The sequence below is a fragment of the Mycobacterium sp. 852002-51613_SCH5001154 genome (assembly GCF_001667425.1).
GTDB lineage: Bacteria > Actinomycetota > Actinomycetes > Mycobacteriales > Mycobacteriaceae > Mycobacterium.
The window spans coordinates 1-49,330 of the sequence record NZ_LZII01000060.1 but is presented as its reverse complement, the minus strand read 5'-3'; the positions used below and the strand labels follow the sequence as shown (position 1 = coordinate 49,330).

The window sequence follows — 49,330 nt, the reverse complement described above, 5'->3', positions numbered from 1 at the left end:
GCCCCGCAACCCGCACCCCCTGCGCCTAAACCACCAGCGCCAAAGCTCGGTGAGGGACCGATGATTGGCGGCGGACCCTCCTTCGGACCTCAAGTAGTCCCGCCTCCCCACGCCCATCCGCACTGGCTTGGTGAAACCAACATCGAAGAATGGGAGGAAGGCCCGGCCGGCAGCCACTAACACAATCTGGCCATTACGATCTTGTTTGACGGTGAGAAAGCATGGTGCTTATGAGCCTGATCTATGCCGAACTGGCCGAGAAGTTGCACTTCGGCGATGACGCGGTGTTGTTGGCCATGGACGACGCCGGGGTAAGTGAAGTGCGGGCCGCTGTGACCCAGGCGGCGCAGCATGGTTCGGCTCAACTGGACCACGGTGCGACGATTCACCAGTTTTTCATCGAACCCGGCGCAGCTGAGGTTGAGTTCCATGAAGGTCTCGTGGTCTGGCGGCTCGATGCCACCAAGGCGGAAGAAATCACGGTATTGCTGGACTCGATGATCGGTTCTGGAATTCCCGAAGGCCACCACTATGTAGATATCTCCAAGCCTGCAGACATGCTCGTCCTCTCGCGAAACGAGTACCCCCTGGAACTTCTACCTCCCGAAGCCGTATACCCCCCGCCCGCCAATTCTGCTTTTTGAGGACCGTCGGGTCAGCAGCTGCTACGTCTACCTCGCCGAGATCGCGAACACGCTGGGGCACACGGCCGACGGCTCGGTCCTGGATCCGGTTGGCGTGCAGGCGTTCTGCATGACCCGTGGCGGGCTACAAGGTGCCCCATACCCTCGAGTCCGTCCACGCAGACCTGCAGGCCGGCGAGCCGGCCTGACGCACACCAAGAATCCTCCAAGCACGCGGCCCCATCATCGGGCGATGCAGATCGAACCGCTGAGCACGGAGCTGATCGACCGTTACCTGCGATCGCGTGAGTTGCGCTTCTTCCGCAGCGGTGACGGCGAGGAGTTCATGATGCTGCCCAGCTACGAGCGCGGCAGGTTGCACGTGAACCTGCGGATCAACGGTCTGCGGCGGGACATCTTCGAGATCTCGATCAGCCCCGCCGGGCACTATGCCGCGACCGAGCGACCGCGGCTGATGGAACTGGTCAACGACTGGAATCGCGAAACCCATTGGCCCAAGGCGTTTGTGCGCGAGACCGCCCAGCCGAGCCAGGTGAGCGTGGTCGGGGAGAACGCGTACCTGCTGACCGACGGCATCCACGTCGAGGGGTTGGGCAATCTCATCCGATCGACCGTCGAGTACGGGGCCGATCTGTTCCAAAAGATCGAGCGGGCCATCTGCCTGCCGTCGGCGGACACGCTCGAGGAGTGGATGGACCGCACCGGCTAGGGCGCGATAGCGTCCGCCTCGGCGTCGGCGACTTCGTCGGTTTCGGCCGGCCTCTCACGTTTCTCCCAGCGCCGCAACGCTTCCCGGCAGGGCGACTCGACCAGCCCGTAGCTGACCGCCGCGATCGCCCACCCGAAGATCAGCGTCAGCACCAGCACCGAGGGCATCCGGCCGGTGAACGCGAACGTCCCCAGCACCGGGAACACCATGGCCAGCGCGGCCAGGTGCCACACGAACAGGCCGTAGGACCACCGTCCCAGCGTCACCATGACTGTGCTGCCGAGCAGTCGGTGACCGGTGTCGACCCGGTCCAGCACCAGCGGGGCGACGAGCGCGAACGCCACGACTGCGCCCGCCGCCGTCTTGACCGCGAACTGGGTGGCGGTGCCCGGAATAAGGCCCTCCGGGCCGGCCAGCGGGGAGGCCGCAAGCAGGTAGGCCAGCACGGCGACGACGGCCATCGGCACCCGCCGGCGTGCCCACCGGTGCGGCAGGCCGACCGGGCTGTGGACCCATTCGGCCAGCAGCATGCCCGCGGCGAACCAGGAGAAGAACGCCGGCGGCCAGTTGAGCGGGTTGGTGCCGGCCCCGGAATGGAAAGGCACCCAACCCCAGGCCCAGCTCAGCGCCGCCAGCGCAGCGATCGCCGGCACCCGCGCGCCGACCGGCAGCCGCCGGGCCAGCAACGCCAGAATCGGCAACGCCAGATAGAAGCTGACCTCGACCGAAAGGCTCCACATCTGGGTCAGCCCGCCGGTCAGGGTGAGCGGCACATAGATCTGGAAGAGGGTCAGGTTGGCCAGCCACACGGTCGGGCTGGCGTGGTCCGCGTCGGGCAGCAGCGACAAAATCACGACGACCGCCGCCAAATAGGCGGGCATGATGCGAACCACGCGAGAGCGCAGATAGTGGCCGGTGCGGGGGCTCGGTCTCAGGCCGCGTGCCGCCGCGGCGTGGCCGCGCCACAACAGGAAGCCCGACAATGCGAAGAACACCGCGACGGCCAGATCGAAGCGGCCGAACAGCCGCCCGGTGACACCGCTGGAGTGCCCGGTCTGGAACGCGACGTGCGTGACGACCACGCCCATGGCCGCGCAGGCGCGCATCCCCTCCACGGCGGGCAGGAAGCTGCGCGTCCCGCCCACCTGCCGGCCATCGGTCACCCCCACAGTCTGCATCTGATGGGTTGGGAGAACGAATGGGTACACCCGAAGCACCCGCGCGATAGCGACAGGTTCGTAAGCCGGGGCCTTACGTTCTGCTGTTAGGGTCAAACGGGTTTGCCTCGGTGCTTGCTCAGGTCGGGGTGGGTCGCGGCTGACGGCGCAAGAGAGCACTAGGAGGGCACAGCAACGTGAACCGAGCAGTCATGTTGCGGTTCGCCGCATGCGGGATCATCGGTCTCGGGGCCGCCCTGCTGATCGCCGCGCTGCTGTTATCGACGTACACCACCAGCAGGATCACTAAGGTCCCGCTCAACATCGACACCACGCTGATCAGCGACGGCACCGGAACCGCGCTGGACTCCGCATCCCTGTCGACCGATCACGTCGTCGTCAACCAGAACGTCCCCCTGGTTTCCCAGCAGCAGGTCAGCGTCGAGTCGCCCGCCAACGCCGACGTGGTCACGCTGCAGGTCGGAACCTCGGTGCGGCGCACCGACAAGCAGAAGGACAGCGGGCTGCTGCTGGCGATCGTCGACACCGTCACCCTCAACCGCAAGACCGCGATGGCCGTCTCCGACGACGCCCACACAGGCGGCTCGGTCCAGAAGCCGCGCGCCGTCAACGACGAGAACCCACCCACCGCGATGCCCCTGCGGCACGACGGGTTGTCCTACCGGTTCCCCTTCCACACCGAGAAGAAGACGTACCCCTACTTCGATCCGATCGCGCAGAAGCCGTTCGACGTCAACTACGACACCCAAGAAGACGTCAACGGCCTGACCACCTACAAGTTCACTCAGAACATCGGCTACAACGGCGACGGCAAGCTGGTGGCGCCCGTGGCGTACCCATCGCTGTTGGCCGGCAACGAGGACGCCAAGCAGACCACCTCCGCGTCGATGTGGGGCGTGCAGGGCGGTGATCCGAACGAGCAGATCACCATGACGCGCTACTACGCGGCGCAGCGGACCTTCTGGGTGGACCCCGTGTCGGGCACCATCGTCAAGGAGACCGAGCACGCCAACCACTACTTCGCCCGCGACCCGCTCAAGCCGGAGCTGACGCTGGCCGACTACAAGGTCACCTCCAACCAGGACACCGTCGAATCGCAGGTCAACGCCGCCCGCGACGAGCGCGACCGGCTGTCGCTGTGGTCGCGGGTGCTGCCGATCACCTTCACCGCGGTCGGTTTGATCGCGCTGGTCGGTGGCGGCCTGCTCGCCTCGTTCAGCCTGCGGACCGAGAGCGCGTTGACCGATCCCGGCCTGGACCGGGGTGACCAGGACTTCTTCGGCCGCACCGGGCTCGAGGAGCCGGTGCCCGGCGCCGAGGCCGAGACCGAGAAGCTGCCCACGCAGCGCCCCGGCTCGCGCGACGATCCCGGCGCGGACGCGCCCACCCTCGGCTCCGATGAGCCGCCCGACTCGGGGCCGCCCGAGCCCGCCAGTCCGCCCGAACGGGAGTAGCCCGCCAGGTGCGCTGGACCCGACCCGGATACGCGTTGGTCTTGGCGCTGCTGGTGGTCGGGCCGCTGCTCAAGCCCGGTTACCTGCTGCTGCGCGACGCGGTGTCCACGCCGCGCTCGTATGTGTCCGACACCGCGCTGGGCTTGACGTCGGCGCCGCGGGCGACACCGCAAGACTTCGCGGTGGCGCTGGCCTCGCACGTGCTGGACGGCGGCGTCGTGGTGAAGGCGCTCCTCGTTCTGGGGCTCTGGCTCGCGGGATGGGGCGCGGCCCAACTGGTCGCGACGGCGCTGCCCGACGCGGGCGTGGCCGGCCAGCTCGTCGCCACCACGCTGGCGATCTGGAACCCGTATGTCGCCGAGCGGCTACTTCAGGGCCACTGGAGCCTCCTGGTCGGCTACGGCTGTTTGCCCTGGGTTGCGGCGGCGATGCTAAAGCTGCGGACGGCCTCCGGTTCGTTGTTCGGGTTGGCCTTTTGGATCGCGCTGGCCGGGCTGACGCCGACCGGTCTGCTGCTCGCCGCGACGGTCGGGCTGGTGTGCGTAGCCGTACCCGGCGCGGGCCGGTCCCGCCGGGTGTGCGCCGCGGCGACGCTGGGCGCCGCGCTGGTGGCGGCGCTGCCCTGGCTGACCGCGTCGGTACTGGGCTCGTCGCTGACCTCCCACACGGCGGCGAACACGTTGGGGGTGGCCGCGTTCGCGCCGCGCGCCGAGCCGGGTCTGGGCACACTCGCCAGCCTGGCCAGCCTGGGCGGGATCTGGAACGGCGAGGCGGTGCCGATCTCGCGGACCACCCTGTTCGCCGTGGCGTCGGCCATGGTGTTGCTGGGCGTGGTGGCGGTCGGAATGCCGACGGTGGTTCGCCGCCCCGCGGTGCGACCGCTGCTCGTGTTGGCGGCGGTGGCCGTGCTGGTTCCGGCCGGGCTGGCGACCGGCCCGGGACTGCATTTGCTGGGCGCAGTGGTTGACGCCGCGCCCGGATTCGGCGTCCTGCGCGACGGGCAGAAGTGGGTGGCGCTGGCCGTGCCGGGCTACGCGCTGTCGGGTGCGGGCGCGGTGTTGGCGCTGAGCCGGTGGATGTGGCCGGCCCTGACGGCCCCGGTCTGCTGTCTCGCGCTGATCTTCGCGCTGCCCGACCTCGCCTGGGGGGTATGGGGCCAGGTGTCGCCGGTGCAGTACCCGCGCGGGTGGACTGCGGTGGCCGCCGCGATCAACGGCCAGCCCGCGACGGTGGCGGTGATGCCGGCCGGCACCATGCGGCTGTACTCCTGGTCGGGTCGGGCGCCGGTGCTGGATCCGTTGCCCCGCTGGGTGCGCGCCGACGTCCTGAGCACGGGCGACCTGGTCATCTCGGGGACCGTCATCCCGGGCGAGGGCGCCCGGGCCCGCGCGGTGCAGCAGTTGCTGCTGGACGGGCCCGATCCGTCCGCCCTGGCCCCGGCCGGGGTGGGTTGGCTGGTCGTGGAATCGGACACCGCCGGCGACATGGGGGCATCCGCCCGCACCCTGGATGCGCTGACGCCGGTCTACCGCGACGACAACCTTGCGCTCTATCGCATGGGCGGCCACACCGCCGGGGTGTCCGCCACCGCTCGCACGGCGACGCTGATCGCCCATCTGGCGTGGCTGGCGGCGCTGATGGTGGGCGGCGCCGGCGCGGCTGTCGGCGCCTGGCGCCGCCGCGCGGCGGCCGCTCCGCTGAACAACGGCGGCGCCACGCCGACAAACCCCGCCATGGATTGAGCCTCGCGGCGCCGGGGCTTACACCACGCCGCTGACCGGGTGGCCGGCCCGCATGGCCTCCAGGACCGCGCGCATGGCGTCGGCGCTTTGCCGCCAAGAGAATTCACCGCTTCGGGTGTGCGCCTTGGCGCCGAGTTGGTCGCGCAGAACGGGGTCGGAGAGCACCTGTTCGAGACGATCCACCAGTTCGGCGTGGGAGTCCACCAAGATCCCGGTCACCTCGTCGACGATCGAATCCGACAGGCCGCCCGAGGACCGGTAGCCGATGGTCGGGACCCGATGCTGAGCCGCCTCGACGACCGCCAGGCCCCAGCCCTCCTTGCGCGACGGCAGCAGCTGCACCCAAGAGCTTTGCAGCACATGGTGTTTGGTCACATCGTCGACGTGGCCGTGAAACGTCACCGCATCGGAGATGCCGAGCCGATGGACGTGGTCGACGAGCCGCTGTCGCCACCAGCCGTCGCCGACGATGTCGAGGTGCAGACCCGGTATCCGCGGCCGGAGCTGCGCGACGGCCTCGAGAGCGTCTTCGATCTGCTTGTGCGGAACCAGCCGCGACAGCACCACCACCCGGGGCGTGGCGGCGCGCGGGCCGGACAGCGTGCGCGCGGGGGCTTCGTCGAGGCCGTTGCGCACCACCGCGATCTGCGCGTGGTCGACGCCGAGCGCCACCAGGTCGCGCGCCGACGGCAGCGACACCGTCACGTACTGGTTGCGCCGGTTCAGCCATGGCGACAGCGTCGACTCGACGAACCAGCCGAGCCGGCCGAGCGCTGGGCCGGCCACCGGCCACTGCTCGCGGTGGCAGTGGTGCACCAGCACGACGACCCGCCGGCCGTACACCAGGCGGGCGAGGAACGGCAGGCCGTTCTGGGTGTCGACGACCACGTCGGGGCGTACCCGCCGCAGGGGTCCGAGGCCCAGCCGCGCGGCAGCCATCGCGAGTAGTGCCCAGACGTAGACGGAATACCGGCCGCCGGCGCGGTCGATGCGCACGCCGTCGACCACTTCGCGGCGAGGGGCCCCGGGGTAGCGGGCGGTGCGCAGGGTGACATCGATGCCGGACGCGGCCAGCTGCGCGCCGATGCGCTGCAAGTAGGCCTCGCTGCCGCCGCCCTGCGGGTGTCCGGTATCGCGCCAGCACAGCAGGAGCACGGAGCGCAGACCAGACATCACCGGTCAGCCTATCCCGGTGACCCAGCCCGGCAACGATGCGCGTCGCGGGCGGCGGCTATTCGGTCACTCGCCGCACTGACCTGGACCGCTCGATGCACCCATGCTGCGTAGGGTTGGCCGGTGGCCGTGACCGACGTCTTCGCGCGGCGGGCGACCCTGGCCCGCGCGCTGCGGCTGCTGTCCGAATTCCGCTTCGAACAGTCGGAGCCGGCCCGGTTCTATGGCGCGCTGGCGGCCGATACCGCGGCGATGGTGGGCGACCTGTGGCTGGCCGCGACCGGCGAGACCCCCGCCGGCCGCACCCTGCTCGACGTCGGTGGCGGTCCCGGCTATTTCTCGGCCGCGTTCGCCGACGCCGGGATCCGCTACGTCGGCGTCGAACCCGACCCAAGCGAGATGCACGCGGCGGGACCCCTGCCCGCAGGCGGGGACGGGAACTTCGTCCGCGCCTCGGGCATGGCGCTCCCGTTCGCCGACGACTCGGTGGACATCTGCCTGTCGTCCAACGTCGCCGAACACGTGCCGCGGCCGTGGCAGCTGGGCGCCGAGATGCTGCGGGTGACCAAGCCGGGAGGGCTGGCCGTGCTCTCCTACACCGTCTGGCTGGGCCCGTTCGGGGGGCACGAGATGGGCCTGACCCATTACCTCGGGGGCGCCCGGGCCGCCGCCCGCTACGCCCGCAAACACGGGCATCCGGCGAAAAACAACTACGGGTCGTCGTTGTTCGCGGTGTCGGCGGCCGACGGCCTGCAGTGGGCGGCCAGCACCGGGGCCGCGGTGGCCGCATTCCCCCGCTACCACCCCCGATGGGCGTGGTGGATGACCTCGGTGCCGCTGCTCCGGGAGTTCGCGGTCAGCAATCTGGTGCTGGTGCTGCGGCCCCGATAATGAAACATGTTCTCGTTTTGCGTCCGCTTGGGTAGGGTGGCGCCATGCGCGCCGGCGACGATGCGGCGCGAAGCAATGAGGAGGAGCGGCGCAGATGCCCGAGAGCCAAACGACGGAATACGACAAGCTTTTCATCGGCGGTAAGTGGACTGAGCCGTCGACCGACGAGGTGATCGAGGTGCGCTGCCCGGCCACCGGCGAGTATGTCGGCAAGGTGCCGATGGCGGCGCCCGCCGACGTCGACGCCGCGGTGGCCGCTGCCCGCGCCGCCTTCGACAACGGACCCTGGCCCACGACGCCGCCCAAGGAGCGCGCGGCCGTGATCGCCAACGCGCTCAAGTTGATGGAGGAGCGCAAGGACCTGTTCACCCAGCTGCTGGCGGCCGAGACCGGCCAGCCGCCGATGGGTGTCGAAACGATGCACTGGATGAGCTCCATCGGGGCGCTGAACTTCTTCGCCGGCCCCGCCGCCGACCAGGTCAAGTGGAAAGAGGTCCGCACCGGCGGCTACGGGCAGAGCATCGTCTACCGCGAGCCCATCGGCGTGGTGGGCGCGATCGTCGCGTGGAACGTGCCGCTGTTCCTGGCGGTCAACAAGCTGGGCCCGGCGCTGCTGGCCGGCTGCACCGTGGTGCTCAAGCCGGCCGCCGAAACGCCGCTGAGCGCAAACGCTTTGGCGGAGGCCTTCGCCGAGGCGGGGCTGCCCGAGGGGGTGCTGTCGGTGGTGCCCGGCGGGATCGAGACCGGCCAGGCGCTGACCTCCAACCCGGGAGTCGACCTCTTCTCATTCACCGGCAGCTCGGCCGTCGGCAAGGAGATCGGCCGGCGCGCCGCGGACATGCTCAAGCCGTGCACGCTGGAGCTCGGCGGCAAGTCTGCGGCCATCGTCCTCGAGGACGTCGACCTGGCGGCCGCGGTCCCCATGCTGGTGTTCTCCGGGATCATGAACACCGGGCAGGCCTGCGTGGCCCAGACCCGGATCCTGGCCCCGCGCTCGCGCTACGACGAAATCGTGGATGCGGTAAGCGCTTTCGTGCAGGCGCTGCCGGTGGGCCTGCCGTCGGACCCGGCCGCCCAGATCGGTTCGCTGATCTCGGAGAAGCAGCGCGCGCGGGTCGAGGGCTACATCGCCAAGGGCATCGAGGAGGGCGCGCGGCTGGTGTGCGGCGGCGGCCGCCCCGAGGGCCTGGACAGCGGCTTCTTCGTGCAGCCCACGGTGTTCGCCGACGTCGACAACAAGATGACGATCGCCCAGGAGGAGATCTTCGGGCCCGTGCTGAGCATCATTCCCTACGACACCGAGGAGGACGCGATCAAGATCGCCAACGACTCGGTGTACGGCCTGGCCGGCAGCGTGTGGACCACCGACGTGGAGCGTGGCATCGCGGTTTCGGAGAAGATCCGTACCGGCACCTACGCGATCAACTGGTATGCGTTCGACCCCTGCTGTCCGTTCGGGGGTTACAAGAACTCCGGCATCGGCCGCGAGAACGGCCCCGAAGGTGTGGAGCACTTCACCCAGCAGAAGAGCGTGCTCATGCCGATGGGCCACACGATCGAGGGCTGACCGCCCGGTACGCAGCGAGCGTGCACGCACCGCGACGAATGAGAAACGACCTCGCGGTGGGTGCACGTTCGGCGTTTCAGGCCCTGGGTGAAGGTGGCGGTGAAGGTGCCGGCGCCGGGGCCACAGCCCCAGAATTATGCAAAATAGCATAGAAACCTGATTGTTACGCCCACGTCAAACACGATTTACGATGGCGCGTGGCGACATTTCCCGTGGTTCGGCGCTTACATAGGGAATAGATTTGCTTACTAAACCGCTGTCTTATATGCTTCTAAGCATAATCATGGGCTGCACTCAGGCCGGGAGAGAATCATGTGGATCATCGAGCTGAACATCGGCGGCTATCAATTCACCCGCGAGATGCCCGACCTCAAGCGCCGGAATTTCCGCTTCAGCCCACGCAGCATGCATTGGCCGGTACTGCGGCATTCACACGCTGCATGACGTTAGCCACGGGAGGCACGAGAGTGGCGACCACGAGCGAAACAGTGCAGGAGCTCACCCCGACGAAGCGCGGCGGCACGCGCAGAAAAATGCTGGCCAGCGCCGCCGAGGTGATGCGTGAACGAGGCGCCGCGGGAGTGACCATCGATGCGGTGCTCGCCCGCAGCGGCGCGCCGCGCGGATCGGTCTACTACCACTTCCCCGACGGCCGCAATCAGATTCTGATCGAGGCGCTGCGGTATTCCGGTGATTCCATCACCGCGATGATCGACGACGCCGCCGAGCAGGGCGCCCGGGTGCTGCTGGGCAGGTTCGTCGAATTCTGGGAGCGTCTGTTGACCGAGGGCGGCTTCACCGCCGGCTGCCCGGTGGTGGCCGCGGCGATCGGCTCGGACGACGACGATGCCCGGCTTTCCGCCGAGGCCGGCGCCATCCTGGGCCGCTGGTGCGCGTCGCTGACCCGGGCCTTCACCCACGACGGCTTCGACGAGCCGTGCGCCGCCTCGCTGGCGGTGATGTCGATCGCCGCGCTCGAGGGCGCCATCGTGCTGTCCCGGTCGACCGGCAGCATCGACCCGTTGCGTCAGGTTGGCGACCAGCTCGAATTCCTGATCAAGGCAAGGGAATTCGTGCTTCGCAATAATATCGGGGAGTAACTCCTCAGTCGCTGGCCGGAAGCGGCTTGACCTCTTTCAGCTGCAGCGCGGTCGCTCCGACGCTTAGGCTCCCGGCGCCCGGCTTGGTCACCAGCACCTCGGCACCGGTCTCGTCGACGTAGCGCTTGCCCATCACGGTGCCGTCGGCAAAGGCCGGGTCCAATTCGCCCGAACGCTCGCCGCCAATCGGCACCATAGGCGCACCGCCACAACGCAAGTCGTCGAGGCTGTCGGCACTCCTGACGACGATCACCTGTGTGTCACACACCTGGCTGGCCAAGCGGGTTCCGTTCTTGATCATGCCTTCAGCCCTTCTAGCATCTCGATGATCTCCCGGCGAAGTACCTTGCCGGTGGGGGTCGTGGGCAGCTCGTCGCGAAACACTACCCGGTCCGGGGTTCGCGACCCGCGCAAGCTTTTCCGGACATGCTCGCGCAATTCCTCGGGATCCGGTTCCGCACCGGGGCGGGGCACCACCACCGCGACGATCGCCTGGCCCCACTGCGGATCCTCGACACCGACCACGACGACGTCCCGCACGTGCGGGTGCTCCACCAACACCTCTTCGAGCTCGGCGGGCGCGATGTTCTCACCACCGCGGATGATGGTGTCGTCGCTGCGGCCGCCGATGAACAGGTAGCCGTCCTCGTCGAGCATGGCGATGTCTTTGGTTGGGAACCAGCCGTTTTCGTCGAGCACCGAACCGATCCCGGTGTAGCGTCCGGAGACCTGCTCGCCGCGGACGAACAGCTCGCCGGTCTCGCCCGGCCCCAGCACGTTGCCGTCCTCGTCGCGAATCTCGATCTCGATGCCGGGCACCGGCTGACCGACCGACGCCAGCCGCCTGGCGACCTCCGGTGCCTCCGCGGCCTGCGCGGCCCGGTGGTCGTCCGGGGTGAGTACGGCGATGGTCGAGCTCGTCTCGGTCAGGCCGTAGGCGTTGACGAAGCCGACGCCCGGCAGAAGTTCGAGGGCCCGGCGGACGAGCGGCAGCCCCACCTTGGACCCGCCGTAGGCCAGGTTGCGCAGCGACGGCAGCTCGTGGCCCTCGGCCTCCAGCGCGGCAACGATGCGATCCAGCATGGTGGGCACCACGGTCGCGGTGGTCACGTTCTCGGCGTTGATCAGCCGAACCCATTCCTGCGCATCGAAATTCGGCAGATAGACCATCTTGCGCCCGGCATACAGGTTCGACAGCGCGGCGCCCACCCCCGCGATGTGATACGGCGGCACGCAGATCAGTGCGGCGTCGCTCTCGGCGGCCGACTCGAATTCAACCGTGCCGGTCACGTAGCTGGTCAGGTTGTTGTGCGACAGTTCGACGGCCTTGGGCTGCGACGTGGTGCCCGAGGTGAACAGCACGATCGCGACCGAGTCCGGGTCGGGGAACTCCGCGGCCGGCTCGTTGTCGCGGGCGGCCGCCAGGAATTCGTCGGTGGTCATCAGCCGCGCCGCGGCGTCGCCGACCATGTCCCGGTAGCGGCTGTCGACGATCACCACGGGCTCGGGCAGGCGCTCGATGAGCGCCTGGATGCCGTCGGCGGAGAGCCGGTAATTGATCGGCGTGAACGGCAACCCGGCGCGCGCGGCGGCGAAGATCAGCACCGGCAGCATCGCGCCGCCGGTGCCCACGTAGGCGACGTGCCGGGCATTCGACCCAGCGATCACCCCGGCGCCGCCGTCGGCGAGATCGCTGAGCTGCTGCGTCGTCAGCCGAGTGTCGCCGGAGACCACCGCGGTCCGATCGGGATTGCTCGACGCGGCCATCTCCAGAAGCAAAGAAATGCTCATCCTCGGTCTTCCTGGATCCCCACGCCTTTACAAAACTTAGTCACAGTGTAACCCGTCCGGCCGACGTCAGCTGCCCGTCCAGCGCGGTGGGCGCTTCTCGGCGAACGCGATGGCGCCCTCTTTGGCGTCGTTGGACGCGAACACCGGACCCAGGATCGTGTTCTGCTCGGCGAACATGTTCTCGGGGCTCCAGCCGCGCGACTCGACGATGATCCGCTTGGTGGCGGCCACCGCGAGCGGCCCGTTGGCGGCGATCTTCTCGGCCAGCGCGATGGCCTCGTCGAGCGCCTTGCCCGGCTCGGCCAGCACGTTGACCAGCCCCAGCTTGTGGGCGCGCTCGGCCGGCAGGTTGTCGCCGGTGAGCGCAAGCTCCATGGCGATGGCGGACGGGATGCGCTGCGGCAGGCGCAGCAGACCGCCGCCACCTGCGACCAGCCCGCGCTTGACCTCGGGGATGCCGAAGGCCGAATCCCTGGACGCGACGATCAGGTCGGTGGCCAGCGCCAACTCGGTGCCGCCGGCCAGGGCGTAGCCCTCGACCGCCGCGATCAGCGGTTTGATGGGTGGGCGTTCGGTGAAGCCCATGCCGCGCCCCTGAACGATGGGGAGTTCGCCGCGCGCGAAGGCCTTGAGGTCCATGCCCGCGCAGAACGATCCGCCGGCGCCGGTAAGGATGCCCACCGAAAGACCCGGGTCGCCGTCGAGCCGGTCGACGGCCTCGGCCAGGCCGTTGGCCACCGCGGCGTTGACAGCGTTCTTGGCCTTCGGCCGGTTGATCGTGATGATCAGGATCCGATCCCGCTGTTCGACCAGGACCTCGGGTTCGCTGGGTTCTTCGCTCACGGTGCTCACGTGCCGCACAGCTCCTTAAGGGTAGGGATGGCTGCTTATCCGACCGATGGTAACGGTCGGCGGAAACGGCATTGGCACCAGCCGAGAGTCCCGTTTCCGGGACAGTCCTCAGGCGGGCGCCATCGCGGCTTCGACGACGGTGAGTTCCTCGGAAAGCCCTGCGGCCCTTCGTATTTCGATGAAGTCCGCGACCATGGCCTCGGTCACCTCGTGCGGGTCCTTGAGCGTCGCACCGTCGGACAGCACCGAGATGTTGAGCTGGTCGACGTAGCTCCACACGGTGATGTTGAGGCCGCTACCGGCGGTCAGCGGGCCCACCGAATAGATCTCGGTGACCAGCGCCCCGCCGACCCGCCCGCGTTCGCGTGGGCCGGGCACGTTGGAGATGTTCAGGTTGAGGATCTTGTTGTGCCCGTCGCGGCCGGACGCCCACCGGAAGAAAGCCTGGGTCGGCGCGGGCGGCATGTAGGCCGCCCAGCGGCTGACCAGCTCGGGACCCATCAGCTGGTTGCTTTCCTTGGCGGCGATGGCGTTCTCGTGGGTGCACCGCACCCGCTCCAGCGGATCGTCGGAGTCGGTCGGCAGGCCCACCAGCACGCCGGTGAAGCGATTGCCGGAGATCCGCTCGGGCGAGAAGTCGAAACTCATCGGCACCGACGCCAGCAGGGGCACGGCCGTGCCGTCGTAGCGCAGCAACAAGGTGCGCAGGGCACCGGTGGCCATGGCCAGGACCATGTCATTGATCGTCGCCCCGAGCCGCTTGCCGGTCTCCTTGACGTCGGCCAGCGCCAGGGTGGCGGTGGCGAACCGGCGCTCCGCGGTGATCTTGTGGTTCATGAAAGTCGGTGGCGGTTCGAACGGCCGGCTCAACTCCGGTGACAACTTGCGTGAGCTGCGCCGGACCCGGCCCAGCCCCTGCGCGGTGTAGCGGACCGTCGCGGGGATTCGCCCGACGTGCCGCAGGTGATCCGCGAACGCCGAACCCATCAGCTGCCGGGCGGTGGGCGCCGGGTCGGACATGTACGGGCCGCCCTCCGGCCCGGGCTGCAGGTCCATGCCGCGGGCCATCAGGTTGGCCGAGGCGACGCCGTCGGCGAGCGCGTGGTGGATCTTGCCGACCACGGCGATCCGGTTGTTCGCCAGCCCTTCGATGAAGTACATCTCCCAGAGGGGGCGGCTGCGGTCCAACGCAGTGCTGGCGATGCGCCCGATGGCGTCGTCCAGCTCGCGCCGGCCGCCGGGCGCGGGCAACCGCATCGGGCGAATGTGGTAGTCGAGGTCGACCTCGCAGTGCTCCCGCCACATCGGGTGGTGAAGCTGGAAGGGAATCTCGACCAACTGGTAGCAGAATGGCTCGAGCTTGCCCAGCCGGCCGCGGATGACTTCGCGAAACGCCTCGACGCCGAAGTCAAGCCGATCTGAATCGAGTTCGATCACAGCGGCTTTGATGGTGTGCATGTGCACGTTCGGCGTTTCGCTGTAAAGCAGAACCGCGTCCCACCCGCTCAGCCGTTTCACCGCTGCCCCTTACCCATAAAGGGACCATACTCAGCAGCGGCAGTTCAGATAACCTCTTTGGCCGCGTTTGTCTTGGTGCGATAAACCTGGTTGAGGAACAGCGAAGTCGCGTGCGCCGCCGCTCCCGCCCGCTCCCCGTCGATGAGGTCGTACCCGTGGCCCGCCCCGGGCAACTCCAGGTAGCCGACCATCGAATGCGAGACCGCCCGCATCCGTTCGACGAAGCTGCGCGCCTGTTCGACGGGGATGACGCTGTCCTTGCTGCCGTGAATCACCAAGAACGGCGGGGCATTTCGGTGCACCCTCGCCATCGGCGACGCGTCGCGGAACACCTCGGGGTGACGGTCGATCCTGCGTTTGACCACGACCCGCTCCAGGAAGTCGACGAACCGGTCCCGCTCGGGAGTCGAGCGGTCCTCCCAGTCATAGCGACCGTAGATGCCGACCACGGCGTCCACCGAGGTGTTGGCGCCTTCGGGCAGCTTTGCGTGGTAACCCGGGTCATCGGGGGTGAGGCCGGCCAGTGCGGACAGGTGCCCGCCGGCCGAACAACCCGCCACCGCGACGAAATCGCGGTCGCCGCCGAACTTGTCGACGTTGGCGCGCGCCCACGCGATGGCCGTCTTGACGTCGATGATGTGCCGCGGCCACCGGTGATGCGGGGCGACGCGGTAGTCGATCGCCAGGCAGACCCAACCCTGCTCGGCCAGCCGGGACATCAGCGCGGAGCCCTGTCCCATGCACCTGCCGTGCACCCAGGCGCCGCCCGGGACGAAGATCAGCACCGGCGCGGGCTGGGCGGGCAGGTCCTTGCGGCGCCAGACGTCGAGCACTTGCGCGGGGTGGTCCCCGTAGTGGACCGCGCGACGGTGGAGGTAGCGGCGCTGACGCATCGCGTCCCAAATCGGCGGGGTTCGTAGCGCCGCGGGCCATTCCAGCTCGAGGTCGGCGGCCGACACGATCCCCCGCAGGGCCGCCAGGGACACGTCCCGAGTGCTCTCCCGATCCCGGCGGCGAATCTCCTCGCTGTCCGACGGCTGCCGAGGCTTGGTCATGCCGGAGAAGAAGTCCGGGGCGTGCCGTGCGCCCCAGATGCCCATCGCGGCGAGGCCACCGAGCGGTTCGAGGTGCTTGCCGACCACCGGCAGCGAAGCACCCGCGGCGCTCAAGGCCAGCGCGTAGTCGCCCGGACGCGCCCGCAGCAACTTTTTCGCGCACGATGTCATACTCGGCCTCCTTGCCGTCGTGTTAGGGCAGCGTACCCCCGGCCCCGGGTCCGAAACTGACGTTTGCGTCGACGCGACATCCGAGATCTGAAAGACACCTGGCGTGCGATTGCCCTGCGCAAATACGGGCTGCTATCGGCCGCCGTGGCGTTTGCTATCGGGGTGGTCCGAGGCCTGTTGCGACACGCTCACATCGCCGCCAGGCAGGCGATGACCCGCCCGCCGATCAGGCGGACACCGGTCAGCGTCAGACCGACCTGCGCGGCGAGCGCGGCGGCGCTGTCCGCGCCGACCGACGCCCACCGAAACCAGGGCCCGATCTCGCGTGCGGACTCCAGCCGGACCCAGCGCGAACGGATGCCGATGTTCTCGGCGTCGAACTCGGCCACGCAGTGCCCACCGCGGGCCAGCAGCTCGGCGGCCCGGCCCAGGATGCGGCGCGGGTCGCCGCCGAGGCCGACGTTGCCGTCGACCAGCAATACCGTCTGCCACAGACCCATCGCGGGCAGCGGGTCGAACACGTCGCCCAGCAGGACGGGCGCGCCGCCGCGGCCCGCCAACCGGATCGCGGCCACCGAGCGATCGATGCCCAGGGCCGGTATCCCCCGCTGAATCAGCCGGGCCACCAACCGGCCGGGCCCGCATCCCAATTCGATGGTCGGCCCGGTGCACATCTGCGTGACGGCTTCGTCGAAGACTTCGTCGAAGGCGTCACCAGAACCATCACCGGGACACACGTCATCGGGACATCGCACGCCCAGCCAGCGGTGGGCCGGCAGCGGTCGCAGCTCGCCGTCGTCATGGCGAATCCAACATCGCTCGCCGCCGAGCGCCCGATCGTAGAGATGCCCCAGCATTCACGTCCCTCGCGTCCTGCCCGGCCGGGCGGTCCACGCTCGGTCCCGGTGAGGGACGTTGCGACGACGAAACGCTGGCGCGTACCGCCCTCGCCAGCATTCCACCGATACCCCGATATTTCTTCGGCTAATCCACCGCCCTGGGGAACGCACCCGGGCGCGGAATGGTTCATCCGCGATCGCTTCGCTGAAGGCCGGCCCCCCGCGGCTGACCTGCACACAGGCCTTGCCGAGCACGGTGTCGACGAACCGCGAAGCATTTCCTGGCACGTTGCCTCCCGAAATCTGGATCACCGCATCCCACTGATACCAGGCCACTCGAGCGTTCCGCGTCGGTGATACTGATGCGGTGCCGAACACCGACGTTCACCCTGACCTGCAGCGGATCGCCCGTTTCACCCCGCGCCGACTCGTCGGCCCCCGGACCCTGCGGCTCATGCGGGCGGCGACGGCCTTGCGCGGGCGACTTGGTAAGCCCGCCCGCGACGTCGAGGTGATCACGCTCGGTTCTGGGGCCGGCGTCCGGCTGTTCCGGCCGGTCGGCGTGGTCGAGCCGACCCCGGCGCTGCTGTGGATCCACGGCGGCGGTTACGTGATCGGCACCGCCGAGCAGGACGACCGGCTCTGCAGAGCGTTCAGCCGGCGACTCGGCGCCACCGTCGCGTCGGTGGAATACCGCCTGGCGCCCGAACATCCGTATCCCGCCCCGTTGGAAGACTGCTATTCGGCGTTGACGTGGCTGGCCGGCTTGCCTTCCGTGGACCGCTACCGGGTGGCCATCGGCGGCGCGAGCGCCGGTGGCGGCCTGGCCGCAGCCCTGGCCCTGCTGGCCCGCGACCGCGCCGAGGTGAGCCCGGCATTTCAGCTGCTGAGCTATCCCATGCTCGACGACCGCAGCTCGGCCACCGCCCGCAAGTCCCACTATCGGCTCTGGGACAACCGCAGCAACGAGTTCGGTTGGGCGGCGTACCTCGGCGACGCCGACCCTCAGGTGGCCGTGCCGGGGCGCCGCGATGACCTGGGCGGGCTGCCGCCGGCCTGGATCGGGGTGGGCACGCACGACTTGTTCCACGACGAGGACCTGGCCTACGCCGAGCGCCTGACGGCCGCCGGGGTGCCGTGCCACGTCGAGACCGTTCCGGGCGCCTTCCACGGCTTCGACCTGGCCGTGCCCAAAGCGCAAGTGTCGCAGCGGTTTTTCGACAGCCAGTGCGGCATTCTGCGTTCCGCGCTCGCCGCCGCGCCGTGATCGCCGGTCACATCGCGAAGTAAACGAGTTCGCCGCCGATGATGGTGGCCGCCACCATGCCGGCGTCCAGCTCGGCCAACGCCGTCGCCGGCGGCTCGCTCAGCACACAGAGGTCGGCCGGCTGTCCGACCGCGACGGTTCGCGCCCGTCCCGGTCGCTCCGGCTCCCCCAGGAACATCGTCAAAGCCTCTCGGGCAGAGACACATTCGTTGGCGTTGAGGACGGTGCCGCTGAGGGTGGTGCGGTAGACCGCGGCGCGCATCGCCGTCCAGGGGTCGCCGTGACCGAAGGGCATGTCGGTGGACAGCGCCACCGGCACCGTCGCCTCCACGAGAGAGGCGACCCGCCACAGCTGAGGATGCTCGGCGGCGGGGACGTCGGCGAGGTAGTGATCGCCGCGCTCGGCGACGAAGTTGGGCTGCGTCACCACCGTGACCCCCAGGTCGGCGAGGTCGGCCAGGTTGTCGTCGGGCACGACGGCCGCGTGCTCGATGCGATCCCTCGGATGGCTGCCGGCCGCCCGCAGGGCCGCGATGGTGACCACTAGTTGGGCCGCGGTCACGCAGTGCACGGCGACCGGCCGGCCCGCGTCGTGCTGACCGGCGATCCAGTCCGTCAGCCCGTCCAGGTCGAGGCGGTCGTCGTGCAGGATCTTCTTGCCCGGACACAGGAAACTCGGCCGTGGCCGGAACTCCCCGCGCCGGTGGGCCACCATCAGCGACACCATGTCCTCGGCGTCGAGGTCCGGGGTGGCGTCGGTGACGCCGGTGACGCCGGTCGCGGTGATTCGCCGGCTCAGTTCCGCGAGGTCGCTTTCGCGCCGCGTCAGCAGGTCCGACCAGCCGTGGTCCGCGCTGCGCAGGCGCCCGTCGGGATGTTCGGCCAGCCCGACCCGGCCCAGCGCCTCGGAGTTGAGGATCCATAGCGCCCCACTGCGGTGCTGGATGCGCACCGGGACGCTGCGAACCATCGCGTCGAGGGCGGTCCGGTTCAGGTCGCCGGCCACCGACTCGTGGTAACCGACGGCGCGAATCCACCCGTCGGGGCCCGGCGTCGCATTCGACAGCAGCTGTGTCAGTTCGGCTTTGGTGCTGACCCCGGGCGGCCCGACGAAGAACGAATCCAGCGCGGAGGCCGCCGATCGCAGGTGCACGTGGTGGTCGTGGAGGCCGGGCAGCACGACCCCGCCACCGGCGTAGAGCACGCCCTCGCCGCGCTCGGCGACCAGGCCATCGCCGATTTCGTCGATCTGCTCGCCGACCCGGACGTCGGTGGTCGTCCCGTCCAGCAGCGTGGCGCGCCGAATCAGCATGGCGGGCAGCCTCGTTCGGCCACCATTGTGCGCACCGCCGCGTTGTCGGCGCCCAGCCGCGCCGCCGGGCGGCCCGGCGGCGGAACCGGCGGGGGCGGGGCGAGCAGGTCCGAGAGCGACGCTTGGGTCGGCAGCGCCGCGTAACCGGCGGCGACGGCGGCCATGGAGACCTCGATGAGCTCGCCGCCACCGCGGCCCAGTGATTCGGCGACCGCCCGCATGGCCTCCAGCCCCGTCAGCGGATCGGCGATGGCGTCACCGCAGAACACCGGTCCGTCGGCGGCGACGCCGACGAGGCCGCCACCCACCGCCGCGTCATCGCCGAACGCCGGCCTGGCGTCGTCATATCCGTTGATGCGCAACCAGATTCGGCCTCGACCCGGCTGAACATCGTCCGGCCCGAGCCGGCGCCGCGCCAGCGCCGCGGGGCGCGAGCCCTCGATGACCACGTCGGCGGCGGTGAGCAACTCGCGCAACTCGTCGGCCTGCCCGTCGAAATCGACACAGTACGAAAGCTTTTGACCGTTCACCCAGTCGAAGAACGCCCGGTTGCCGCCGCGGGTACCGTCCGGGCGGTCCGGGCGCTCGACCTTCACGACGGTCGCCCCGGCACTGGCCAGCAGCTGTCCGCACAGCGGGCCCGCCCACATCGAGGACAGGTCGGCGACCAGCAGCCCCGTGATGTCGCGCGCCGGTCCGCGGCCGCCCCGTGGCCGTGTTCGCGGCGGGGCGGCCGCGGCTTCGCCCAGACCCGCCGCGGGGATGTCGAGCAGCGTTGCGCGCTCCACGATCGCGCAAAGGGGTTGCGTTGCCGCCCAGCGCCGCAACGTCGGCCAGGGGTCGCAGGCAGCCTCATCGGTCTGCACCAGCGCGGGAACGGCGGCGACGTCGTCCGGGCGCGACAGCGTGATCGCACACCAGCCGTCGGCGGCGCCCAACAACCGGGTGGCGCCACCGGCGGACACCCGGCCGCCGCGGGTCAGGCCCAGCAAGGCGGCCCGCCCGGCCAGCAGGCCCGCGACATCGACGGTGATGCCCCAGCGCTCGGCCACGGCCGCGGCCACCCGCCGGGCGTGGGTCAGCACGTTCGCGCGGGAGAAGTCGGGCGGCCCATCCGGCAGGCCGGTCAGATAGGCCAGCCCGCTGCTCCCCCACATCGACGTAGCCGAGCTCACGTTCCCCATTGTGCTCGTGGTGCGCGCCTAGAACTGCAGCGCGCTGAATCGCCAGTCCAGCACAGCGCGGTCGGGTTCACCCGCGACGTCGCTGATGGCGTAAACCAGTGACCGCAGCCCCAGGACGCCCCCGTGGTCGGTCGGCTCGGCGGACTCGACGTGCAACTCGCTGTAGAGGGTGTCGCCCTCGTGGACGGGCCCGGTGTGATCGCAGGACTGCCAGCCCAGCACCGTCGCGAGGTTGGGCAGTAGCCTGCTCGCCTGCGCGAGCGCCAGCCCGATGGTATGGCCGCCGTAGACCAGTCGGCGCCCACTAACCCGCGAATCATGGTGGGTGGCAGCGATGTTCAAAGTGAGCCGGGCCAGCTCGGGCGCGCTGCTCACCACGTCAGCCGTGCTGCACAGCACCGCGCCGGCCAGGCTTGAGTGAAAGTGCGGACCGGGCACCTTGGTTCGGAACACCTCGCCGTCCCAGTGTGCGACGGGGTCGGTGGCCGGGCCGGGCGCGCCGGCGCCGATTCCGGACAGGTCGTCGCCGGGCGCAGCAGGGGGATTCGAGTCCGGGCCGGCCGGCAGCATCGCGCACCGGTAGAAGTCGAGGACCAGTCGATCGGCCTGGTCGATCGTGATCATCCGAAGCGCCGCCAGCCCCGTCGGCGCCCGGCCAGGCTTCGGCGAATTGGCCCGTAGCCCAACCACTTCGGTGCGGGTGTAGATGGTGTCGCCGATGACGGGGAACCGGTGAAACGTAAGGCCGCGGTAGAACAGGTTGGCCTTGACGCGCTGGGTGGCCAGTGTCGACTGGCCGATCGCGACGTCACACACCAGCGCCGGGTGCGCCAGCGGTCCCGGCACGCCGGTCACGGCGGTGCACAGCACGGCATCGCACGCCAAGCGCAGCCGGTCACCCACGATCGCCTGGTGGGCCGCGGCCAGCCCCGAGGACAGCGTGACCGCGGGCGCCCAGTCGAAGACCTGGCCGACCGAGAGGTCGTCGAAGTACGGCCCGCCGGGGCGGATCCGGGCATACCCGTCACTAGTCACAACGCCACATGCTGGCAGGGTGTGGAATCGAGGGTCAACCTCGTGGCGATCGCGAGCGCGGCGAAGCCGGGCGAAGCGGGTCGCCACCGAACAACCTCGTGGCGATCGCGAGCGCGGCGAAGCCGTGCGAAGCGGGTCGTCACCATCAACGCTGGAGGGCGACAGCAGGTGAATGACGAAGAGGACATGCTGGTGGCCACGGTGCGGGCGTTCATCGACCGCGACGTCAAGCCGACCGTCCGCGAGGTCGAGCACGCCAACACCTATCCCGAGGCGTGGATCGAGCAGATGAAGCGGATCGGCATTTACGGCCTGGCTATTCCGGAGGAATACGGCGGATCGCCGGTGTCCATGCCCTGTTACGTAAGGGTCACCGAAGAGCTGGCCCGCGGCTGGATGAGCCTGGCCGGGGCGATGGGCGGGCACACCGTGGTGGCCAAGCTGCTGGTCCTGTTCGGGACCGAGGAACAAAAGCGGGCCTACCTGCCGGCGATGGCGTCCGGCGAGCTGCGGGCCACGATGGCGTTGACGGAACCGGGCGGCGGGTCGGACTTGCAGAACATGACGACGACCGCCCTGCCTTTCGACGGCGCGGACGGCGCCCCTGGCGGCCTGCGGATCAACGGCTCCAAGACCTGGATCAGCAATGCGCGGCGGTCCGGACTGATCGCGCTGCTGTGCAAGACCGATCCGAATGCCACGCCCCGCCACCGCGGCATCTCGATCGTGCTCGTCCAGCACGGGCCCGGCCTCACTGTGTCGCGGGACCTGCCCAAGCTGGGCTACAAGGGCGTCGAGTCGTGCGAGCTCTCCTTCGACAACTTCGTGGCACCCGAGTCGGCGGTGCTGGGCGGCCAGATGGGCGAAGGCTTTTCGCAGATGATGAAGGGACTCGAGACGGGCCGCATCCAGGTGGCCGCCCGGGCGCTGGGTGTCGGCACCGCGGCGCTCGAGGACGCGCTGGCCTATGCGCAGCAACGGGAGAGCTTCGGCCGGCCCATCTGGAAGCATCAGTCGGTGGGCAATTACCTGGCCGACATGGCGACGAAACTGACGGCCGCCCGTCAGCTCACCCGCTACGCCGCCGAGCGCTACGACAGCGGCGAGCGCTGCGACATGGAAGCCGGGATGGCCAAGCTGTTCGCCTCCGAAGTGGCAATGGAGATCGCCCTGAACGCCGTCCGGATTCACGGTGGCTACGGTTACTCGTGCGAATACGACGTGGAACGCTACTTCCGCGACGCGCCCCTGATGATCGTCGGCGAGGGCACCAACGAGATTCAGCGCAACGTGATCGCCGGGCAGTTGGTGGCGCGGGGCGGCATCTGAGCCCCGCGCCCGAATGTGCGGGCTTGACGTCGGGGCGTGCTGTATTCTTGCCTGACTTCTCAGCAAAGCTGCACGGAATTAAAAGTTACTGCAACGAAAGAAAGTCGGCTGCCATGAGTTATCCCCCAGGGCCCTACGGCGAAGGCTCCCCGGAATGGCAGGGCCAGCAGCCGGAATGGCAGGGACAGCCGCCGCCTTGGCAGGGCCAGCAGCCGGGTTGGCCGGCCCAGCAACCGGGTTGGCAGCCACCGCAGCCGGGCTGGCAGGGCCAGCCTGAGCCGGAGAACTACCTCGTCTGGGCCATCCTGTGCACCGTGCTGTGCTGCCTGCCGATCGGAATCGTGTCGATCGTGTACTCCACCAAGGTGTCCGGGCTATGGGCCCAGGGCCGGTACGCCGAGGCGCAGGAGGCGGCCAACAACGCCAAGAAGTGGGCCATCATCGGCGCCGTGGTCGGTGCGGTGTTCGCCGTGATCATGGTGATCCTGTACGTCGCCATCGGCGTGATCGCCGTCTCGAACCTGCCGTCGACCACGACCACCACGTATTCGGGCTTCTGACAACGCTTTAGGCGTCAATAGCGTCGACCAAACCCCAGGCCAGCGCGGTGCCGGCGTCGATGGTGCGGCCGGACAGCACGAGATAGGCGGTGCGCCACCGGCCGATCCGGCGGGTGACGCTGAGCGTCCCGCCGGCGCCGGGGATCAGCCCCAGCTGAAGTTCGGGTAGCCCGAACACCGAATCCTCGTGCGCGGTCACCCATCCACAGAACGCCGCCATCTCCAGCCCGCTGCCCAGCACGCGGCCGTGCACCTCCGCCCTGCAGGCGCGGCCGAGCCGGGCGGTCAGCGCATCGAGTGCCAGGGCAGGGCTGTGCCGGGTGCGGGCCAGGTGCGCGCTCGCCGGGTCGGCGAAGGTACCGAATTCGGCGAGGTCACCACCGCTGCAGAACGACGGTCCGTTGCCGCTCAACACGATCCCGGTCACCGACGGATCGAGTTGCGCGACGGTCAGCGCCTCCAGCAGCGCGGCCCGGGCGTCGGTGGAAAAGGCGTTGTGGCGTTGCGGGCGGTTGAACGCGATGCGCAGCGTGTCGCCGTCGCGGCGGGTCCGCACCGGCTCGGCGATGTCGGGCAGCTCGGCCGGACCGCGTGCGTGCAGCCAGCGCGCGAACTCGGGACCCGCCTGCAGGGTCGAATAGGCAAGCGACTCGGTAACCACCGCCGACAGCGCGGGCCCACCCGGGTCGACCCCGCGCAACACGTCGTCACAGACATTGCTGGCCTGCGGCCAGTGCTGGCAGCGCGCGGTCAGCTCGCCCAGCGCGGCAGGCACCGAGTCGACGGTGACTACCCGGCGATCGTCGCAGCGGTCTTCGGTCAGCGTGAAAGTCGCAGCCTGAAGCCATGATTCGCGGCGGGCGAGGTCGGCGACCGCGCCATGCGCCAGGATCACCCCCGGCGGGGCCGCGGTGCCGGGTTCGGGGCCGGCATCCGGGGGGCTCGACAGGTCCAGCACCCGGAGCATGGGTCACACCGAGTATTTCTCGATCAGCCCGTTCTTGTAGAGCTTGCCGGTGTCGGTGCGCGGCAGCTGCGCCTCGAACGCGATCGAGCGCGGACACTTGTAGTGCGCCAGGCGATCTCGCAACCATGCCAGCAGTTCGTCGGCGAATTCCTCCGTGGCGTCCGCCGGGTCGACGGTCTGCACGGCCGCCAACACCCGTTGCCCCATCTCGTCGTCGGGAACGCCGAACACCGCCGCGTCCAACACCTTCGGGTGGGTGACTAAAAGATTCTCGGTTTCCTGCGGGTAGATGTTCACCCCGCCCGAGATGATCATGTGGTGGCGCCGATCGGTGAGGTAGAGATAGCCCTCGTCGTCGACGTAACCGATGTCGCCGACCGTCGTCCACCCGCGCTTGTCCCGGGACGCAGCGGTTTTCGCGTCGTCGTTGAGATATTCGAAGCTGTAGCCGCCCGCGAAGTAGATCTCGCCCGGATGGCCCGGCGGCAGCTCGTTGCCGTTCTCGTCCAGAATGTGGATCTCGCACGCCATCGGCTTGCCGACCGAGCCCGGATGCGCCAGCCATTCCTCGGCGCTGATCAGCGTCGACCCGATCGCCTCGGAGGAGGCGTAGTACTCGTCGATGATCGGCCCCCACCAGTCCATCATCTGCTTCTTGATCTCCACCGGGCACGGCGCCGCCGCGTGCATCACCCGCTGCAGGCTGGACAGGTCGTACGAATTACGCACCGCCTCGGGCAGTTTCAGCATCCGGGTGAACATCGCCGGGACGAACTGCCCGTGCGTGACACGGTGCCGCTGAATGGCGTCGAGGCAGCCGTCGGGATCGAATTTCTCCAGCACCACGGTGGTGACCCCGCCCGCCTGCGCGCTCATCGACCACACCGACGGCGCGGTGTGATAGAGCGGCGCCGGGCTCAGATAGATCGAATCCGGGTTCATCCAGAAGCTGACCAGGGCCGACATCATGCCGGGCGCCTCGGACGGCGGCACGTGTGGCAGTTCGCGTTTGATGCCCTTGGGCCGGCCGGTGGTGCCCGACGAATACTGCAGCAGGTCGCCTTCGCGTTCGTCGTCGATCGGGGTGTCCGGCTCGCCCGCAACGCATTCGGGGTAACGCTGCCAGCCCTCGAGATCGTCATCCGCGATCAGCAGCAACCCGGGCAGGCCGGCCGGCAAATGCTCGGCCAGGTTCTCGCACGTCTTCCGCAGCGCCGCCGAGCCGATGATCGCCTTGGCGGCGCTGTTGTCGACGATGTAGGCGGCCTCGGCGGCGGTCAGGTGGGTATTGATCGGGACGTAGTAGAGACCGCTGCGCCGCGCCGCCCACATGACCGCGTGCATGTGTTCGTTGTTCTCCATCAGGATCGCGACGGCGTCGCCCTCGACGAGGCCGGCTCGCCGGAAAAAGTGCGCCAGCCGGTTGGCCCGCGCCTCCAGCTCGTCGAAGGTGATGACCGTCCCGGACGGGTGAAGAATGACGGCGGGCTTGCCGGCGCCGAGGTGCTCGCGAATCTGCATGGGCAGACTGTACCGCCGAAAAACTTGACGGGTGTCAAGTGGTCATGGCCGACGGTCCGATCGACCCGATCGGCGCCTAGTCGGCGTCGGCCAGGCGCTGCTTGAGCGCCTCGAACTCGTCCTTGACGCCGGTGGGCAGCTTGTCGCCGACAAACTCGAACCACTCTTCGATCAGCGGAAGCTCCTGGCGCCACTCGTCGGTGTTGACCGCGAGCGCCTTGGCGACGTCTTCGGGCTCGACGTCGAGGCCGTCCAGGTCCAGGTCCGCGGCGGTCGGCACGATGCCGATCGCGGTGTCCTGGCCGCCGGCCTGGTGTTCGATGCGGTCGACGATCCACTTCAGCACGCGGCTGTTCTCGCCGAAGCCCGGCCACAGGAACTCGCCCTGGTCGCCGCGGCGGAACCAGTTGACGAAGAACACCTTCGGCATCTTGGACTCGTCGGAGTTCTTGCCGAGGTCGAGCCAGTGCTGGAAGTAGTCACCGACGTGGTAGCCGAGGAACGGCAGCATGGCCATCGGGTCGCGGCGCACCGTGCCGACCTTGCCTTCGGCGGCGGCGGTCTGCTCGCTGCCCATGGTGGCGCCCATGAACACGCCGTGCTGCCAGTCGCGGGCCTGCGTCACCAGTGGCACCGTGGTCTTGCGACGAGCGCCGAACAGAATGCCCGAGATCGGCACGCCCTGCGGGTCGTCCCACTCCGGCGCGAGGATGGGGCATTGCGACATCGGCGTGCAGTAGCGCGAGTTCGGGTGGGCGGCTTTGGTTTCCGTCTCGCGGATGTACCAGTCGTTGCCCTTCCAGTCGATCAGGTGATCCGGCTCGCCCTCCAGGCCTTCCCACCACACCTCATCGTCGTCGGTGAGCGCGACGTTGGTGAAGACGGTGTTGCCCGCGGCGATGGTGCGCATGGCGTTGGGGTTGGACTTCCAGTTGGTGCCCGGCGCCACCCCGAAGAAACCGAACTCGGGGTTGACCGCGTACAGCCGGCCGTCCTTGCCGAACCGCATCCAGGCGATGTCGTCGCCCAGGGTCTCGGCGCGCCAGCCCGGGATGGTGGGCTGCAGCATCGCGAGGTTGGTCTTGCCGCACGCCGACGGGAAGGCCGCGGCGAAGTAGTACGCCTTGTTCTCCGGGGAGATCAGCTTGAGGATCAGCATGTGCTCGGCCAGCCAGCCCTCGTCGTGGGCCATCGCCGACGCGATGCGCAGCGAGTAGCACTTCTTACCCAGCAGCGCGTTGCCGCCGTAGCCGGAGCCGTAGCTCCAGATCTCGCGGGTCTCCGGGAAGTGGGTGATGTACTTGGTGTCATTGCAGGGCCACGGCACGTCCTGCTGGCCGGGCTCCAGCGGCGCACCCACCGAGTGCAGCGCCTTGACGAAGAACCCGTCGTCGCCGATCTTTTCCAGGGCCGCCTTGCCCATCCGGGTCATCGTGCGCATGGACACGACGACGTACTCGGAGTCGGTGATCTCCACGCCCAGCTTGGGGTCCTCCGCGCCGAGCGGGCCCATGCAGAACGGCACCACGTACATGGTGCGGCCGCGCATGCAGCCGCGGTACAGGTCGGTCATCAGGGCCCGCATCTCGGCCGGTTCCATCCAGTTGTTGGTGGGGCCGGCGTCGATCTCGCGCTCGGAGCAGATGAAGGTCCGCGACTCCACCCGTGCCACGTCGGACGGGTCGGACAACGCCAGGTAGGAATTCGGGTGCTTCTTCTCGTTCAGCTTCGTGAAGGTGCCCGCCTCGACCAGCTGACCGGCGAGCCGATCGAACTCTTCGGCGGACCCGTCGGTGAACACCACGCGCTCGGGCTGCGTCAGCTCGGCGACCTCCCGTACCCACGACAGCAGCCCCTGATGCTTCGTGGGTGCGGTGTCCAATCCGGGAATGGTCGCTGAGGTCATCGAAGTCTCCTGAATTCTTCTGCGTACTCGGGCTGCTTTTGGTGCCTATCGCATATGCGGTCGCCCACACAACGGTTGACATGGTGGCGTTAACTACAGGTTATCGTGAGCACCTTGTCGGGGAAGTCTCGGGCAGGTATAAGCCTTCTCACAACAACGATTCAGAAGATCCGTCAGAATCTCCATCGCCGCTCCTAGAAGCCGGTTTTTCGGTTGCCTCGATTTCTTCGCCCGATTTGCCCTCGGACGCTTCATCGGCGGCTGGAGATATACCCGCTTCACCCAGTTCCGCACGTATGACGTCCAGGGCCGCCAACACCGTCGGCAGCTCCCGCTCCCGGGCGGCGGCGGCCCGCGACGCGGCCATGGCATGCGCGCGCAGCTCGCGGTCGATGGCGCTGACCTGGTCGCTCACCTCGGCGTTCTCCACCTCGTCCTGGGCCAGGACCGCCTTGCTGAGTACCGACTCGGCCACCAGGACGCGGGTCGCCACCAGCTCCTCCGCCACCGATCGCAGCGAGGAGGTCACCTCGCCCGCCCAGCGGTCCAGCAGCGCCCGGTCGCGCAGCAGGCTACGGATATTGACCACCAGGAGGGTGACCGCCAGCCCGATCGCCACGCACGTCACCGCCGCGACGACGGACAGCGCGGGACTGAGCCGAGCGGCCGGCCCGCTCAGCAACCGGCTCAGGGTCAGCGCCACGCCCAGGCCGAACCCGGCGCCCAGCAGCATCATCAGCCAGGTCTCGTGCCGCCGCGATTTCAGCGGGGGCGGAGGGATATCGACCGTCGGCAGCTCCTCGACTGCCGGCAGGGTCGTCGCGACCCCCACCACGTGCGCGACATCAGCGAGGTGGCTGGCGGTGCCCTCGTTCACTTCGGCGACCACCTCGTCCAGCCGGCCACGCGTGTGCGCCTCGAAGCCGGGCATGTGGCGCCGGGACAATCCCGCGGCGTCTTCCTGCAGCTCGCTGCGCACCGACGAGCAACGATTGCGCGCGAAGTGGGACAGCTGCACCCGCGCCTGCTGAATCTGACCGCGCAACGTGATGGTGCGCTCGGTCTTCGCCTCGCGCCGCTGCCGCAGCGCCGTGCTGCGCTCGTCGCGCAACGCGTCGACCCGTGCCCGCCGCCCGGCGCCGTCGGCGTCGCGGTCGAACCGCTGCACGACGGTCTTGAGCCGGAACTCCCACGCCCGCAGCCGGTTTCGGCGCGCGAGCTCGGAGTCGGCCAATCGCGTCGACAGTGTCTGCACCAAATCGTCGACGTCCTGCTCGCCGAGGTCGGGCAAGGCGGCCGCTCCCACCCAGGGCACGCCGCGGTAACGCGGCGCGTGCGCGGCCAACGTTTCGCGGTTGGCGGCCAGCACGTCGCGCCAGGCGCGATGCACGTCGACCTTGGACACCACTCCGACCACCACATCGGTGTGCGCGGCGGCGGCGTCCAGCAGCGCACAGTCGGACTGCGTGAGGTGGGCCGCGGCCGAGACGACGAACACCACAGCCGTCGGCGCCTCGCCCGGGCCCAGGTCCACCGACTCGACGAACTTGTGCTCCGGCAGCCGCTCGCGCAGCGCCGCGGCCACCGCGGTCACCCCGGCCATCCACGGCCCGGTCACCAGCACCACGTCACGGCGGTGGATGGCGGGCGCATTCAGCTCCGGACCGATGCTCGCCACCAGCGCGTCGACTCGAGCGACCGGATCGTCGTGCTTGTCGGCGCTCATCGCCACTCCGCCTGCGGCTCCCCGGGCAGCGACCCGCACGCCTGCGACCACAGCCGCATCGATCCCCTGGCGATGTCGGCCCCGCAAGCGCGGTGCAGCTCGCTCGCCGACGCCCGGCTGTAGCGCTGCCACCGCACCGCGCGGGGCAGGTGCGCGGACGGGTCGCGGTCCCAGTCAGCCGGTTCCCCGTGGTCCGGGCCCAGCCCGGCCGACTCCGCCAGGTCGACGGCGGCCGCCATCCGGGCCACCACCGTGTCGTCGTGCGACAGGAATCCGCTGATCGTCTCCGCGGATTCGTCCAAGCCGACCGCCAGCGCCTCCAATTCCGCGACGGCGTCCAGCACCCGCTGGTAGCGCACTTCGGCGCCGGCGATCGCAATCTGGGACAGCACGGCGTCGACACCGCTCGTCCGGCGCAGCAGGGCCCGCACCTGCGCGGCCGTCCTGCCCTGCCGGACCGCGGCAACGCCGAGCGCGATGCCGAACAGGTCCAGGGTGTTGAGCAGGCGCAGCCGCACGTCGGCCGGCACCGGATTGTCCGCCGACATGAACCCGGCGAACGAGCCGTCGAGGGAGGTGGCCACCCCGGGGTGCGCGGCCAGCGTCCGCAGCGCCGCCCACAGCGGGGCGTCCAGGTCGTCGACCGCGGCGACGGCGAGCAGGCCGGCCATCGGCACCGTGGGCACGCCCGCGAGTTCGGCAAGCTCCGCGCACCGCGTTCGCGCTGCCGCGATCGGCCCTTCCCCGCGGGCGAGGGACCCGGCCAGGTCGGCTTTGTTCAGCACCGCCAACACCGGGCGCCCGGCGGCGCCGATCGCGTCGATGTCTTCCGGTTTGACGACCTCGGTGGTCACGTACACGACGACGTCGACTTCGCGACCGCCGGCGGTCGTCACCGAGATCCCCGCGGCGGCTCCGGCGCGGTCCAGCGCCCGCGCCACCGTGACGCACCCGACGCCACGGCGTCCCCGGACCAGCACGCGCAGGGGCGCGGCCGTTCGCTCGGCAATGGCCGTCACGCGAGGGTCGGCGTGGCCGGCGGCGAATCGCGCCAGCTCGTCGACGAAATCTTGGTGTCCTTGTCCGCTCATCGTCCCCTCATGTCCTGCGTTCGGTTCGATGGATCCGACCCGGGGGCCGGTCGGGTCCCACCGAATGGTGGCACTTGCGTCACTTTGATGCGAGCCACCGTTTGACTGTTACCAGCCGAAGGCAACTGTTGGGTATCAATCTGGACCAGGGGCGGCTACATCACTCGGTTATGGGCCACCATGGACAAATGCATGCGCAACCCCGGGCGGGAGCTTTCCCCGACGCGCCTGAGGAGGAGTCGGACGACCGTCGCGGCCAGCGCTACCTTCCGGCATCGAGCTTTCGCTCCCGACGATCCGCCCTTTCCGACGCCCAGCGGCAAACCTGGGAGCGGCTGTGGCCGGAGCTGGGCCTATCCCTGGACGCCCCGGGCGAGGGCGGCGGGGATCCGCGGCTGGACACCCGCGCATGGTTTGGCCGCCAGGCGCCGCTGGTGCTCGAAATCGGTTGCGGCAGCGGCATATCCACGCTGGCGATGGCCAAGGATGAGCCGGATGTCGATGTGATCGCGGTGGAAATTTACAAACGCGGGCTCGCGCAACTGCTGTGCGCGATCGACCGCGACGGGGTCGGCAACATCCGCTTGATCCGCGGCAACGGGGTCGAGGTGCTGCAGCGGCTGATCCCGTCCGGCTCGCTGACCGGGGTGCGCGTGTTCTTTCCCGATCCCTGGCCCAAGGCCCGTCACCACAAGCGCCGGTTTCTGCAACCGGGCACGGTTGGCCTCATCGCCGACCGGTTACTCCCTGGTGGTGTCCTGCACGCCGCGACGGACCATCCCGGGTACGCCGAACATATCGGCGCGGTCGGCGACGCCGAGCCGCGGCTGCGTCGCGCCGATGCCGGTAGCCGGCTGCCGATCTCGGTGGCGCGGCCCACCACGAAATACGAGACGAAGGCCCACGAGGCGGGCAGCGCCGTGACCGAATTCATCTGGCTACGACATGAGTAGGCGATGACCATGAGCCTGGCGGAAGAACAGACCGCGGCAGCTGAACCTTTGCCGGCGTTGCCCGATGATGCGCTCGGAAGCTTCTCACCGCCGGGCGGACGCGTTTTGCTGGTCTGGGACGCGCCCAACCTCGACATGGGACTCGGGTCGATCCTGGGGCGACGCCCCACCGCCCTGGAGCGTCCGCGGTTCGACGCCCTCGGGCGTTGGTTGCTGGGCCGCACGGCAGAGATCAGTGCCGGCCGCCCGGGCGTCGTGGTCGAACCCGAGGCCACCGTCTTCACCAACATCGCGCCCGCCAGCGCCGAGGTCGTGCGGCCCTGGGTGGACGCCCTGCGCAACGTGGGATTCGCGGTGTTCGCCAAACCGAAGATCGACGAGGACAGCGACGTCGACCGCGACATGCTCGCCCACATCGAACTGCGACGCAGCGAAGGGCTGGCGGCGCTGGTGGTGGCTTCCGCCGACGGCCAGGCCTTTCGTCAACCGCTGGAGGAGATAGCACGCTCCGGGGTCACGGTTCAAGTCATCGGATTTCGCGAACATGCGAGTTGGGCGCTAGCGTCGGATACCTTGGACTTTGTCGACCTGGAAGACATCAGCGGTGTGTTCCGGGAGCCCTTGCCGCGAATCGGCCTAGATTCGCTGCCTGACCAGGGAGCATGGCTGCAGCCGTTCCGGCCGCTGTCCGCTCTGTTGACCGCGCGTGTGTGACACTGGAAAACCGATGCGCGGGTCGTTAACGATCCAGTAAGGAGCTTGCGTGTTCGCCTGGTGGGGTCGAACTGTGTACCGCTACCGGTACATCGTTATCGGGGTCACGGTAGCTCTGTGCCTCCTCGGCGGCGTCTTCGGGGTCAGCCTCGGCAAGCATGTCACCCAGAGCGGCTTCTACGACGACGGCAGCCAATCGGTCAAGGCCTCGGTGCTGGGCGACAAGACCTACGGCCGGGACCGGACCAGCCACGTGGTGGCCACCTTTACGGCTCCCAACGGCCAGACGGTCGATGACACGGCGTGGCGGGACAAGGTCGTCGGCGAGCTCAACAAGTTCAAGACCGACCATCCCGACCAGGTCGTCGGCTGGGCCGGCTGGCTGGCGGCACCGGACAGCACGAACCCGGTCATCAAGGGAATGGTCAGCGATGACAAGAAGCACACCTTCGTGTCCATCCCGCTCAAGGGCGACGACGACGACAGCATTCTCAATAATTACAAGGCCATCGCGCCGGGTCTGCAGAAGCTCAACGGCGGCGCGGTGGAACTCGCCGGCCTGGAGCCGATCGCCAACGCCCTGACCGGCACCATCGCGACCGACCAGCGTCGCATGGAGGTCCTTGCGGTGCCGCTGGTGGCCGTCGTGCTGTTCCTGGTGTTCGGCGGCGCCATCGCGGCCGGACTACCGGCCATCGTCGGCGGCCTGAGCATCGCCGGCTCGCTCGGGATCCTGCGCCTGGTCGCCGTGTTCGGCCCGGTGCACTTCTTCGCGCAACCGGTGGTGTCCCTGATCGGCCTGGGTATCGCCATCGACTACGGACTCTTCGTGGTGAGCCGGTTCCGAGAGGAGATCGCCGAGGGCTACGACACCGAGGCCGCGGTGCGAAGAACCGTGATGACGGCCGGGCGCACCGTGACGTTCTCGGCGGTGCTGATCATCGCGTCCAGCGCCAGCCTGCTGGTGCTGCCGCAGGGCTTCGTGCATTCGCTGACCTATGCGATCTTCGCCGCGGTGGGCCTTGCCGCGTTGCTATCGATCACGTTCCTGCCGGCCTGCCTGGGCATCCTGGGCCGCCACGTCGACGCGCTCGGCGTGCGGACCGCGTTCCGGGTGCCGTTCCTGCGGAACTGGAAGTGGTCGCGCGCCTACCTGAACTGGCTCGCCGACCGGCTGCAGAAGACCAAGACCCGCGAAGAGGTCGAGGCCGGCTTCTGGGGCAAGCTGGTCAACTGGGTGATGAAGCGACCGCTGGCGTTCGCCATCCCGATCGCCGTCGGCATGATCTTGCTGGTCATCCCGCTGGGCAACCTGTCGTTCGGCGGCATGAGCGAAAAGTATTTGCCGCCAAACAATTCGGTGCGCCTGGCGCAGGAACACTTCGACAAGCAATTCCCCGGCTACCGGACCGAACAGTTGACCATGGTGATCCAGAGCACCAATGGCAGCAAGGTGACCGACCAGCAGGTGGCCGACATCCGCAACCGGATTTCCTCGATCGGCGGGTTCACCGACAAGCAGTGGCAGGAGCGGCCGTGTCCGGCCATCGCCGGCAACCCTTGCGTCGCCGGCCCCAATGGGACGACCGTGCCCAAGGACGGCTCGGTGCGGGTGATCCAGAACGGCCTGCTCAACAAGAACGATGCCGCCAAGAAGATCGCCGAACTGCGGGCCGTGAACCCCCCGAAGGGGCTCAACCTCTATGTCGGCGGCACGCCCGCCCTAGAACAGGACAGCATTCACAGCCTGTTCGATAAGGCTCCGCTGATGCTGGTGCTGCTGCTGGGCGCGACCATGCTGTTGATGTTCCTGGCGTTCGGGTCGGTGGTGTTGCCGGTCAAGGCCGCGGTGATGAGCGCGTTGACGCTCGGATCCACGATGGGCATCCTGACCTGGATCTTCGTCGACGGGCACCTATCGGGCGTGCTGAACTTCACGCCGACCCCGCTGATGGTGGTGGTGATCGCGCTCGTGGTCGCCGTCGGGTTCGGTCTGGCCACCGACTACGAAGTGTTCCTGGTCTCGCGCATGGTCGAGGCGCGCGAACGTGGCATGTCGACCGCCGAGGCCATCCGGATCGGCACCGCGACGACCGGGCGCCTGATCACGGCCGCCGCGCTCGTGCTCGCGGTGGTCGCCGGTTCCTTCGTGTTCTCCGACCTGGTGCTGATGAAATACCTGGCGTTCGGCCTGATGGCGGCGCTGTTGCTGGACGCCACCGTGGTCCGGATGTTCCTGGTGCCGTCGGTGATGAAACTGCTCGGCGACGACTGCTGGTGGGCCCCGCGCTGGGCGAGGCGCCTGCAAAACAAGATCGGGCTGGGCGAGATCGACCTTCCCGACGAGCGCAAGCGGCCGACCCTCAACGGGCGGCCCGCGCGACCCCCGGTGGCGGCCAGCCTGGTCGCGGCCGCGCCGCGCCAGCCGCACGACCCCACCCACCCCGCGGCCCTCGAGCCGTCACGCGCAACCCGTCCGGGGCCGGCCGAACCCAAGCCCGGCACGGAAGTGCCCGCGGGCGCGGCGATGCGCCCCGCGGCGCCCCCGTCCGATGCCGCCAACACCACGCGGCTGCAGACCCGCCCGGGTGCGCCGACGGAGGCCAAGACGACGCGCCTCTCGGTGCCCAACGCCGCTCCCGCCAGCCCAGCGCACCACCCGGCCCACGAGCGGCCGGCCAACGCCGCCCCGCCGGCGCGACCTCCCGCCCCTGGGCCGGCCGCGCCGCCGGCACCACCGTCCGGCGGCGAAACCCGGGCGATCCCGGTGCCCCCCAACCGTTCTGACGACACGGGCGACGCCGTCGAACCCACCACCGCCTTCCCGTCCGCGCGGCCGGAGGGCGACGAAGCCGACGCCGCCACGGAGAAGCTGAACCCCCGCGGACAGGCCGATAACGGCGACGCGCGCCAGCGCCGGCGTTCGGGCGGCGGCTTGTCCGCCCAGGATCTGCTGCGCCGCGAGGGTCGGCTGTAGGCCTTAGTCGGCCTTTGCGGGTTCGTCCGGTTCGGCCTGCAGGATGCTGCCCTCGTCGGCCTCTTCGGTCTGCTTCTCGGCTTCGGCGGCCGGATCCGGGGCGAGCAGCACCTGCATCGCGTTGTTGAGGAACGCGACCGTCGGCACGGCCAGCAGCGCACCGACGATCCCGGCGAGCACGCCACCGGCGGAGATGGCCAACACCACCCCGAGCGGGTGAATCGAGACGGCGCGGCCCATCACCAGCGGCTGCAGCACATGGGCCTCGAGCTGGTTCACCGCGATCAGCAGACCCAGGGTAATCAGCGCGTACACAACGCCTTTGGCCAGCAGGGCGACCACCACGGCCAGCAGACCCGAGATCAACGCACCGACGAGCGGGATGAAGGCCCCCAGGAACACCAGGGACGCCAGCGGCAGCGCGAGCGGGATGCCCATGATCGCAAGGCCCGTGCCCACCCCGGCCGCGTCGGTCAGGGCCACCAGAAAGGTGGCCCGCACATACCCGGTCAGCGATCCGTAGCCGGCGCGGCCCGCCTCGCTCACCCGGTCCCGGACGTCGGCCGGGAAGATCTTGACCACGTATGCCCAGATGTTGCGGCCGCCGTAGAGGAAGAAGATCAACGTGAACAGCACCAACACCGCCGCGGTGACCAGCTCGGTGATGGTGGCCGCGGTCGACAGGGCACCGCTTTCCAGCTTGGCCTGGTTGTTGCGCAACGCCTCGATCGCGGCGTTGCCCGCGTTGTCGATCTGTTCGCTGCGCAGGTGCGCGGGCCCGTGGATCAGCCAGCGCCGGGTGGACTCGATGCTGCGGGTCACCTGCTCGGTCAGGCCGGGCACACCGTCGATGAACTGGATGACGACGAACGCCAGGATGCCGCCCAGTATCGCGAAGCCGCCCAGCAACACCATCGCCACCGCGCCGCCGCGGGGCAGGCCCCGCCGATCCAGCCAGTCCACCACCGGCAGCAGCAGCGCGCTGACCAGCAAAGCCACCAGCACCGGCACGACGATGATCTCGAGCTTTTTCACCACCCAGAGCAGGGCGACGACCGCGACGAGGATCACCAGCAAACGCCAGGCCCAGGCTGCGGTCTTGCGGACGAGCGGTTCGACCGAAGCGTCGTCGGTGTTTGCCGGCATTGGGTGAGCCTATCCGGCGCGGGGCACCGCCAAACGTGGCAGACCCGTCCGCAACGTGGGCCCGACGCGGCCACCCCGGCACGATCCGGTTACGACCCCGGAACTTCCACGACACGGTCGGCGACGCGCGACGATCCCCGCGCCACCTGCACCGTTACCCTAAATCACGTGTCGCACGACGCACCCGCCCGCAATCTCGACTTCCCGCGCGAAGAGGCCCCGCGCGGGAAGTACTGGTGGCTGCGGTGGGTCATCCTCGGGATCGTCGCCATCGTGCTTGCCGTGGAGGTCGCCCTGGGCTGGCATCAGCTGGCCGAGGCGTGGATGAGCCTCTACGAGGCGAACTGGTGGTGGCTGCTGGCGGCGGTGGTGGCGTCGGCCGCGTCGATGCATAGCTTCGCGCAAATCCAGCGCACCCTGCTGCGGTCGGCCGGCGTGCACGTCAAACAATTGCGATCCGAAGCCGCCATTTATGCCGCCAACTCGCTGAGCACCACGCTGCCCGGAGGGCCGGTGCTTTCCGCCACGTTTTTGCTTCGGCAGCAACGGCTTTGGGGCGCCTCGACGGTGGTCGCGTCGTGGCAGCTGGTGATGGGTGGCGTCCTGCAGGCCGTCGGTCTTGCGCTGCTGGGGCTGGGCGGGGCGTTCTTTCTCGGTGCGAAGAACAACCCGTTCTCGTTGCTGTTCACCCTCGGCGGCTTCGTCGCGTTGCTGATTCTCGCCCAGGCCGTCGCGTCACGGCCGGAGCTGATCGACGGCATCGGCTGCCGGGTGTTGTCCTGGGTCAACTCCGTCCGCGGGCGGCCCGCCGAGACCGGCCTGGACAGATGGCGCCAGACCCTGATGCAGCTGGAATCGGTGAGCCTGGGCCGTCGCGACATGGGGGTGGCGTTCGGTTGGTCGATGTTCAACTGGGTCGCCGACGTGGCGTGCCTCGGCTTCGCGGCGTACGCCGCCGGGGACCACGCGTCGGTCGCCGGGCTCACGGTGGCCTACGCGGCCGCCCGCGCCGTCGGCACCATACCGCTGATGCCGGGCGGGTTGTTGGTGGTGGAGGCGGTGCTGGTGCCCGGGCTGGTGTCCAGCGGCATGTCGCTGCCCAACGCGATCTCGGCCATGCTGATCTACCGGCTGATCAGCTGGTTGCTGATGTCCGCAATCGGGTGGGTGGTGTTCTTCTTCGTGTTCCGCACGGAGAACGTCGCCGTCCCGGACGACGAGGAGCCCGTGCCCGACACCGAACCGACCCCGCCGCAGAACCAGCCCACCAACGATCCGACCGAGACCGCGCTGCAGGGCCCGTTGCCGCCCGATCGCAGCCCGGAAACCGGGAACTAGCCGGCGGTGTTGCCGCGCGGCGGGCCCGACAGCGTGTTGGCCGGCGCCGGTGCGACGGGGCCGGTGGCCGCCGTGCCGGCCAGCGGTGACGCCCCAGCCGCATTACCCGGCAGGGCGGGCAGCCCGCCGGCGGCGCCCTGCGCCTGCTGCATCATGCCCATCGCCTGGGTGGGCGAGATCGGCAACTTGCACTGCAGCGACAGGTTGGTCAGGGGCTGGGCGATCGACGTCATGTCGCCGGCCACCTTGGGGTTGGCCTCGAAGTAGGACTTCAGCCCGGTCATCGACTGCGGGCCCGCCTGCTGCTGCAGCATCGAGGTCATCGTCTGGTTGGTCTCGGGATGCGAGTCCAGGTAGTCCCCCATCGACTTGGAGACCGAACCGATCGTCCGGGCGACTTCGCTGGCCGAGCACGGGTCGGTAGCGCCCGTGGCCGGCGGCCCCGCCAGGACCGCGAGGGCGGCGCACGGCAGGGTGGCGGCGATCAGCCCGGCGAAGATTCTGCGGCGCCCGGTCGCGGTGCCTCTCGTCATGGAAACTCCTTAGTGTTTGCGACGTCGCACGCAGCATCGACGCCTCGCAAACGGCTGCAATGGACGGCCTCATCGATAGCGGAACTCCCCAGGGCTCCGCGGGCCATCCGACATCCTGCCATCGCCGGCGGCACCCCTGCCAGCCCGAGCGCGGCCCTGTGAGGAAAGTCCCGCCGGTCACCGGCTCACAACGGCTTGGGAGCGTCTTGGCAACAACGCCGTCGTTGCAGCTCAGGAACTAGAAAGCTCACATCATCCACAGGTCGCTGCGGTATTCTCGCCAACACGCGTTACGCGATACACGGGGAGTGACGAAATCCAGCAGTTAATGATGCGCCTCAGCCGCAGCCTGCGTAAGTACCGCTGGTTGGTCTTCACCGGCTGGTTGCTGGCTTTGGTTCCGGCGGTCTATCTGGCCTTGACGCAGTCGGGGAATCTGACCGGTGGCGGTTTCGAGGTGGCTGGTTCGCAGTCGCTGCTCGTCCACGATCAGCTCGAGGAGCTGTACCACGACCAGGGGTCGTCGTCGCTCGCCCTGGTGGCGGCCCCGCGCCCGGACGCCAGCTACTCGGACATCAACGACGCGGTCGCGCTGCTGAGGCAAACCGCCGCCGAGGTTCCCGGCGTCTCGGAGGTGCCCAACCCCACCCAGCGGCCACCGCAACCCGACCGGCCGTACGTGCTTTCGCTGCGGCTGGATTCGCGGAACACCAGCGACGTCGCCAAACAGCTGCGCAAGAAGGTCGGCGTCAACGGCGACCAGCCCGGCCAGACCGCGGACGGGCGGGTGCGGCTGTACGTGATCGGCCAGGGCGCGCTCTCCGCCGCCGCGGCGCAGAACACCAAGCACGACATCGCCGCCGCCGAGCGCTGGAACCTGCCGGTGATCCTCATCGTCCTGCTCGCGGTATTCGGCTCGCTGGCCGCCGCGGCCATCCCGCTTGCGCTCGGCGTCTGCACGGTCGTGGTCACCATGGGCCTGGTCTACCTGCTGTCGGCCTACACGACCATGTCGGTGTTCGTGACCTCGACGGTCTCCATGTTCGGCATCGCCCTCGCCGTAGACTATTCGCTGTTCATCTTGATGCGTTTCCGCGAGGAGCTGCGGTCCGGCCGCGAGCCGCGTGAGGCCGTCGACGCCGCGATGGCCACCTCGGGGCTGGCCGTGGTGCTGTCCGGGATGACCGTCGTCGCCTCGCTCACCGGGATCTACGTGATCAACACCCCGGCGCTGAAGTCGATGGCCACCGGCGCCATTCTGGCCGTCGCGGTCGCGATGCTGACGTCAACCACGCTGACCCCCGCGGCCCTGGCGACGTTCGGACGCTCGGCCGCCAAGCGATCGGCATTCCTGCATTGGTCGCGCGGGCCGGAGGGTGCCCAATCCCGGTTCTGGAACCGCTGGATCGGCTGGGTGATGCGCCGGCCGTGGATATCGGCGCTGGCCGCCTCGCTGGTCCTGCTCGTCATGGCCGCACCGGCCTCCTCGATGGTGTTGGGCAACAGCCTGCTGCGCCAGTTCGACTCGTCGCACGAAATCCGCGCCGGGGTGGGCGCGGCGGCCCAGGCCCTGGGCCCCGGCGCGCTCGGCCCGATTCGGGTGCTCGTCACCTTCCCGGACGGCGGGGCCGCCTCGCCCGAACACAGCCAGACCATCAGCGCGATCCGGCAGCGGATGACGCAGGCCCCGAACATCGTCTCGGTGGCGCCGCCGCAATTCGCCGAGGACAACGGCAGCACCCTGCTGTCCGCGGTGTTGTCGGTCGACCCCGAGGACATGCGCGCCCGCGAGACCGTCGGCTGGATGCGCGCGCAGCTGCCCAAGGTGCCCGACCGGGGAACCGCACGAGTGGACGTCGGCGGCCCGACCGCGCTGATCAAGGACTTCGACGACCAGGTGTCCAAGACCGAGCCGCTGGTGCTGGCCATCGTGGCGCTCATCGCGTTCGTGATGCTGCTGCTCTCGGTCCACTCGGTGTTCCTGGCGCTCAAGGGCGTGCTGATGACCCTGCTGTCGGTCGCGGCCGCCTACGGCAGCCTGGTGATGGTGTTCCAGTGGGGCTGGCTGAAGGACCTCGGGTTCGCCCAGATCAGCTCGATCGACAGCACGGTCCCCCCGCTGGTGCTCGCGATGACCTTCGGGTTGTCGATGGACTACGAGATCTTCCTGCTGACCCGCATCAGGGAACGCTTCCTGCATTCCGGCAACACCCGCGACGCCGTCGCGTACGGCGTGAGCACCAGCGCCCGCACCATCACCAGCGCGGCGCTGATCATGATCGCCGTCTTCATCGGCTTCGCGTTCGCCGGCATGCCGCTGGTGGCCGAGATCGGCGTGGCGTGTGCGGTGGCGATCGCCGTGGACGCGACCGTGGTGCGGCTGGTCTTGGTGCCGGCGCTGATGGCGATGTTCGCGCAGTGGAACTGGTGGATCCCGCCGTGGCTGTCGCGCGTGCTGCCGTCGGTCGACTTCGACCGGCCGCTGCCGGAGGTCGATCTCGGCGACGTCGTGGTCATTCCCGACGACATATCGGCGCTGACGGCGCCCAACGCCGACCTGCGGATGGTGCTCAAGTCGGCGGCCAAGCTCAAGCACCTGGCGCCCGACGCCATCTGCGTGACCGATCCGCTGGCGTTCACCGGCTGCGGGCGCAGCGCCAGGGAGCGGCAGGCCGCGCAGCTGCGGGGACCGGACCAGGATCGCGGCCGTGACCCCGGCCAGATTCCCCACCAGGTCAACATCGACGACGAGAAGGCGGGCGTCGCGGTGGGCGCCGCCGACCGCAGGACCGGCAGCAACGGTCACACCAACGGCACGGCCAAGAAGCTCGTCGGTGGCCTGACGTCACGCAACGGCATCGCCAAGGCGATCGTGGGGTCGGACCGGCCCGTCCACCCGGTCACGTTGTGGCGAGGGCGGCTTTCGGTCGCCATCGACGCACTGGAGAGCGAGACCGACACCGCGGACCGGCCGGTGTACGAACGCCGCAGCCCGGTGGAAACCACCCACGTTCAGCTGCCCACCGGCGACCGGCTGCTGGTCCCGACCGGCGCCGAGACGCTGCGGCTGAAGGGGTACCTCATCATGTGCCGTAACAGTCGCCGCGATTACGCCGACTTTGCCGATATGGTTGAAACGTTGGAGCCCGAGACCGCCGCTGTGGTGCTGGCCGGCATGGACAGGTATTACTGTTGTCAGTCGCCCAGGCGGGAATGGATCGCCACCCAGTTGGTGCGTCGCCTCGCTGATCCGGATCCCTGTGATTTAAACGACGAGCAGGGGTCGTCCGAGGCCGACGCCCACCCGGACTGGGAGGAGATCAGGCAGCGCTGCCTGTCGGTGGCCGTAGCGATGCTGGAGGAGGCGAGGTGACGTTGGCACCTGACCGACGCTCCACACTGCCGTCCCACCGGCCGGGCCCCGATCCGCACATGCGCGAGGGCGGCGCCGGCGGTGGATCTCGCAGTGGACCTGTTCAAGACGCCGACCAGCCGGTGGAGTTCTGGCCGACGTCCGCCATTCGCGCCGCGCTGCAAGGCGGCGACATCGCCACCTGGAAGCGTATCGCCGCGGCTTTGAAGCGCGATCCGTTCGGGCGCACCGCCCGCCAGGTCGAAGAGGTGCTCGAAGGCACCCGCCCCTACGGCATCTCCAAAGCGCTGTGGGAAGTGCTGGAACGCGCCCGCACCCACCTGGAGGCCAACGAACGGGCCGAGGTGGCCCGCCACGTGCGGCTGCTCATCGACCGATCGGGCCTGGCCGAGCAGGAATTCGCCTCCCGCATCGGGGTGACCGCCGAGGAGCTCATCGCCTACCTGGACGGCAGCACCAGCCCGTCGGCCGCGCTGATGATCCGGATGCGCCGACTGTCGGACCGGTTCGTCAAGGTGAAGTCGACGCGCTCGGCGGACTCCAACTGATCACCTGATCGGCAGCACGTCCGATACCAGCCACGCGTCGCCGTGCTTGGTCAGCGCCACCCGCAGCGCGGGCGCCGACCGGCTGGCGGGCTGGCCCGGAGCGTTCTGGGTGACCCGCAGGATCACCGCCACACTGGCGGCCGATGGCCCGAGGGCCTCGACCCCGGCCGCCAGCGTCGCGGCCTGAGCGGTGACGTTGTGCTGGGCCAGCTCGGCGCTGGTCTTCGTGTACTGCTCTTTGAACGCGGCGGCGTGGTCGGGGACGATCAACGCCGTGGCGCGGTCGATGGAGCTGTTCGGGTCGGCGGGGGTGAACGACGCCATCGCCTCCGCCATGCCCGTGGCGACCCGAACCACGTCGCGGGAGTCGTCCTTGAACTCGCGGTCCGAGCGCGTCCAGTGCGTGTATCCGGTGACCACCGCGGCCACCAGCGCGGCCGTGCAGAGCAAGACGACGGCCAATCGCAGGCCCGGCGCGTCGTCATCGGTACCGACGCTGACCGAATCACGGCGCAGCAGCCAAAAATTGACCAATACACCCTCGACGATCAACAGCACCAGCACCGAGCACGCCGAAACCCACCACAGCGGCCAACTCAGAATCAGGCCGATCGCCAGCAACCCCGCGATCGCGGCCACCGGGGCCAGGATGTCGAACGCGAGCAGGCGCCACAAATTTCTCATCGGATCGATTCCAGTCCCGAGATCATCAGCTTGCCGTCCACGTTGACGACGTCGAGCCGCAGGTTCCAGTGCACCGTCTGCGGTTTCGCTCCGGCGTTCTCGCTGACCGACGTCGCGACCAGCATGACCGAATCCAGGCGGCTCGCGAAGGGCGGCAACTTGGTGGTGACCACGGGCCGGGAAACGCCGGGCTGGGTGTCCAGGTCGTGGCGCACGGCCTCGACCGCCACCGCGTCGATGCGCCCGGCGCTCTTGGACTGCAGCTTCTCCACCACCTGCCGGTAGGGCTGCATGGCGGCGTCGAAGTCGGTGTTGAGTTCGCCGACCGTCCCGTCGTGCAGGTGTTGCAGGCTGGAGTCGACGTTGCCGCTGTTCATGTTGATCAGCACGCCCGTCCAGTCGGCGGCGGTTTGCATGACGCGGGTGAGGTAGCGGCGTTCACCCGTGTCGTCGCGATGCCCGGACCAGAGGAAGAACCCGAACACGATCGCGGCCACCGACAGCACGCCCAGGACGGCCGACGCGATGCCGTACGGGGAGAACATCGGGCCGTCGGCGACCTCGGATTCGTCGTCGAGGGCTTCGTCGGGTTCGGCGAGGTCTGCCTCTTCCGTTTCCTGGATTGCTGGCTCGGTGCGCTCGCCGTCGGACATGGCCCGATCGTCGCACCCGACAAAGATGGAAGGATGGCGGGGTGACTGTAGAGGCCATTCGCTCGGGGATCGACCTGAGCCATGTCGACGCCAACACCCGCCCCCAAGACGACCTGTTCGGTCATGTCAACGGCCGCTGGCTGGCCGATTACGAGATCCCGGCGGACCGGGCGACTGACGGCGCGTTCCGCCACCTTTACGACCGCGCCGAAGAACAGGTGCGCGACTTGATCATCGAGGCCAGCGAGACGGGCGCCCCGCCGGGCACCGATCAGCAACGCATCGGCGACCTCTACGCGAGCTTCCTCGACGAGGAGGCCGTCAAGCGCCGCGGCCTGCAACCGCTCCTCGACGAGCTGGCCACCATCGACGACGCCGCGGACCCGGACGCGTTGGCCGCGGCGGTGGGTGCGCTGCAGCGCACCGGAGTGGGCGGTGGCGTCGCGCTGTATATCGATACCGACGCCAAGAACTCGGCCCGGTATCTGGTGCATGTCACCCAGTCCGGCATCGGATTGCCCGACGAGTCCTACTTCCGCGAAGAGCGGCACGCCGAGGCGCTGGCGGCCTACCCCGGTCACATCGCGCGGATGTTTCACCTGGTGTACGGCGGGACCCCGGACGCGCACGCCGAGACCGCGGCCCGCATCGTGGCGCTGGAGGGCAAGCTGGCCGCCGCGCACTGGGACGTGGTCAAGCGGCGGGACGCCGAGCTCAGCTACAACCTGCGCACCTTCGCCGAGCTGCAGACCGAAGGGAAGGGCTTCGACTGGACCGGCTGGGTGAACGCGCTGGGCGCCACACCGCAGGACTTCGCGGAAACCATTCTGCGCCAACCCGATTACCTCACCGCCTTCGCCGCCCTGTGGTCCAGCGCCGACCTGGCGGACTGGAAGGATTGGGCCCGTTGGCGGTTGATCCGCGCCCGCGCGTCCTGGCTGACCGACGAGCTGGTCGCCGCGGATTTCGACTTCTATGGCCGCCTGCTCACCGGGGCAGAGCAGATCCGGGAACGCTGGAAGCGGGCGGTGTCGCTGGTGGAACACCTGATGGGCGATGCCGTCGGAAAGCTCTACGTGCAGCGGTATTTCCCGCCGGACGCCAAGGCCCGCATCGACGCGTTGGTGGAGAACTTGAAGGCGGCGTATCGGCTGTCCATCAACGAGCTGGACTGGATGACGCCGCAAACCCGGGAGCGTGCGCTGGCCAAGCTGGACAAGTTCGTCGCCAAGGTCGGCTACCCGGCCACGTGGCGGGACTACTCCAAGGTGGTGATCGACCGCACCGACCTCTACGGCAACTTCCAGCGCGGCTACGCGGTCAACCACGACCGCGAACTGGCCAAGCTGGGCGGCCCGGTCGACAAAGACGAGTGGTTCATGACTCCCCAGACGGTCAACGCCTATTACAACCCGGGGATGAACGAAATCGTTTTCCCGGCAGCAATTTTGCAGCCGCCGTTCTTCGACGCCGAGGCCGACGACGCCGCCAACTACGGCGGGATCGGCTCGGTGATCGGGCACGAGATCGGGCACGGTTTCGACGACCAAGGCGCGAAGTACGACGGGGACGGCAACCTGGTGGACTGGTGGACCGACGCCGACCGCGCCGAATTCGGCGCCCGCACCAAAGCGCTCATCGACCAGTACGACGCGTACACGCCCCGGGGGCTGGATGCCGGCCACCACGTGAACGGCGCATTCACCGTCGGCGAGAACATCGGTGACCTGGGCGGGTTGTCGATCGCCCTGCTGGCCTACCAGCTGTCCCTGAACGGCCGGCCCGCGCCCGTCATCGACGGTCTCACCGGAGTGCAACGGGTGTTTTACGGCTGGGCCCAGGTGTGGCGCACCAAATCCCGTCAGGCGGAAGCGATCCGGCGGTTGGCAACCGATCCGCACTCGCCGCCGGAGTTCCGCTGCAACGGCGTCATCCGCAACATGGACGCGTTCTACGACGCCTTCGAGGTGTCCGAGGACGACGGCTTGTTCCTCGAGCCGCAGCGCCGGGTCAGGATCTGGAACTGACGGGCACTCCCGCCGGCTCGATCCGGGCGGGCACGTGCTTGTGCCATGGCGTGCCGGCGTAGGGGTCGCGCCATTCCGTCGAGGTGAGTGCGTTCGGGGCGACGCCCGGGACCACGGTATGCCCGTCGCCGTCGACGTAGTCGAGCCCAAATCCGTTGGGCAGGGCCGCATGTCCGGCCAGCATGGTCTCGGTGATCTCGACGGTGGCCTCGGCACTGCCGGCCGCGGTGCTGATGCGGGCGCGGCCTCGGTCGACGAGTCCGAGCGCCTGGGCGTCCTCGACGCTGACGCGCAACGCCCCGTCCGCGTCGCGCTTGCGCCAGGAGGGGTCGCGGAAGATGTCGTTGGCGGTGTAGGCCCGGCGCTCGCCCACCGACAGCACGATCGGGAAATCCGGTGTGGTCAGCCGCGGCGGGGCCGCGGTCAGCGCACGCAAATCGTCGAGCATGGCGGGAATTTCGAGCGCGATCTTGTGGTCGGCGTGGCTGATCAAGGCGAAGTCGTCCTCGTAGTTGTGGACGGTGAACGTCACCCCGGACGGGGTGTCGAGGATCGCGTCGAACAGCGCGTTGCCGTCGGCGTGACCGGCCCGGCGCACCGCCTCGGGATAGGTCAGGGCGGCCTTCTGGGCGAGCCCCCACAGCGCGGCGGCGCCGCGCAGACCTTCCGGCAGCGTGGGCCCGAGCGTCTCGTAGAGGACGTAGGGAAGCAGCTTGGCGACGGTCGGGTTGGTTGCGGTGGCGGTGAGGAAGGCTTCGGTGTAGGCCGCTCGCCCGCGCCGGGCGGCTTCGGACAATGGCCGCAGATCCGCGTCGTCGACCATGCCCAGGGCGCGCACCAGCCGCGCCCAGATCTCCGGCTCGGGCAGCGTCCCCGGCAACGGTTCGAGCAACGGCCGGCGCAGCTGAAAAGCGTTGTGCGGGAACTCCAGATTGAAGAACGTGGCTTCCGGCTTCTCGAACTGGGAGGCCGCGGGCAGCACGTAGTGCGCGAGCCGGGCGGTCTCGGTCATCGCGACGTCGATGACGACCATCAGTTCCAGCGCCTGAAAGGCCTCCCGGCACGCGGCCGAGTTGGCCAGCGAATGCGCGGGATTGCTGCTCTCCACGATCATGGCCCGGAACCGGTCCGGGTGATCGGTCAGGATCTCCTCGGGCACGACGTTGCTGGGCACCAATCCGGAGATGATGGGGGCGCCGGTCACCGGCGTGCGCCCGGAGAACTGGCCGAACAGCGGCCCGAACGCCGAATGTAGATGCTGGCCACCCTTTTTCGCGAAGTTGCCGGTAAAGATCCACAGCAGCTTGTTCAGGTACGAGCAGAGCGTGCTGTTGGGCGCCTGCTGCACACCGAGGTCCTCGAACACCGATACGCTGGCCCCCGCGCCGATGCGCCGCGCCGCCGCGCGCAACAACTCCTCGTCCACCCCGCACCGTTGCGAGTACTCGGCCACCGGCACCTCGCGCAGCTCGGCGCGGACGGACTCGGCGCCGCGCACGTGTTCGGCCAGAAACTTTTCGTCACAGAGGTTTTCCTGGACGAGGACGGCCGCCAGCGCGGCCAGACACCACGCGTCGGTGCCGGGTTGCACTCGTAGATGGAAGTCGGACATCTTGGCGGTGTCGGTGACGACCGGATCGATGACGATCATCGACCGCTTCGGGTCCTTGGCGATCTCGTTGAGCACCACCCGGGCGCGGGGAAAGCTCTGCGACATCCACGGGTTCTTCCCGACGAACACCGACACTTCGGCGTGCTCGAATTCGCCTCGCGTGTGGCCGCCGTACAGCTGACCGTCGATCCAGGCTTCACCGGTCTTCTCCTGCGCCAAGGCATTTGACCGGTAGCGCGAACCGAGGGCTTTGAGGAACGCGCCGCTGTAGGCCCCGCCCAGGTGATTGCCCTGGCCGCCGCCGCCGTAGTAGAAGATCTTGTCCCCGCCGTAGGCGTCGCGGATGTGCTTGAAACCCTCGGCGATCTCGACAATCGCGGTGTCCCAGCCGATCTCCTCGAAGGTGCCGTCGGCACGCCGGCACAGCGGAGAGGTCAATCGGGCGCCGCTGTTCTGATAGTGGTCCAGCCGCAAGGCTTTGTTGCAGGTGTAACCCTGCGACGCCGGGTGGGCCTTATCGCCCCTGATGCGGGCCAGCCGGCGATCTTCGACTTGGACGACGATGCCGCAGTTGCACTCGCACAGGATGCACGCCGTGGACTTCCATTCACCGGTCATCGCGGGACGCCCTTTCTGTTCGCCTCGGCCGACAGCAGGTCACGTAGCTGGCGGTGCACGACGTCGAGGGGGGTGAGGTCGCGGCGCACCCTGGCCAGCACGATCGCGCCCTCCAGCGCGGTGGTGGCCAGCATCGCCAGGTCGGCAGCCCGTGCGCGCGGGATGCCGTCGGCGATGAAGCGCTGCGCGATCAGGTCGGTCCAGCGGTCGAACACCGATGCCGCCCGTTCGACGACGGGCGCCATCCGCTCTTCCTCGCCGGCCTCCACGGAAACCGCGACCACGGGGCAGCCCGCGCGGAAGTCGCTGTCGAGCAGTTGGCGGCGATACTTCTCGATCAGGGTGTCCATCAGCTCAGGCCCGTTCTCGGCCTCGGCGATGATCGCGGCGACGTGCTCACCGGCGAAATCCACCGCCTCGCAAAGCAGTTGGGTTCGCCCGCCCGGGAAGTAGTGGTAGGCCGATCCGCGCGGCGCGCCGCTGTGCTCGAGGACGTCCGAGATCGCGGTCGCGTGCGCGCCCCGCTCCCTGATCAACAGCGCGGCGGAGATCACCATCCGCTCGCGTGGACTGCGCATCGCCGCTCCTTCGGGCCTGGCTTATGTATGATGCTATACATAAGCCGCGGCCCGGCGAAAGCCCCAGCCGCTTGCACTCGCGAACAGACGCAAAATCGCCCAGTTCCGGGACGGAATGGGCGATTTTGCGTCTGCTGGGCTGAAGGCTAGTTGATCCAGTCGGCCGAGCCGTCGTTCTTCTTGTAGTTTCCGCCGCTGGAGTTCTTCACGATGATGGGATCACCCGGGCCGAAATTGTCGAAGAACCACTTGGCATTGGTGGGGCTGATGTTGATGCAGCCGTGGCTGACGTCGCGCTTGCCCTGATCGTCCACCGACCATGGCGCGCTGTGCACGTAGTCGCCGACATTGTCGAAGCGAACCGCGTCCTCCACCGTCACCTTGTAGCCGTAGGTCGAGTTGACCGGGACCCCGTAGGTCGAGGAGTCCATCACCACGGACGCCTTCTTGTCCTGCACGTAGTAGGTGCCATTGGGGGTCTGGTGATTACCGGACGTCATGCCCATCGACATCGGGAAGGTCTTCTCCACCGTGCCGTTGCGCGTAACGGTCAGCTGGTGGGTGGCGTCGTCGGCCGTCGCCACCAGCGTGTCGCCGGTCTGGAAGTTGGTCACCGTACCGCCGGCGTCGACGGTCACCGCGGTGTGCGCGGGCCAGAAGCTCAGCGGACGCCAGCGCAGCTGGGTCGGCGTCATCCAGTAGAACTTGCCCGGCACCGGCGGCACGGACGAGACGTGCACGGCGTTGATGGCCGCGCCGGCGTCCTCAACCGTTCCGGGGAAGTTGATGATGATCGGCTGGGCCACACCCACCGTCGAGCCGGTTTTCGGGACGAACGAGGGCGGCCCGAACGGCGGCGTGCCGGTGAAGGGGGCGGGATTCTGCCCGTCGGCCGAGGCCGCGGCCGGCTGTGCCACCGGGGGCATCCACGGCGGCGGAGGGGGTGGCGGCGCCTGCCCGTCGGGCGGAGGCGCGGGCGGTAACGGGTCGGGTG

Annotated in this window: 40 protein-coding genes and 1 pseudogene; 18 read left to right on the top strand and 23 right to left on the bottom strand. The window is 68.9% G+C overall.

Features of this window, described 5'->3' with window-relative positions:
• The first annotated feature begins 230 nt into the window (after positions 1-230).
• Both A5750_RS16840 and A5750_RS16835 read left to right on the top strand, forming a co-directional pair.
• Positions 231-644: a hypothetical protein gene (locus A5750_RS16840; RefSeq protein ID WP_066947194.1), complete on the top strand. Its 414-nt coding sequence runs from the start codon at positions 231-233 to the stop codon at positions 642-644.
• Positions 645-876: 232 nt separating this feature from the next.
• Positions 877-1,353 (top strand): YbjN domain-containing protein, encoded by a 477-nt coding sequence (locus A5750_RS16835; RefSeq protein ID WP_066947191.1) that lies wholly within the window; start codon positions 877-879, stop codon positions 1,351-1,353.
• On the opposite strand, the pseudogene A5750_RS16830 reads toward A5750_RS16835, so the two are convergent.
• Positions 1,350-2,553: pseudogene (locus A5750_RS16830) on the bottom strand (acyltransferase family protein). The gene A5750_RS16835 and the pseudogene A5750_RS16830 overlap by 4 nt on opposite strands.
• A gap of 154 nt (positions 2,554-2,707) precedes the next feature.
• Here A5750_RS16830 and A5750_RS16825 point away from each other — a divergent pair.
• Both A5750_RS16825 and A5750_RS16820 read left to right on the top strand, forming a co-directional pair.
• Positions 2,708-3,985, top strand: coding sequence for a DUF3068 domain-containing protein (locus A5750_RS16825; RefSeq protein WP_197505447.1), 1,278 nt, complete (start codon positions 2,708-2,710; stop codon positions 3,983-3,985).
• A gap of 8 nt (positions 3,986-3,993) precedes the next feature.
• A complete protein-coding gene (locus A5750_RS16820; protein ID WP_067264327.1) occupies positions 3,994-5,727 on the top strand; it encodes a hypothetical protein in 1,734 nt (577 codons plus the stop codon).
• Positions 5,728-5,745: 18 nt separating this feature from the next.
• Here the strand turns inward: A5750_RS16820 and A5750_RS16815 are convergent, their stop codons facing one another.
• The gene (locus A5750_RS16815; protein ID WP_067264325.1) at positions 5,746-6,900 is read right to left on the bottom strand and encodes a glycosyltransferase family 4 protein; all 1,155 of its coding nucleotides are present in this window, start codon (positions 6,898-6,900) and stop codon (positions 5,746-5,748) included.
• 123 nt (positions 6,901-7,023) lie between these two features.
• Here A5750_RS16815 and A5750_RS16810 point away from each other — a divergent pair, with 123 nt between their 5' ends.
• From A5750_RS16810 to A5750_RS16800, 4 genes are all read left to right on the top strand, one after another.
• Positions 7,024-7,791, top strand: a complete 768-nt coding sequence (locus tag A5750_RS16810; protein ID WP_066947181.1) for a class I SAM-dependent methyltransferase — start codon at positions 7,024-7,026, stop codon at positions 7,789-7,791.
• 94 nt (positions 7,792-7,885) lie between these two features.
• Positions 7,886-9,358: an aldehyde dehydrogenase gene (locus A5750_RS16805; RefSeq protein ID WP_066947175.1), complete on the top strand. Its 1,473-nt coding sequence runs from the start codon at positions 7,886-7,888 to the stop codon at positions 9,356-9,358.
• A 312-nt stretch (positions 9,359-9,670) separates the two neighbouring features.
• Complete coding sequence (locus A5750_RS26520; protein ID WP_255360740.1) at positions 9,671-9,802, top strand: hypothetical protein; 132 nt, start codon at positions 9,671-9,673, stop codon at positions 9,800-9,802.
• Positions 9,803-9,891: 89 nt separating this feature from the next.
• Positions 9,892-10,458 carry a TetR/AcrR family transcriptional regulator gene (locus A5750_RS16800; protein WP_066947651.1) on the top strand — a complete coding sequence of 189 codons (567 nt, stop codon included), beginning with the start codon at positions 9,892-9,894 and terminating at the stop codon, positions 10,456-10,458.
• A gap of 4 nt (positions 10,459-10,462) precedes the next feature.
• Here the strand turns inward: A5750_RS16800 and A5750_RS16795 are convergent, their stop codons facing one another.
• The 6 genes from A5750_RS16795 to A5750_RS16770 form a co-directional block, all read right to left on the bottom strand.
• The gene (locus A5750_RS16795; RefSeq protein ID WP_066947170.1) at positions 10,463-10,759 is read right to left on the bottom strand and encodes a hypothetical protein; all 297 of its coding nucleotides are present in this window, start codon (positions 10,757-10,759) and stop codon (positions 10,463-10,465) included.
• Complete coding sequence (locus A5750_RS16790) at positions 10,756-12,249, bottom strand: class I adenylate-forming enzyme family protein (RefSeq protein ID WP_066947166.1); 1,494 nt, start codon at positions 12,247-12,249, stop codon at positions 10,756-10,758. Before A5750_RS16790 ends, A5750_RS16795 begins: the two co-directional genes overlap by 4 nt.
• Positions 12,250-12,315: 66 nt before the next feature.
• Positions 12,316-13,092 (bottom strand): crotonase/enoyl-CoA hydratase family protein, encoded by a 777-nt coding sequence (locus A5750_RS16785; protein ID WP_066947648.1) that lies wholly within the window; start codon positions 13,090-13,092, stop codon positions 12,316-12,318.
• A gap of 117 nt (positions 13,093-13,209) precedes the next feature.
• Positions 13,210-14,619, bottom strand: a complete 1,410-nt coding sequence (locus A5750_RS16780) for a wax ester/triacylglycerol synthase family O-acyltransferase (RefSeq protein ID WP_066947162.1) — start codon at positions 14,617-14,619, stop codon at positions 13,210-13,212.
• A gap of 44 nt (positions 14,620-14,663) precedes the next feature.
• Positions 14,664-15,845, bottom strand: a complete 1,182-nt coding sequence (locus tag A5750_RS16775; RefSeq protein ID WP_066947158.1) for an alpha/beta hydrolase — start codon at positions 15,843-15,845, stop codon at positions 14,664-14,666.
• Positions 15,846-16,033: 188 nt separating this feature from the next.
• The gene (locus A5750_RS16770) at positions 16,034-16,702 is read right to left on the bottom strand and encodes an SAM-dependent methyltransferase (RefSeq protein ID WP_066947155.1); all 669 of its coding nucleotides are present in this window, start codon (positions 16,700-16,702) and stop codon (positions 16,034-16,036) included.
• A 349-nt stretch (positions 16,703-17,051) separates the two neighbouring features.
• Between A5750_RS16770 and A5750_RS16765 the strand changes: the two genes are divergently transcribed.
• Positions 17,052-17,951, top strand: a complete 900-nt coding sequence (locus A5750_RS16765) for an alpha/beta hydrolase (RefSeq protein WP_066947152.1) — start codon at positions 17,052-17,054, stop codon at positions 17,949-17,951.
• A 7-nt stretch (positions 17,952-17,958) separates the two neighbouring features.
• Here the strand turns inward: A5750_RS16765 and A5750_RS16760 are convergent, their stop codons facing one another.
• From A5750_RS16760 to A5750_RS16750, 3 genes are read right to left on the bottom strand one after another with little or no spacing between them, the layout of a single operon-like run.
• The gene (locus A5750_RS16760; RefSeq protein ID WP_066947147.1) at positions 17,959-19,263 is read right to left on the bottom strand and encodes an amidohydrolase family protein; all 1,305 of its coding nucleotides are present in this window, start codon (positions 19,261-19,263) and stop codon (positions 17,959-17,961) included.
• Entirely contained in the window at positions 19,257-20,447 is a 1,191-nt protein-coding gene (locus A5750_RS16755) for a CoA transferase (RefSeq protein WP_066947130.1), read from the bottom strand. Before A5750_RS16755 ends, A5750_RS16760 begins: the two co-directional genes overlap by 7 nt.
• Positions 20,448-20,465: 18 nt before the next feature.
• Entirely contained in the window at positions 20,466-21,482 is a 1,017-nt protein-coding gene (locus A5750_RS16750; RefSeq protein WP_067264322.1) for a MaoC family dehydratase, read from the bottom strand.
• Between the two features lie 168 nt (positions 21,483-21,650).
• On the opposite strand from A5750_RS16750, the gene A5750_RS16745 reads away from it, so the two are divergent.
• Both A5750_RS16745 and A5750_RS16740 read left to right on the top strand, forming a co-directional pair.
• Positions 21,651-22,811 carry an acyl-CoA dehydrogenase family protein gene (locus A5750_RS16745; protein WP_066947124.1) on the top strand — a complete coding sequence of 387 codons (1,161 nt, stop codon included), beginning with the start codon at positions 21,651-21,653 and terminating at the stop codon, positions 22,809-22,811.
• 113 nt (positions 22,812-22,924) lie between these two features.
• Positions 22,925-23,371 (top strand): CD225/dispanin family protein, encoded by a 447-nt coding sequence (locus A5750_RS16740; RefSeq protein WP_066947122.1) that lies wholly within the window; start codon positions 22,925-22,927, stop codon positions 23,369-23,371.
• Positions 23,372-23,378: 7 nt separating this feature from the next.
• Here the strand turns inward: A5750_RS16740 and A5750_RS16735 are convergent, their stop codons facing one another.
• The 5 genes from A5750_RS16735 to A5750_RS16715 all read right to left on the bottom strand — a co-directional run bounded on the left by A5750_RS16735 (position 23,379) and on the right by A5750_RS16715 (position 30,582).
• Positions 23,379-24,338, bottom strand: coding sequence for an enoyl-CoA hydratase/isomerase family protein (locus A5750_RS16735; RefSeq protein ID WP_066947115.1), 960 nt, complete (start codon positions 24,336-24,338; stop codon positions 23,379-23,381).
• Positions 24,339-24,341: 3 nt separating this feature from the next.
• Complete coding sequence (gene fadD4 / locus A5750_RS16730) at positions 24,342-25,859, bottom strand: fatty-acid--CoA ligase FadD4 (RefSeq protein WP_066947112.1); 1,518 nt, start codon at positions 25,857-25,859, stop codon at positions 24,342-24,344.
• Positions 25,860-25,935: 76 nt separating this feature from the next.
• Positions 25,936-27,765, bottom strand: a complete 1,830-nt coding sequence (locus A5750_RS16725; RefSeq protein WP_066947108.1) for a phosphoenolpyruvate carboxykinase (GTP) — start codon at positions 27,763-27,765, stop codon at positions 25,936-25,938.
• Between the two features lie 148 nt (positions 27,766-27,913).
• Positions 27,914-29,491 (bottom strand): hypothetical protein, encoded by a 1,578-nt coding sequence (locus tag A5750_RS16720; RefSeq protein ID WP_066947645.1) that lies wholly within the window; start codon positions 29,489-29,491, stop codon positions 27,914-27,916.
• Entirely contained in the window at positions 29,488-30,582 is a 1,095-nt protein-coding gene (locus A5750_RS16715; protein ID WP_066947106.1) for a hypothetical protein, read from the bottom strand. The genes A5750_RS16720 and A5750_RS16715 overlap by 4 nt, the downstream gene beginning before the upstream one ends.
• A gap of 170 nt (positions 30,583-30,752) precedes the next feature.
• On the opposite strand from A5750_RS16715, the gene trmB reads away from it, so the two are divergent.
• The 3 genes from trmB to A5750_RS16700 are packed head-to-tail and all read left to right on the top strand — an operon-like array spanning position 30,753 to position 35,226.
• A complete protein-coding gene (gene trmB / locus A5750_RS16710) occupies positions 30,753-31,535 on the top strand; it encodes a tRNA (guanosine(46)-N7)-methyltransferase TrmB (RefSeq protein WP_156659193.1) in 783 nt (260 codons plus the stop codon).
• A 9-nt stretch (positions 31,536-31,544) separates the two neighbouring features.
• Positions 31,545-32,249 (top strand): NYN domain-containing protein, encoded by a 705-nt coding sequence (locus A5750_RS16705; protein WP_066947642.1) that lies wholly within the window; start codon positions 31,545-31,547, stop codon positions 32,247-32,249.
• 49 nt (positions 32,250-32,298) lie between these two features.
• Entirely contained in the window at positions 32,299-35,226 is a 2,928-nt protein-coding gene (locus tag A5750_RS16700) for an MMPL family transporter (protein WP_066947092.1), read from the top strand.
• A gap of 3 nt (positions 35,227-35,229) precedes the next feature.
• Here the strand turns inward: A5750_RS16700 and A5750_RS16695 are convergent, their stop codons facing one another.
• Positions 35,230-36,372 carry an AI-2E family transporter gene (locus A5750_RS16695; RefSeq protein ID WP_066947089.1) on the bottom strand — a complete coding sequence of 381 codons (1,143 nt, stop codon included), beginning with the start codon at positions 36,370-36,372 and terminating at the stop codon, positions 35,230-35,232.
• Positions 36,373-36,540: 168 nt separating this feature from the next.
• On the opposite strand from A5750_RS16695, the gene A5750_RS16690 reads away from it, so the two are divergent.
• Positions 36,541-37,710 (top strand): TIGR00374 family protein, encoded by a 1,170-nt coding sequence (locus tag A5750_RS16690; RefSeq protein WP_066947087.1) that lies wholly within the window; start codon positions 36,541-36,543, stop codon positions 37,708-37,710.
• Here the strand turns inward: A5750_RS16690 and A5750_RS16685 are convergent.
• On the bottom strand, positions 37,707-38,243 hold the full coding sequence (locus A5750_RS16685) for a hemophore (protein ID WP_066947086.1): 537 nt from the start codon (positions 38,241-38,243) through the stop codon (positions 37,707-37,709). The two genes, A5750_RS16690 and A5750_RS16685, sit on opposite strands and share 4 nt — an antisense overlap.
• A gap of 328 nt (positions 38,244-38,571) precedes the next feature.
• Here A5750_RS16685 and A5750_RS16680 point away from each other — a divergent pair, with 328 nt between their 5' ends.
• On the top strand, positions 38,572-41,616 hold the full coding sequence (locus A5750_RS16680) for an efflux RND transporter permease subunit (RefSeq protein ID WP_066947082.1): 3,045 nt from the start codon (positions 38,572-38,574) through the stop codon (positions 41,614-41,616).
• 59 nt (positions 41,617-41,675) lie between these two features.
• Positions 41,676-42,164 (top strand): hypothetical protein, encoded by a 489-nt coding sequence (locus A5750_RS16675; RefSeq protein WP_066947078.1) that lies wholly within the window; start codon positions 41,676-41,678, stop codon positions 42,162-42,164.
• Here A5750_RS16675 and A5750_RS16670 read toward each other — a convergent pair whose 3' ends face one another.
• Positions 42,165-42,848 (bottom strand): hypothetical protein, encoded by a 684-nt coding sequence (locus A5750_RS16670; RefSeq protein WP_066947075.1) that lies wholly within the window; start codon positions 42,846-42,848, stop codon positions 42,165-42,167.
• Positions 42,845-43,501, bottom strand: a complete 657-nt coding sequence (locus A5750_RS16665) for a hypothetical protein (protein WP_066947072.1) — start codon at positions 43,499-43,501, stop codon at positions 42,845-42,847. Before A5750_RS16665 ends, A5750_RS16670 begins: the two co-directional genes overlap by 4 nt.
• A gap of 41 nt (positions 43,502-43,542) precedes the next feature.
• On the opposite strand from A5750_RS16665, the gene A5750_RS16660 reads away from it, so the two are divergent.
• Positions 43,543-45,528, top strand: a complete 1,986-nt coding sequence (locus A5750_RS16660; RefSeq protein ID WP_067264319.1) for a M13 family metallopeptidase — start codon at positions 43,543-43,545, stop codon at positions 45,526-45,528.
• Here the strand turns inward: A5750_RS16660 and A5750_RS16655 are convergent.
• The 3 genes from A5750_RS16655 to A5750_RS16645 form a co-directional block, all read right to left on the bottom strand.
• Complete coding sequence (locus tag A5750_RS16655) at positions 45,512-47,758, bottom strand: molybdopterin-dependent oxidoreductase (RefSeq protein ID WP_067264316.1); 2,247 nt, start codon at positions 47,756-47,758, stop codon at positions 45,512-45,514. The two genes, A5750_RS16660 and A5750_RS16655, sit on opposite strands and share 17 nt — an antisense overlap.
• A complete protein-coding gene (locus A5750_RS16650; RefSeq protein WP_066947046.1) occupies positions 47,755-48,336 on the bottom strand; it encodes a TetR/AcrR family transcriptional regulator in 582 nt (193 codons plus the stop codon). The genes A5750_RS16655 and A5750_RS16650 overlap by 4 nt, the downstream gene beginning before the upstream one ends.
• A 146-nt stretch (positions 48,337-48,482) precedes the next feature.
• On the bottom strand, positions 48,483-49,330 hold an 848-nt coding region (locus A5750_RS16645), incomplete at its 5' end, for a L,D-transpeptidase family protein (RefSeq protein ID WP_067264334.1).

Bases quoted from the DNA above. Each gene is read 5' to 3' on its own strand.
- A5750_RS16840 (WP_066947194.1), top strand. From the start codon at position 231: ATGAGCCTGATCTATGCCGAACTGGCCGAGAAGTTGCACTTCGGCGAT.
- A5750_RS16835 (WP_066947191.1), top strand. From the start codon at position 877: ATGCAGATCGAACCGCTGAGCACGGAGCTGATCGACCGTTACCTGCGA.
- A5750_RS16815 (WP_067264325.1), bottom strand. From the start codon at position 6,900: ATGTCTGGTCTGCGCTCCGTGCTCCTGCTGTGCTGGCGCGATACCGGA.
- A5750_RS16805 (WP_066947175.1), top strand. From the start codon at position 7,886: ATGCCCGAGAGCCAAACGACGGAATACGACAAGCTTTTCATCGGCGGT.
- A5750_RS26520 (WP_255360740.1), top strand. From the start codon at position 9,671: ATGTGGATCATCGAGCTGAACATCGGCGGCTATCAATTCACCCGCGAG.
- A5750_RS16800 (WP_066947651.1), top strand. From the start codon at position 9,892: ATGCTGGCCAGCGCCGCCGAGGTGATGCGTGAACGAGGCGCCGCGGGA.
- A5750_RS16795 (WP_066947170.1), bottom strand. From the start codon at position 10,759: ATGATCAAGAACGGAACCCGCTTGGCCAGCCAGGTGTGTGACACACAG.
- A5750_RS16790 (WP_066947166.1), bottom strand. From the start codon at position 12,249: ATGAGCATTTCTTTGCTTCTGGAGATGGCCGCGTCGAGCAATCCCGAT.
- A5750_RS16775 (WP_066947158.1), bottom strand. From the start codon at position 15,845: ATGACATCGTGCGCGAAAAAGTTGCTGCGGGCGCGTCCGGGCGACTAC.
- A5750_RS16770 (WP_066947155.1), bottom strand. From the start codon at position 16,702: ATGCTGGGGCATCTCTACGATCGGGCGCTCGGCGGCGAGCGATGTTGG.
- A5750_RS16760 (WP_066947147.1), bottom strand. From the start codon at position 19,263: ATGCTGATTCGGCGCGCCACGCTGCTGGACGGGACGACCACCGACGTC.
- A5750_RS16755 (WP_066947130.1), bottom strand. From the start codon at position 20,447: ATGGGGAACGTGAGCTCGGCTACGTCGATGTGGGGGAGCAGCGGGCTG.
- A5750_RS16740 (WP_066947122.1), top strand. From the start codon at position 22,925: ATGAGTTATCCCCCAGGGCCCTACGGCGAAGGCTCCCCGGAATGGCAG.
- A5750_RS16735 (WP_066947115.1), bottom strand. From the start codon at position 24,338: ATGCTCCGGGTGCTGGACCTGTCGAGCCCCCCGGATGCCGGCCCCGAA.
- fadD4 (WP_066947112.1), bottom strand. From the start codon at position 25,859: ATGCAGATTCGCGAGCACCTCGGCGCCGGCAAGCCCGCCGTCATTCTT.
- A5750_RS16725 (WP_066947108.1), bottom strand. From the start codon at position 27,765: ATGACCTCAGCGACCATTCCCGGATTGGACACCGCACCCACGAAGCAT.
- A5750_RS16720 (WP_066947645.1), bottom strand. From the start codon at position 29,491: ATGAGCGCCGACAAGCACGACGATCCGGTCGCTCGAGTCGACGCGCTG.
- A5750_RS16715 (WP_066947106.1), bottom strand. From the start codon at position 30,582: ATGAGCGGACAAGGACACCAAGATTTCGTCGACGAGCTGGCGCGATTC.
- trmB (WP_156659193.1), top strand. From the start codon at position 30,753: ATGGGCCACCATGGACAAATGCATGCGCAACCCCGGGCGGGAGCTTTC.
- A5750_RS16705 (WP_066947642.1), top strand. From the start codon at position 31,545: ATGAGCCTGGCGGAAGAACAGACCGCGGCAGCTGAACCTTTGCCGGCG.
- A5750_RS16695 (WP_066947089.1), bottom strand. From the start codon at position 36,372: ATGCCGGCAAACACCGACGACGCTTCGGTCGAACCGCTCGTCCGCAAG.
- A5750_RS16685 (WP_066947086.1), bottom strand. From the start codon at position 38,243: ATGACGAGAGGCACCGCGACCGGGCGCCGCAGAATCTTCGCCGGGCTG.
- A5750_RS16680 (WP_066947082.1), top strand. From the start codon at position 38,572: ATGATGCGCCTCAGCCGCAGCCTGCGTAAGTACCGCTGGTTGGTCTTC.
- A5750_RS16675 (WP_066947078.1), top strand. From the start codon at position 41,676: ATGCGCGAGGGCGGCGCCGGCGGTGGATCTCGCAGTGGACCTGTTCAA.
- A5750_RS16670 (WP_066947075.1), bottom strand. From the start codon at position 42,848: ATGAGAAATTTGTGGCGCCTGCTCGCGTTCGACATCCTGGCCCCGGTG.
- A5750_RS16665 (WP_066947072.1), bottom strand. From the start codon at position 43,501: ATGTCCGACGGCGAGCGCACCGAGCCAGCAATCCAGGAAACGGAAGAG.
- A5750_RS16655 (WP_067264316.1), bottom strand. From the start codon at position 47,758: ATGACCGGTGAATGGAAGTCCACGGCGTGCATCCTGTGCGAGTGCAAC.
- A5750_RS16650 (WP_066947046.1), bottom strand. From the start codon at position 48,336: ATGCGCAGTCCACGCGAGCGGATGGTGATCTCCGCCGCGCTGTTGATC.